Here is a 43,532-nt window from a genome sequence, read left to right on the forward strand (position 1 = left end):
GTTGTGTCAGTGCCAGCCAGCAAGGGCAGGTACTGACACCACAAAACAGTTGATACACCAGCAATCTCTGTGGGGGCGGGCTTGCCGGCGGGTTTGGTTGTGTCAGTGCCAGCCAGCAAGGGCAGGTACTGACACCACAAAACAGTTGATACACCAGCAATCTCTGTGGGGGCGGGCTTGCCGGCGGGTTTGGTTGTGTCAGTGCCAGCCAGCAAGGGCAGGTACTGACACCACAAAACAGTTGATACACCAGCAATCTCTGTGGGGGCGGGCTTGCCGGCGGGTTTGGTTGTGTCAGTGCCAGCCAGCAACGGCAGGTGCTGACACAACCGAGAAGTTGTTCCACCCGAAGCCGGTGCTGACACAACAAAACAGTTGATACACCAGCAATCCCTGTGGGAGCGGGCTTGCCCGCGAAGAGGCCGTTCCTGGCACCCTCGGGGCAGTGCCTTGCTTCTAGGCTTGCTTAAGCCAATCCGCTGCCGCCCGCCCTGCGCGCAGGCCGCTGGCGAAACATGCAGTCAGCAGATAACCGCCGGTCGGCGCCTCCCAGTCGAGCATCTCGCCTGCACAGAACACTCCTGGCAGCTGGCGCAGCATTAAGCCCTCGTCCATCCCTTCAAAGCGCACCCCACCGGCACTGCTGATCGCCTCATCCAGCGGCCGCGCGCGCACCAGTTCGATCGGCAACGCCTTGATCGCCGCGGCCAATGCCTGTGGATCGGCGAAGCTCGCCTGATCGGTCAGCTCACGGAGCAACGCCGCCTTGACCCCGTCGATCCCCAGTTGGCTGTGCAAATGCTTGGCCATCGAGCGTGAGCCTCGTGGCTTGGCCAGGGCCTGGGCGATTTTTTCCACAGGCCGGTCAGGTAGCAGATCCAGCAGCAGCGTAGCTTTGCCCGCGCGATTGATCGCTTCACGAACCTGCGCCGACCAGGCATACACCAAGCTGCCTTCCACGCCTTGCGCAGTGAGGATGAACTCACCCTTGCGCGCAGCGCTGCCGGGAACGCTCAGGGCAATGTTCTTCAACGGTGCGCCGGCGAACTTGTTGACCAGCAGTTCGCTCCAGCCCGCAACTTCAAAACCGCAGTTGCTCGCCTGCAGCGGTGAGATATCCACAGCTCGTTCGGTCAGCAATGGCACCCAGGCGCCATCGGAACCCAGACGCGCCCAACTGCCACCACCCAGCGCCAGTACCAGCGCATCGGCGCGCACGCTCAATTCACCCTGTGGATAAGCGATCCGCAGAGATCCATCATCGTTCCAGCCCAGCCAGCGGTGGCGCGTGTGGATAACTACCCCACTGTCGCGCAGACGCTTGAGCCAAGCGCGCAGTAGCGGCGCGGCTTTCATGTCGCAAGGGAATACCCGCCCGGACGTGCCAACGAAGGTTTCGATGCCCAGCCCGTGGATCCATTCGCGTAGCGCCTGGCCATCGAAGTCGCGCAGCAGCCCATCGATCTTGCCGCTGCGCTCGGCGTAGCGCGAGACGAAGGCCGGGTACGGCTCGGAGTGAGTGATGTTCATGCCGCCGACCCCGGCCAGCAGGAACTTGCGCCCCACCGAAGGCATGGCATCGAACACCTGCACCGCCACACCGGCCGCAGCCAGTGCCTCGGCGGCCATCAGCCCGGCAGGGCCGCCACCGATCACGGCGACAAGGGGAGGGGAAGCGGAGCGTAGTTCAGGCATGGAGGGCGGCAGGCTGTGGAAAAGAGCCGGCATTCTACCCCAGCGCGCCCCGTCGAAGCACTGTGCAAAAAATGACCAGTCCTTTGTAGCTCAGGCAGTTAGCGGGCTGTAGCCGCTTTCACTCAGGTTATCCACAAGCGGTTCCACAGTCATTGTGAACAACTGATGACCTTGGCCGCGCTGTGATGAAGGATGCCGTGGCGTTTGGCCAAGGCCATGCGGTCCTTGCTGTAGCCGCCGCCGATGACGCCGACTACCGGAATGTCGCGGCCCAGGCAGTGGCGCAGCACGCTTTCATCGCGAGCGGCCAGGCCTTCATCGGTCAATTGCAGGTAACCGAGGGCGTCGTCCTTGTGCACATCGACACCGGCGTCGTACAGCACCAGGTCAGGCTGGTACAGCGCCAGCAGGTAGTTCAGTGCATCATCCACCACCTTGAGGTACGCCGCATCGCCCATGCCTCGCGGCAGGGGGATGTCCCAATCGCTGTGCGCCTTGCGCGCCGGAAAGTTCTGCTCGCAGTGCAACGACACAGTGATGGCCTCGGGGGTGTCATGCAGGATCCGCGCGGTGCCATCGCCCTGGTGCACGTCACAGTCGAAAATCAGCACCCGATGCACCCGCCCGGCTTCGAGCAGGTAGCGGCTGATCACTGCCAGGTCGTTGAAGATGCAGAAGCCGGCGGGGTGGTCGTAGTGGGCGTGATGAGTACCGCCAGCGAGGTGGCAGGCGATGCCGTCGCGCAGGGCCATTTCAGCGGTCAGTAGCGAGCCGCCCACGGCGCGCACGGTACGCCTGGCCAAGGCTTCGCTCCAGGGCAAGCCGAGGCGGCGCTGGTCTTCGCGAGACAAGTCGCCGCTCAGGTAACGCTCGATGTAGTCGCGGTCGTGGGCCAGGGCGAGGATGTCGTTGGGGCAGAGCTCCGGGCGCAACAAGGCCTGGTCCGTGGTCAGGCCAGTGTCGACCAGGTGGTCGCGCAGCAAGCGGAACTTGTCCATCGGAAAGCGATGCTCGGCGGGAAACTCCGGGCTGTAGTCATCGTGGTAGATCAGCGGCAACGGCATGGTCGGTTCGCGGTAAGGTTCAGTGCTGATAGTGCCAGTTGGGTTGGGCGTGCGCCATCGCCGGGTCCGCTTCGCGGCGGTTCGGCGCTCCGACAAGCCCGCTCCCACAGTTTTTTGCAGCGCTGCAGACCCTGTGGGAGCGGGCTTGCCCGCGAAGGGCCGCAAAGCGGACCCAATTTCGCCTAATCTAAATCGTGCAGGACAAACACCCGGAGCTCACTCGATGACGCCAATTCTTCACCTGGAAAGCGCCCGCCTGACATTGCGCCAATGGCACGATGAAGACCTGCGCGAGTTCGCAGCGATGTGCGCCGATCCGCAGGTGATGCGTTACTTTCCGGCGCCGCTGACGCGCCTGGAGGCGGCCGCGCTGATCGGCCGGATTCGCGGTCATTTCAATGAATACGGCTTTGGTCTGTGGGCGCTGGAGCGCAAGGACAGCGGCGCATTCATCGGCATGACCGGCTTGCTACACGTCAATTTCGACGCCCCGTTCGGCCCTGCCGTAGAGATCGGCTGGCGCCTGGCGCGGCGCCACTGGGGGCTGGGCTTTGCCAGCGAGGCGGCGTGGACCTGCCTGCGTTGTGCTTTCGCCCAACTGCGCCTGGATGAGGTGGTGTCGTTCACTACCCAGAACAACCTGCCGTCGCAGAAAGTCATGCAGGCCATCGGCATGCTGCACGACCCGGATGGCAGTTTCGAACACCCCCGCCTGCCGCCTGGCCACCCCTTGCGCCCCCACGTGCTGTACCGGATCAACCGCGCGCACTGGCAACAAACCCTGCGCGGCTGAATGGCTGGGCATGCGCGGTACTGATGACAAACCCTGTATCATTCTTCGTCTCAAAAATGCTGTAGCGCCGTGATGCCTTGCTAGGAGAACCCCCCATGAGCCATGTGTTGGACGACCTGGTCGACCTGCTGAGCCTCGAAGCGATCGAGGAGAACCTGTTCCGCGGACGCAGCCAGGACTTGGGCTTTCGCCAGTTGTACGGCGGCCAGGTGCTCGGCCAATCGCTGTCGGCGGCTAGCCAGACGGTCGAAGACGCCCGTCATGTGCATTCGCTGCATGGCTACTTCCTGCGCCCAGGCGATGCCAGCCTGCCGGTGGTCTACTCGGTCGACCGGGTACGTGACGGCGGCAGCTTCAGCACCCGCCGGGTCACCGCGATCCAGAAAGGCCATACCATTTTCACCTGCAGCGCCTCGTTCCAGTACGACGAGGAAAGCTTCGAGCACCAGGCGCAGATGCCTGATGTAGTTGGCCCGGAGAACCTGCCCAGCGAAGTCGAGCTGGCCAGCGCCATGGCCGAACACCTGCCTGAGCGCATCCGCGATAAAGTGCTGTGCGCCAAGCCGATCGAGATTCGCCCGGTGACTGAACGCGATCCGTTCAACCCCAAGCCGGGCGATCCGGTCAAATACGCCTGGTTCCGCGCCGACGGCAACCTGCCGGACATCCCGGCGCTGCACAAGTACCTGTTGGCCTATGCTTCGGACTTCGGCCTGCTGACCACCTCGTTGCTGCCGCATGGCAAGTCGGTGTGGCAGAAGGACATGCAGATCGCCAGCCTCGATCATTCGCTGTGGTTCCACCGCAACCTGCGTGCCGACGACTGGCTGCTGTACGCCACCGACAGCCCCTGGGCCGGTAATGCCCGTGGCTTCTGCCGCGGCAGCATCTACAACCGCGCCGGCCAACTGGTGGCCTCGTCGACCCAGGAAGGCTTGATCCGTCATCGCAAGGACTGGGCATGAGCCTGAGTGACGTGCGCAATTGGGTGTTCGACATGGATGGCACCCTCACCGTCGCGGTGCATGATTTTGCCGCGATTCGCCAGGCGCTGGGCATCCCGCCTGAGGACGATATCCTCACCCACCTGGCGGCGTTGCCGGCCGCAGAAGCGGCAGCCAAGCATGCCTGGTTGCTGGAGCACGAGCGCGATCTGGCGATGGCCTCGACCGCCGCCACTGGTGCGGTCGAGCTGGTGCGTGAGCTGGCCGGGCGCGGTTGCCGGCTGGGGATTCTCACCCGTAACGCGCGGGAGCTGGCACATGTCACGCTGGAGGCGATTGGCCTGGCCGATTGTTTTGCCGTCGAGCACATCCTGGGGCGTGACGAAGCGCAGCCCAAGCCCAGCCCTGATGGTTTGTTGAAGATTGCCCAGGCCTGGGAGGTGGCGCCGAGCGAGCTGGTGATGGTCGGCGATTACCGGTTTGATCTCGACTGCGGCCGGGCTGCCGGGGCGCGTACAGTGTTGGTGAACATTCCGGATAACCCCTGGCCAGAGCTGGCGGACTGGCATGCGGCGGATTGCCGGGCATTGCGGGCGCTGCTTGGCTGATATTGTGGTTGCCAGTACCGTCCTCTTCGCGGGCAAGCCCGCTCCCACAGGGCTAGGAGTTGGAACAGCGGTCTCTGTTGTGTCAGCGATGGCCCCTCGCAAGCATGCCCGCCGCCCTAAAGGCCCGTACTGACGCAGCCAAGTAACTGAAGCACCCGCAATCCCTGTGGGAGCGGGCTAGGAGTTGGAACAGCGGTCTCTGTTGTGTCAGCGATGGCCCAACGCAAGCATGCCCGCTGCCCTAAAGGTCCGTACTGACACAACCAAGTAACCGAAGCGCCCGCAATCACTGTGGGAGCGGGCTAGGAGTTGGAACAGCGGTCTCTGTTGTGTCAGCGATGGCCCCTCGCAAGCATGCCCGCTGCCCTAAAGGCCCGTACTGACGCAGCCAAGTAACTGAAGCACCCGCAATCCCTGTGGGAGCGGGCTAGGAGTTGGAACAGCGGTCTCTGTTGTGTCAGCGATGGCCCAACGCAAGCATACCCGCTGCCCTAAAGGCCCGTACTGACGCAGCCAAGTAACTGAAGCACCTGCAATTCCTGTGGGAGCAGGCTAGGAGTTGGAACAGCGGTCTCTGTTGTGTCAGCGATGGCCCCTCGCAAGCATGCCTGCTGCCCTAAAGGCCCGTACTGACACAACCAAGTAACCGAAGCGCCCGCAATCCCTGTGGGAGCGGGCTTGCCCGCGAAGAGGCCGGGACAAGCAATACAATACCCATGACTCCATGCACATCCATCTAAGCTGCATTGCACTTCTAGCCCACCACTAAGGAATCCAGCCATGTCCAGCAAGGCCATCTACGTTCAATCCGGCGGCGGTTACGACAAGGTCCAGGTCGGCACCTGCGAGGCTGCCGCGCCACAGGCGGGTGAGATCACCGTGCGCCTGCACGCCAGCTCGCTCAACTACCACGATTTCGCCGTGGTCAGCGGCATGTGGGGGCCGAGTGAGCGGCGTATTCCCATGGCCGATGGTGCTGGCGAGGTAATCGCGGTTGGCGCTGGGGTCAGCGAATTCAAAGTCGGCGATGCCGTGGTCAGCACCTTCTTCCCCGATTGGCTGGACGGTCAGGCCCAGGTCGAAGGCTTTGCCAGCGTGCCGGGTGATGGCATCGACGGCTATGCTCGCGAGCAGGTAACCGCCCGCGCCACTTCATTCACCCTGGCGCCCAAAGGATACAGCCACGCCGAGGCCGCGACCCTGACCACCGCAGGCCTCACCGCCTGGCGCGCGCTGATGGCCGATGATCGCCTGAAACCTGGCGACAGCGTGCTGGTGCAAGGTACGGGCGGGGTGTCCATCTTCGCCCTGCAGTTCGCCAAACTGGCGGGTGCTACCGTGATCGCGACCTCGTCCAGTGATGCCAAGCTCGAACGGCTGAAGTCGTTGGGCGCCGATCACTTGATCAACTACCGCAGCACCCCGGCCTGGGGCGAGAAAGTCCGCGAGCTGACCGATAACCGTGGGGTTGACCACGTCATCGAGGTGGGGGGGCCGGCGACCCTCGAGCAGTCGATGATCGCTGCGCGCATTGGTGGGCATGTTTCGTTGATCGGGATTCTGACCGGTGTGGCCGGGCAGTTGCCGCTGGTGCAGGCGCTGGTCCGGCAGATTCGTCTGCAAGGCGTGCTGGTGGGCAGCCGCGCCCAGCAGCAGGCCATGGTGCGGGCGATCGATGCCAATGGCTTACGGCCGGTGGTAGACAAGCATTTCGAGCTGGAGCAGATCGTCGAGGCGTTCCAGTACCAGGAGAGCAACAAGCATTTCGGCAAGATCTGCCTGACCTTCTGAGTCCATGGTTTTTGGGGCCGCGTTGCGGCCCTTCGCGGGCAAGCCCGCTCCCACAGGTATTACCTGGACATGAAGATTGTGGGGTGTCAGTGGGGGATTGTTTGAGAGGTCGGTGCATACAGCACAAAAACAGCCGTCACTCCGGCAACAAGCGATCCCGGCTATTGGACAGGTGCAAACAGATCGCCGCCCGCGCCGCATCCGGGTCCTGGCGGCGGATGGCGTTGAGGATCGCTTCATGTTCGAGGTTGGCCAGGTAGGCATGCCGGGCCAGCTTGGATCCTGAGCGTTCATCCGCGCCCAGCTGATTACGCGGAATCAGGCCATTGCCCAGCTGCGCCATCATCTGGGTGAAATACACATTGCCAGTGGCCTCGGCGATCAGCAGGTGAAAGCGCCGATCAGGTTCGATGCAGCTATCACCGGCTGCCGCCAGGTCCTGATGATCGTCCAGCGCCTGGCGCATGCGCTGCAACTGCTGCTCGCTTCGGCGCAACGCCGCAAGCGCCGCAGCCTGGCCCTCCAGACCGATGCGCAGTTCAAGCAGGTCGCGCACGCTGGCCGCATTCTCGGCGCCCACGCGCAGGCCCGACTGGGCCTGACGTTCAATCACGAATGTACCAATACCGTGGCGCGGCTCGACCAACCCCGATGCCTGCAATTTCGACAATGCCTCGCGCACCACAGTGCGGCTGACGGCATGCTCGCGCACCAGGCTGTTTTCCGAGGGCAGTTTGTCGCCAGGTTTGAAGGTGCCCAGGAGAATCTGCTGGGTCAGGCTGGAGACCAGGTCATGGGCGCGGCTGTGACCGCGTTTACGCAAGGTTTCGAGGTTGTCGGCTGAGGTCATGGCGCTGCTCGCGAAGGTGATCGTACAAGTGCGGCGTGAGTAGGGCCAGATTAGCACCCTCACTTGTATGACAAGTAAGTTTCTCAGATTTTTTTTGAAGGCTGATCCCTGAAGTCTCGCCCTCTGGTTTTTTGTATATCTTGCTATTTCACCGATTTTTGCAGTTTTAGCAGCTTGTATTTTGTCTTTTGACGACAGATTGCGTTCTTGTCGTACAACTGCGCAGGGCATATTCTCTTGCCACTGGCATGTCAGACAACCAGGCGGACTGCCTCCCGCCGCGACATCCATCGACCCGCACAAAAACAATTAGTGGGAGATTCCACAGTGAACGACACCCTCGATCCGTCCGCCCGGCGCGACGATGTGTTGGCAAGCGCAGTGGCCAAGGTCAAACGCCATGTCCTGCCGCTGTTCGTCATCATGTTCATCGTTAACTACCTGGATCGCGTCAACATCGGCTTCGTCCGCCCGCATCTGGAGAGCGACCTGGGCATCAGCGCCGCCGCCTATGGTTTCGGTGCCGGCCTGTTCTTCATCGGCTACGCGCTGTTCGAAGTCCCCTCGAACATGCTCCTGCAACGTGTCGGCGCACGTTTGTGGCTGACCCGTATCATGTTCACCTGGGGGCTGGTGGCCACGGCCATGGCTTTTGTCCAGAGCGAGACCCAGTTCTATGTGCTGCGTTTTTTGCTCGGCGTGGCTGAGGCAGGGTTTTTCCCGGGGGTGATCTACTACTTCACGCGCTGGCTGCCGGCCGCCGAACGCGGCAAGGCAATCGCCATCTTCCTCAGTGGCTCGGCGGTCGCCTCGCTGATTTCCGGCCCCCTGGCCGGGGCACTGATGCAGATCCAAGGCCTGGGCATGCACGGCTGGCAGTGGATGCTGTTCATCGAAGGCATGGCCTCGGTGTGCCTGTGCTTCTTCGTCTGGTTCTGGCTCGACTCCAAGCCGCACGATGCCAAATGGCTGAGCCGTGCCGAGCAGGATGCGCTGGTTGAGGTCATCGACCGCGAGCAGCGTGAGCGCGAAGCGGTCGGGGTCGTCAAGACCTCCTCCTGGAGCCTGCTCAAGGACCGCCAGATCCTGCTGTTCTGCGGCATCTACTTCTGCATCCAGTTGACGATCTATGCCGCGACCTTCTGGCTGCCGAGCATCATCAAGCGCATGGGCGATCTGTCTGATCTGCAGGTCGGCTTCTTCAACTCGATCCCGTGGCTGATCTCGATCATCGCCATGTATGCCTTCGCCGCCGGTTCTGCGCGCTGGAAGTTCCAGCAGGCCTGGGTCGCTGGCGCATTGGTCATCGCCGCCATCGGCATGTTCATGTCCACCACCGGTGGGCCGGTGTTCGCCTTTGTCGCGGTGTGTTTCGCCGCCATCGGTTTCAAGTCGGCCTCGGCGTTGTTCTGGCCAATCCCCCAGGGCTACCTCGACGCCCGCATCGCCGCGGCGGTGATCGCCTTGATCAACTCGGTGGGCAACCTCGGCGGCTTTGTCGCGCCCACCACCTTCGGCTTGCTCGAACAGCACACCGGTTCCATCCAGGGCGGGCTGTATGGCCTGGCCGTGACCTCGGTGCTGGCGGCGATCGTGGTGTTCTTCGTCCGCACCCGCCCCAAAGACAGCGCCTCCCATGACCTCAAGCCGCAGTCGGCGTTGAGCCAGACTCACTGAACCTGCAGGACAACCCAGATGAATATGCACAGCACCCAAGACTCCTTCAGCGCCAGCCAGGTGCAGACCGGCACGCCGGTGGTGACCGAGCTGCGCGTGATCCCGGTGGCCGGGCACGACAGCATGCTGCTCAACCTCAGCGGCGCGCATGGGCCATTCTTCACCCGCAACATCGTTGTACTGCGCGACAGCGCCGGCAACACCGGCCTGGGCGAAGTGCCCGGTGGCGAGACCATTCGCCAGACCCTCGAAGACGCCCGCAGCCTGGTGGTTGGCCAGCCGCTCGGGCATTACCAGCGTGTGCTCAACGCCATGCGCCAGACCTTTGCCGGGCGTGATGCCGCCGGCCGCGGCCTGCAAACCTTCGACCTGCGCATTACCGTTCATGCCGTCACGGCCATCGAATCGGCGCTGCTCGATCTGCTCGGCCAGCACCTGGGCGTGCCGATGGCGGCGCTGCTCGGCGAAGGCCAGCAGCGTGAAGCGGTGAAGATGCTTGGCTACCTGTTTTACATCGGCGACCGCCAGCAGACCGACCTGGCCTACCGCAACGAAGCCGAGGCCGACGATGACTGGTTGCGCCTGCGCCACGAAAAGGCGCTGACCCCGGAAGCGGTGGTGCGCTTGGCCGAGGCCGCCAAGGCGCGCTATGGCTTCAGCGACTTCAAGCTCAAGGGTGGCGTGCTGCGCGGTGAAGAAGAAATCGAAGCGGTCACCGCCTTGGCCGAGCGCTTCCCTGAAGCGCGCATCACCCTCGATCCGAACGGCGCCTGGTCACTCAAGGAGGCGATCGCCCTGTGCCGTGACCAACACCATGTGCTGGCCTACGCCGAGGACCCCTGTGGCGCGGAAAACGGCTACTCGGGCCGTGAGGTGATGGCCGAGTTCCGCCGCGCCACCGGCTTGCCCACCGCCACTAACATGATCGCCACCGATTGGCGGCAGATGGGCCATGCGATCCAGTTGCAGTCGGTGGACATCCCCCTGGCCGACCCGCACTTCTGGACCTTGCAAGGCTCGGTGCGGGTCGCGCAGATGTGCCACGACTGGGGCCTGACCTGGGGCTCGCATTCGAACAATCACTTCGATATTTCCCTGGCCATGTTCACCCAGGTCGCGGCGGCAGCGCCGGGGGAGATTACCGCGATCGACACCCATTGGATCTGGCAGGACGGCCAACGCCTGACCCGCGATCCTCTGCGCATCGTCGACGGCCATGTGCGCGTGCCGCAGCGGCCGGGGCTGGGGGTGGAGCTGGATGAAGACCAGCTGGCCAAGGCCCATGAGTGCTATCGCAACATGGGCCTGGGCGCGCGTGACGACAGCGTGGCAATGCAGTTCTTGATTCCGGGCTGGAGCTTCGATAACAAGCGGCCTTGCCTGGTGCGCTGAAGCTATTGAACATGGCCTCTTCACCCGCGAAGAGGCCATGTTTGACTCACCACAGAACGCGGGTCTCACGCCACCACCTGTGGGAGCGGGCTTGCCCGCGAACAGGCCAGTAAAGCCACTACACAATAGCGCTCAAGCAAAAAAACGCCGGGCCACCTCGACAAACTCCGCCAACACCGGATTGGGGTTATCGCTGCAATACGCCAAGAACATCTCCGCCTCCTGCCCAGTCTGCACCAGCGGCCTGAACACGACCTGCTCCATATGCAGTGCCTGCGCCGACGCGGGCACCACCGCGATGCCCAGCCCGACATTGACCAGGCCAATGATCGAGTGCGTCTGCCCCAACTGGTGAATGTACTGCGGCTGCACCTGATGGCGAGCGAACAGGTTGGCGATGCGGTCATGGAAATAGCGCCCCTCGCTCTCGCTGTACATGATGAACGGCTGCTGATCGAAGTCGTGCGGGCCGAGTTCGGCCTTGGCTGCCAGTGGATGACCAGCGGGCAGCGCTGCGACGAACGGCTCACGGTGAATCAGCACGTATTCGACACGGGCGCTGGGCATCACCTGGCGCACGAAACCGACATCGATCATGCCCGTCTCTAGCGCATGCACCTGGCCGAGCGAGACCCGTTCGCTCAACTCCAGGTCGATGCCGGGCAACACTTCAGCAGCATGCACCAACAGCTGCGGAATCAAGCTGTACGCGCCGACTGCGGTAAAGCCCAAGGTCAGCCGCCCGGCTTCGCCGTGGGCAATACGCCGGGCCGACTGACTGGCCGATTCGGCGATTTGCAGAATGCGCCGGGCATCCTCCAGAAAGTTCTGCCCCGCCGGAGTCAGCCGCGCCTGACGATTGGTGCGCTCCAGCAGCAACACGCCCAACGAATGCTCGAGTAGCTGAATCTGCCGACTCAGCGGTGGCTGGGTCATGTGCAGACGAACGGCCGCGCGGCCGAAATGCAGCTCTTCGGCAACCGCTACGAAGCAGCGCAGTTGGTGCAGTTCCATCATTCAATTTCCGTATTATTCGATCCACTATCTATATTAGACCTGTATCGATCGCGGTCCTAGCATCGGAGTCATTCACCTCCACTGCCGGACACCAACGATGCCTCACGACAATCGCGCAACCATCGACCTGCTGCTGACCCAACCCGTCCCCGACGCTATCGACGACGTGCTGATGCGCGAGTACCGCGTGCATCGGCTGTATCAGCATGCGCATCCCCAGCGCCTGCTCGATGAAGTCGGTGGGCGGATTCGTGGTGTGGTCACCGGCGGCGCCAAGGGCCTACCCAACGCACTGATGGATCAGTTGCCCGCGCTTGAGATCATCGCCATCAGTGGCATCGGCACCGATGCGGTGGACCTGGCCCGCGCCGCCGAGCGCAACATTCATGTCACCACCACCCCAGGCGTGCTGACCGATGACGTGGCCGACATGGCGATCGGCTTGATCATCGCCACCCTGCGTCGCCTCGGCGAGGGCGAGCGATTGGTCCGCGATGGCTTGTGGGGCACGGTCAACCTGGCGCTGGCGCGCAAGGTCAGCGGGATCGACCTGGGCATCGTCGGCTTGGGCCGGGTAGGGCAGGCGATTGCTCGGCGTGCGGCGGCCTTCGACATGCGCATCGCTTACTGCGACCGGCAAGAGAAGCCCGAATCCGGCTACCGCTACGTCAGCGATCTGCGCGAGCTGGCGCGCTCGGTGGACGTTCTGGTGCTGGCCGCCTCGGCCGACGACGGCAAGGCCATCGTCACCCGTGAAGTGCTCGAAGCGCTGGGGCCGCAGGGTTACTTGATCAACGTCGCCCGCGGCAAGTTGGTGGACGAGCAGGCGCTGGTCGAGGCCCTGTGCGAGCAGCGCATTGCTGGCGCCGGTCTGGATGTGTTCGTCGACGAACCGAACGTGCCGCCAGCCTTGCGTGATCTGGCCCAGGTCAGCCTGCAGCCGCATCGCGCCAGCGCCACGCTGCAGACCCGGCAGCAGATGGGCCAGATAGTGCTCGACAACCTGGCCGCGTGTTTCCGTGGCGAGCTACCGCCGCAGCGAGTCACCCGCACCTGAGCCCCCCGCAGACACCCCACAGCCTCCGGGCCGTTCACCTCCCGACAAGAACAATCGCTTCCGCCGAGAAGCAAGAGGTCATCATGAACAGCAAATCCGCCGCCGCCCCGCTGGTGCAGGCCAGCGTAGGCCGTCATCGCTTCCTGGTCCTGGCGCTGATCTTTGTCATCACCGTGATCAACTACGCCGACCGCGCCACCCTGTCGATCACCGGTACCGAGGTGCTCAAGGACCTCGGCCTGGACCCGGTCATGCTCGGCATGATCTTTTCAGCCTTCGCCTGGGCCTACGCCCTCGGCCAAGTGCCCGGCGGTTGGCTGCTCGACCGCTTCGGCGCACGGCGGGTGTACGGCATCAGCCTGATCCTCTGGTCGCTGTTCACCCTCATGCAAGGCACGGTGGGCTGGATGGGCCTGGCCGGTGCCTCGGCGGCGGTGGCGTTGTTCTCCATGCGCTTCATGCTCGGCCTGGTCGAGTCGCCGGCGTTTCCGGCCAACTCGCGGATCGTCAGCTGCTGGTTCCCGACCCGTGAGCGCGGCACCGCTTCGGCCTTGTTCAACTCGGCGCAGTACATGGCCGTGGTGGTGTTCGCGCCGCTGATGGCCTGGATGACTCACGCCCTTAGCTGGGAGCAGGTGTTCATCTGGATGGGGGTATTGGGGCTGCTGCTGAGTGTGGTCTGGTTCCGCCTCTACCATGAACCGCACAGCGCGCCAGGGTTGAGCCGCGAAGAGCTGCAGTACATGCGCGAGGGCGGCGCGCTGGTCGACCTGGAGCGCGAGCGCAAGACCGCCAAGAGCAAACTGACCCGCGCCGAGGTACTGCAGCTGTTCACCAGTCGCAACCTGTGGGCGGTGTACCTGGGCCAGTACTGCATCACTGCGCTCACTTACTTTTTCATTACCTGGTTCCCAATCTACCTGATCAAAGGCCGCGGCATGACCATCATGGAAGCCGGCTGGGTTGCCGCGTTGCCTGCGATCTGCGGGTTTACCGGTGGCATTTTGGGTGGGTTCATTTCCGACTGGCTGATCCGCCGTGGTGTACACCCTTCCCGAGCGCGCAAGACCCCGTTCGTGATCGGCATGGCGCTGTCGACCAGCCTGGTGCTGGCCAACTATGTCGATGGCAATGCTGCGGTGATCATGCTGATGACCCTGGCGTTCTTTGGCAAAGGCCTGGCAGCGGTGGGTTGGGCGGTGCTGTCGGACGTGGCGCCGAGCAAGATGGTCGGCTTGTGTGGTGGCGTGTTCAACGGCATCGGCAACATCGCCGGGATCATCACCCCGCTGGTGATTGGCTACGTGGTGGCCAGCACGGGTTCTTTCGATAACGCTCTCTGGTTCGTCGCTGCGCACGGCGTGCTGGGGATCCTCGCTTACCTGTTGCTGGCCCGGCGCTTCGAGCGTACCGGACAGGCGTAGGCAGACGCCTGAGCAACGGGGCCCCGGGAGACCGGGGCTTTTTTATGGGTACGGCAGTCAGATCGGTGTTGGCTTCTTCGCGGGCAAGCCCGCTCCCACAGGGTTTGTAGGGTTTGCAGTGGGTGTGTTGAGTCAAAACTGGCTCAACGCTGGGCTGAAATCTGCGCGGGACCTGTGGGAGCGGGCTTGCCCGCGAAGAGGCCAGCACAAACTCCCAGCACACCCAGTTGAAAAACAGAACCTCCAAACAGCCCCATGCCGCAAACAGACACGCCATTGGCGACATCTGGCGCGATTGAGCAGCCCCTGTCGTGATCGCGCACCTCTGAGGCGTTCTCGAATAATTTCCACCCGCCCCAGGCGGCTTAAATGGACCCGGAATTCAGCTGGCGCGTTGCTCGATAAAGCGTGTAGAAGGTCAACAACAGAGCGCGAGTTACGTGCCTACCCATTGTTTGCAAAGGAGATTATTTTCGCCTACGCCTGCCCCCTTTTCCTTGTGTCAGCAAAAAGAGAACAAGATCAATGAACACCGTGGGATCTGATGGTAGTAACCTCGCGCAAGGGTTCAAACCACGCCATGTAACGATGTTGTCCATCGCGGGCATTATCGGTGCAGGGCTTTTCGTCGGCTCCGGACATGCCATCGCAGCAGCCGGCCCAGCCACCATAATCTCTTACTTCGTGGCCGGGTCCTTGGTCGTCCTGGTCATGCGCATGCTCGGCGAAATGGCCGTGGCCCATCCCGACACCGGTTCGTTCTCCACCTACGCTGACCAGGCCATTGGCCGCTGGGCCGGCTATACCATCGGCTGGCTGTACTGGTGGTTCTGGGTGTTGGTGATTCCCATCGAAGCGCTGGCCGCCGGGCATGTGCTCAACGCCTGGTTCCCCCAGGTCGACAGCTGGATCTTTGCCTTGCTGTCGATCGTCTTGCTGGCCGGGACCAACCTGTTCAGCGTGGCCAAGTACGGCGAGTTCGAATTCTGGTTCGCGATTCTCAAAGTGGCGGCGATCCTCGGCTTCATCAGCCTCGGTTTCGCTGCCCTGATGGGCTGGTTGCCCAACCGCGAAGTCAGTGGCCTGAGCACCCTGGTGGACGAATACGGCGGCTTCGCGCCCAAGGGCTGGTCGGCGGTAATCGGCGCGTTCATCACCGTGATGTTCAGCTTCATCGGTACTGAAGCGGTGACCATCGCCGCCTCCGAATCCAGCGACCCTTCGCGCAACATCGCCAAGGCCACCCGCTCGGTGATCTGGCGGATCAGCACCTTCTACATCCTGTCGATCTTCGTGATCATCTCGGTGGTGCCGTGGAACGATCCACAACTGGCGGTGGTGGGCTCCTACCAACGCGCGCTGGAGATCATGAACATCCCCAACGCCGCTTTCATGGTCGACTTCGTGGTGCTGGTGGCAGTGGCCAGTTGCATGAACTCATCGATCTACATCGCCTCGCGGATGATGTACTCGCTGGCCAAGCGTGGTGATGCCCCGGCGATGCTGAAAAACACCTCCAAGGTTGGCGTGCCTCGCGCTGCTGTGTTCGGAAGCACGTTGATCGGCGCGGCCATCGCCATCCTCAACTACTTCGCTCCCAAGGGCGTGTTCGAGTTCCTGCTGGCCAGCTCCGGCGCCATCGCCTTGCTGGTGTACATGGTCATCGCCATCTCCCAGCTGCGCATGCGCCGGCGCCTGGAGCGGGAGAACGCCGAGCTCAAGTTCCGCATGTGGCTGTTCCCCTGGCTGACCTGGGCGGTGATCATTTTCATCGCTGGGGCCTTGAGCGTGATGATGTATACCGAAGAGCACCGGGCGGAAGTGACCGCCACCTTGAGCCTAGCGATCTTCATCTCGTTCCTCGGGATCGTGACGACCCGCGGCCACCAGCGAGCAGTGGGCATGCGCTCGGTCGGCTAGAGCGGCGTTGAGACCTAGGAGGGCATCTGGCGACAGGTGCCCTTTTTTTGCACCTGCCGTTTCACACTTGGCGTGCGCTGTCGATATAGCGCATCACCGCTGGCGCCTTCTCGAAGCGCCGGTGGATCAGACTCAGCCACGAGCTGGCCTGGCAGTGTTCCACCGGCCGGTAAGTGACCTGCGGCAGACGAATCCGCGCCACCACCGACTCTGGCACGATCGCCACCCCCTGGCCCAGCGACACCAAGGTAATCACCGCCACCAGGCTTCCCGGCTGCGGCCCCAGGCGCGGCTCGAAACCACCCAGGCTGGCCACTTCGAGGGTGCCGGAAATCTGCTCGGGGAGAATGAACGTCTCCTCGGCCAGGCGCGAGGCGGGGATGCTCTTCAACTCATTGATCCGCGAACTGGCCGGCAGCGCCAGGACGAAACCTTCCTGATGCAGGGCGATGGCGTCCAGCTCATCCGGCAACTCCATGGGCGAGCGCACGTAGGCGATGTCCAGTTGGCCATCGCGCACCTGGGCCGGCAGATCGACCATTGGCGTTTCGCGGATGTTCATGCGCACGTTGGGGTGGGCTGCGCTGAAGCGCGTCACCTGCGCCTGGAGTATCCCCGAGTAGGCGGCAGAGGCCACGTAGCCCAACTCGATCAAGCCACTCTCACCACGCCCGGCCCGTTGCGCGCCCAACTGCGCCGCATCGAACTGGCGCACCGCCTGCTCGGCCTCAAGCAATAGCGCCTGGCCTGCCGCCGTGAGGTTCACCTCGCGCTGATTGCGCTCGAACAACCGCACGCCCAGCTCGCGCTCCATGTCCTGGATTTGCCGGCTGAGGGTGGGCGGGGCAATGCCCAGCTGCTCAGCGGCCCGGGTGAAATGGCCATGCTGGGCGACGCAGAGGAAGTAGCGGAAGTGGCGGATTTCCATGAAGGCTCGTTACCTGTTGGGTAATGACGCAGGCCTCTGTGGCTAATAAGCACGAGGCCGGACAACGTTATGGTGAAGGTAACACTAGAGGGTTGGCGCCGTGGCAACGAGTTACGGCGACCGGCCACATGAATGCTGATGAGAGGCCAAAGCGGGGCAAGATTGAGTGGCGTCAGATTTGGGGCTGCTTTGCAGCCCTTCGCGGCGGTTCGGCGCCCCGACAAGCCCGCTCCCACAGGTACAGCGCTGATCTGCAGAGCAATGCGCATCCTGTGGGAGCGGGCTTGTCGGGGCGCCGAACCGCCGCGAAGGGCCGCAAAGCGGCCCCAAGACAGATCAGCACACGTCTGACCCCATGGCACCCCTCAGCCCCTTCCCAGGAGCCATGCATGCCCACCCCAGCCTCCGCCCGCTTCACCCTGTTCACCGCCTCGGCCGTCTGCGCCCTGATCATCCTCGACACCAACATCGTCGCCGTCAGCCTGCCGAGCATCGCCCGCGACCTGTCCGGCTCGTTCGCCGACATCGAATGGGTGGTCAGCGCCTACCTGCTGGCCTTCGCTGCCTGCCTGCTACCCGCCGGCAGCCTGGCCGACCGCTTCGGCCGACGGCGCATGCTGATGCTCGGCCTGGCAGTATTCGGCATCGCCTCACTGGCCTGCGGCGCCGCCCCCGACTTGCTGTTCCTCGACCTCGCCAGGGCCGCCAAAGGTGTCGGCGCCGCCATGCTGCTCACCGCCGCCTTGGCCGCCATCGGCAACCGCTTCCATGAGCCCGAAGCACGCATGCGCGCCTGGGCCTTCTGGGGCGCCTGCATGGGCGCGACCATCACCTTCGCGCCCCTGCTCGGCGGCCTGATCGCCAGCACCCTGGGCTGGCGCTGGATCTTCTACATCAACCTGCCGCTGGTGGTGATACTCGGCGCGATGGTCATGCACAGCGTGGAGGAATCGCGTGACAGCGCCGCAGCCCGCCTCGACCCCCTCGGTAGCCTGACCTTCGCCGCCAGCCTGGGCTGCCTGATCTGGGCGCTGATCGACGCCAACCAGGTCGGCTGGGACAGCACCACCACGCTCGGCCGCCTGCTGATTGCCGCCGTGCTGTTCGCCCTGTTCGTAGGGGTAGAGCGCGCCCAGGCCAGGCCCATGATCGACCTGCGACTGATGCGCAGTGGCCGCTTCATCGGCGCCTTGCTCGGCATGTTCGCCTACGCCGCCTGCGCCCAGGTGATGATGACCCTGCTGCCGCTGTACCTGCAGAACGGCCTGCAGATGTCGGCGCTGGCTGCTGGCGCAGGAATGCTGCCGTTCGCGGTGGCGATGCTGCTGACCCCGCGCTGGGGGATGCGCCTGGCAGCGCGAATGGCGCCGGCTGATGTGTTCGCGCTGGGGTTGGTGTTGGTGGGCGCAGGGAACTTGCTGTGTGCCTGGGCGGCGGGGCAGGGTGGCTATCTTGGCTTCGCCCTGGCAAGCGTGGTGCTGGGGGCTGGCGCGGGGCTGCTCAATGGCGATACGCAGAAAAACATCATGGCGTGTGTGCCGCGTGAACGCACCGGGATGGCGTCGGGGTTGAGTACCACTACGCGGTTTGGCGCGATCGTGTTGGCGATTGGCGTGCTGGGAGGGATTTTGGCGGCGCGCAGTGGGCAGTTGCTGCGCGAGGCGATGGCTGGGGTGGCGCCGCAGGCTGTGGATAAAGTCGGGGAGATGGCTACGCGAGTGGCAGCGGGGGATCTGCCGGCGGCGTTGGCTTTGCTTGAGCCTGGGTTGCGCGCGGTGGTGGCGCCGGTGGCTCGGGGGGCGTTTGTGGGTGGGTTTGAGGCGGTGTTGCTGACGGCAGGTGTTGTTGCCCTGGTCTTTGCCGTGGTGGTTGGTGTGCTGTTGCGGCGGCCGTTGCCGCAGGTGAACGAGCCCTGCTCGAACGCACGCCAGTCTGCAGCTAGCTGAAGTGCAAGCAGGCTGGCGCTTAAATAGACAAGGCCATTTACCCTAGCGTGAGACGTACGCTGACTGGGCAGCATGGGGCACTGGTGATAGTGTCTAACGCTGAATTTGCGGCGCATGTGAAGACTGACGAAATTATGATTCGGCCAGCCGCCCAGCGCGCCCAACACCTCTTCTAGCGGGGTGAAAAGTGGCGCGAGGCGCCGACGGTGGCCGATAAACCCAAGGATGAGGGAGTACGTTTATGATGCCAATCGAGAGCCTGGTTGGGGTGGCGATCATCGCCCTGGGCATGGTCCTGTCACCAGGGCCGAATATGGTCTACCTGACCTCCCGGGCGATTTCCCAAGGGCGCCTGGCAGGGTTGATTTCGCTTGCAGGCGTGGCCCTGGGCTTCGTGTGTTATCTGGTCGCAGCGGCGCTGGGGCTGGCGGCCTTGTTCAAGGCCGTACCGCTGGCTTATGACGTAGTGCGAGTCGCCGGGGGCATCTACCTCGGGTATCTGGCCTGGAACATGCTCAAGCCCAATGGCGGCTCACCGTTCCAAGCACGAGAGCTGCCCCCGCATTCGCCACGGCGGCTGTTCACCATGGGCTTGGTCACCAACCTGCTAAACCCCAAGATCGCCTTGATGTACTCGGCACTGATTCCGCAGTTTATCGACCCCTCTCAAGGCTCGACCTTGCAGCAGTTTCTGCAGCTGGGGTTGGTGCAGATCGTCATTGCCGTGACGGTGAACGGGCTGATCGTACTGGCGGCTTCGAGGGTCAGTCGCTTCTTGGCAGAGCGGCCTTCGGCTATGCGTACCCAGCGATGGGTCTCGGGGACGGTGCTGGGGGTTTTTGCGGTAGATATTTTGTTGCGTAAGCCGATGGCTTGAGGGCGCCGCACCTGAGGCCTGAAAACGCCCGATGCCGCGCATCGGGCGTTTTGTTTTTCAGGGGGTGTATGGCTAATGACTGACTTGAATTGTCAGTGGGCTAATGGCCATCATGGCGCCTATCACGTCATCAAGAAATCCCCTCCCAAGCCGATGACCTCAGCCAGACACTGCGCAAGCTTCAACAGGAGTAGTTGATGAAAGCCCCCCTGATCAAAGACATGGAAAATGCGCTAGCTGGCGTGCTCAAGATCTCAGCCGAACTGAAGACCCGGAGCAACCCCAGGCCTGCGCTGGTCTCGATCCTGCGCAAGCTGCGCATCGCCCGTGAGCTGTCTTCGGTCTACTACATCTGCGTAGCGGGCAGCCAAAGCGCTGGTAAAACGCGTCTGGTGCGCGAGCTGTACCAGCTCGATGAAGGCTGGCTGGCCGACAACCAAGGCCGCGGCGAGCGTGTACCGGTGTTCATCCTCGAGAAGGAATGCGACGCGCCCTATGCCGTTGTCGTCAAATACGATGGCCAAGGCAACGAGCAGGAAGAACAGATCAGCCAGGACGCGTTCCGAGCGTTGATCAGCGGCTACGATAACTCCGGCAACCTGGACTGCCTGTTCCCCAAGCTCTACGTGCCACGCCGGTACTTCGCAGGAGAGCGCTGTGGCTTCGTGTTGCTTCCAGGCTACGAAATGCTCAATCCGGACAACGTCGAATGGCAGGGTTTGATGCGCCACACCCTGGTGCACTCGCTGGGGAGCATTTTGGTCACCGACCGTACCCGCGTCGCTGACAACAGCCAGAAGCTGATCCTCAACGATCTGGTCGCGCGCTACTTCCCCGATCGCAAGCCCACCATCGCCGTGACCAAGACCGAAACCCTCACGCCAGAGCAGATGGATGAACTGGCGGCAACCGTGGCTGAGGTGTTCCAGATTCGCTCCGACGAGCAAGACCGGGTGATCTTCACCGGCGTGGGTGACGAAACCTACCGCTCGACCTGGACCGGCCAGCTCATCCAGATCATCAACAAGTACGCGCTGTCCGCAGGTGGCTCCGATGCGGGGCGGCTGCGTGAGCTAGAAAAGCTGCTGGATACCGAGTTGGCCACGATCAAGGCGGCTCTGGAAAGTGAGCTGGACGCTCAAAGCATCAGCGAACACCTGACCGAGCGTCAGGCCGAGCGCATGCAAGAGGTGTTCAGCAAAGCCTCCGAGCGCTATCGCAACCGCTATGCGAAAAGGCTGCGTGAGCACACCAATAGCTACCTTGGGCAAGTCAAAGACATTGCCGAAAAGCGCTACAACGAGGAAGAGGAGGGGTTCACCAACAAACTCCGGCATGCAGCCAATTTCCTCACCCTGCAGTCTGGTGAAAACGAAACCCGCTTCAGGTCGAGAATCATCGACTGCTGGTGCAACGGCTCCAGCACCCTGCAATCGCCGCTGGAAAGCGATTACCTGGCGATCTCGGACATGTCCGCGAAAGAGCTCGGCATCCAGGAGATCAGCTCGACCCAGCTCGCCGCGATCAAGCACGAAGGCCTCGATAAGCTATTGGGGTACGACGGCGCGGCTCTCGATGTGCCTTCGGTCGACGCGCAGCAGCTGCATCATGATTTGCGCCTGCTGTTGTCCAAGGGCGTAGCGACAACCGACAGTACTGCGCGCTTCAAGGAGCCGCATGTCGAGAACGTGCTCAAAGCACTGCCGGCAATGACCATGGAGTACTTCCGCCTCAACCAGGCGGTCGCCATCCGCACCCCTGAGCTGGCCCGTACCGAACTGGAAGCGTTCGACTTCGCCAAGTTGGCATCGTCCATCCAGCAAGACCTGCCCAAGGTCACGGCATCAGCCAAGCCGCTGCTCAACACCCTGGCCGCTATCCTCGCGGTCGATGTGGTTATCGACGGCTCGATCGACACCATCCCGGCCATCGCCGGCACGCTGACGGGCGGCCAGACGGCAGCGGCGTCACTGGGCGCATCGCTGTCCATGGCGGCAGCTGGGGCGATTACCCTCGGTTTCGTCGCCTACCGCGGTGCCACCGAAGTGCAGCGCTACGACGCTGCGCGCAAAGGCTTTATCGCCGAGAGCCTCAACCAGTTCGCCGAGGCCCATATCAAGAAGGGCCTCGAACTCTACGACGATCTGATGGAGAGCCTCGAAGAGCGCCTGGTGCGCAACCTGCGGGTGGCCTATGGCCTGGGCGCCGACCTTACGGTCAAGGACGCCCTGGCGCGTGGCTTGAGCCGCCTGGAGCATGCGCGGGTCAACTTGGTCAAAGCTATCGATGACGCGCAAAGCCGCCATGTGGCTTGAAAAGTACGCCAACCGCTATCGCTGGGCCTACGATGCGTATCAGCGCTTCATCAACGAGATCGACCCGAGCCTGGCTGGCGACTTCAACCGCTCCAGCCATGTGACGGTCGCGGTCTATGGCGCGACCCAGGTCGGCAAGACCACGCTGATCCTCGACCTGCTCGGCATCACCGGGCAGGCTTTGGCGCGGGCGTCCAGTGTCTTGCGCGGCGAGCAACGCATGGGCAAGTCTTCGACGGCTTGCGCGATTCGGTATGGCCGCTCGAGCAATGACAGTTGGTACATCGGCGACCGCAGTGAGCCTTTGGACGACGACGCTGCACGCTTGCGGTTCTCTGCGATACGCACCGAGCTGGAAGAAGGCCGGGCACAGTCGGTAGACGTGCTCTCGGTGCGGCTTCCAGCGATGTTCTTCGAGCAAGGCGCGGGCGAGGCACTGAGCCTGGACCTGCGCATTCTCGATATTCCAGGCATCAACGCGGTCAACGAGGCTGAACAAGCCCAGGTCACGCGCGTGGCCGAGAAGTATGTGGCCACCGCTGACCTGATCCTGTTGGTCGGGCGAGCGGACGATCTGGGCTTTTTGCACCCCAACAAGCTCAAGTTGGCGGCGTTGGGTGATTGGATGCTGCAGCCCAACCGCTACCGGGTGGTGCTCTCCTACACCTTTTCGCCAGCCAGCTTCAAAACCTGGTTCGGGCAAGCGCCGCGCACGCTGGAGCAGGTCAGGGCGAAGCTCTACCAAGAGCTGGGTACCCATGACTACAAGCCACCGAAGCCGGTCGAAGCGATGTTGTACCCGCTGGAGTTCGGCGACTCGTTGCACAGCCTTGGCGCGACGCCGGATTACCATCAGGCTGCCGTCGAGCTGATCCAGCAGTTGCGCCGTGAGCTGTTGATGAGCATTACCGAGTCGGCTAGCCCCTACGGCCGGCTGGCCTCTGCGTTCAAGATGAAAACCTTGATCGATGCCAGGCTCGAGCGCGAGCACGCTCATTACCAGGCGCACAAGGTCGCACTGGACAATGATCTTCGCCACGCGCGGGAGACGCTTGGCCAGGTAGAGGAGCTACGCACCAAGTTCCAGAAAGAAGCCGTCGTTCTCAATCATCAGAAACGTCGCCTGCGCCGTTACCGAAAACTGGAAAGAGGCAGTGATGTGCGGCGCTTCTTCACCCAGTCTTTGCCCACTACCAAAGAGTCTGTCAGTGCGCTGAAGTCGGTGGCGGTGGCGTTCGAAAATGGCATCCAGGCAAAGTGGCGGGCGATGTGCGAGCGCCACGCCCAGCGTCAGGCCAATTTTCGCCTGGCTGAGCTATCGCCACCCGATACCAGCGCGCTGAGCAGCTTCTATCAAAAGATGAACGAGTACCTGACTGACGGCTATTGGTGGTCAAGTGACAACTTTCGCGCTGACCGTAGCATGCTCCAGCGGGCCAGCGAAAAAATCGTCGGCGCCTACAGTGAAGCCGCAACCCAGGCGATCCGGAAGTACCTGGACCATCAGGAGAGTGTCTTCCAACGCAAAAACGCTGACTACCAGCGCCGGCTTGTCGTGATGAACACGGCTGTTGAACAGCGCCGAGCAGAAGTCCAGCAAGTGCAGGACAAGTGTCAGCACCTTGAACACGCCCACCAGCAGTTCAAGGCCCGCATGCAGTTCAGCATGGAGCACTCGTACAAGTTCGAACAATACATCTTCGAAGCTTTCCAGGCAGAGCTCAACCGCGTCAGGGAAGCCATCCGCCGTCCGGCCAATGCCACAGAACAGGTCTATGACGTGTTCTACCTGCATGTGCTGCTGGGCGAACTCGACAAAATGCTGGAAGGAAAGAAGTTCTGATGGACCGATCTGACTTGGATGCCGAAATCGCTGCCGCTGATCAGGAGCTATCAGCGCTGTTGGAAAAACACATCAATGCGCCGATGAAGCGCAGCATCGACCAAGCGAGCGGTGGCCTGTCGCTGACGCTCAAGGGCGACTTCGAGTCCAGCGTGCTTAGCCTGCGTTCGGAGCTGAAGAAGCTCAACAGCGCGTTCGAAGACTTGGCCGATGACCTGGGCAATGTTCGCCAGGTGTCCAAGCGCATCGAAGCCATGGTTCTGCAGGCTGAGGGCGCGCAAGACGGCCGGTTCGAGAAGGCTGGCGCGCAGGTTGTCGAAAGCAGCCGTCAGCTTGGCGAGGCGCTTACCGGCGTTGAGGAGCGCTTGAGCAAGCTTGGCGCGGCGCAACTGCATCACCTGGGCTCGGCGCTCAAAGCGTTGTCTGCAGACCTGCAAGCCCACCGCGCGCAAAGCGCCGATGCTCAGCAGAACACCTTGGCCAAGCTCGATGAGATCGCCAGCGCAGTTGCAGCGCAGCAGGCACAGGCGCTGAGAGTGCAGCGCCAGTCCAAGCAGCGCTTTATCTGGGTGTGTGCAGCGCTCGCTGTGAACCTGGGCGTGGTCGTTACGCTGTTGGTCAAAGCATTCCTGTAGAGATGTAAGCGGGCGCTTGCCAGTGTTGCGGCGCCCAGGTTGATCGTTGGATCACCCCCTTTTTCCTTATTGAGCCGGTCAAGGACAGCCCGTCATGAGCTCCCCAAACGCACTTTCCCCGCAGGATGCAACGGCACAACGGCTTCTCGAAGAGTCCGAGCAAACGCGCCAAGCAGATCGGTTCAGCCAGCTTGCATTCGCAGATCCCAGCAGTGCGCCAAAGGCGGTCGAAGTCATCCGGAGCTTCATCCGCTCATACGACCAGCATCGCAGCGAAATGCCGCTGGATCAGTGGCTCATCCAGGAATTTCACAAGTATCCGCATCTGTGGCAAAACAACGCTGAAGTCGAGCGAGTCGCGCTTACCCTGATCAACTCGATCTCGCGCACTAACCAGCATAAAGCCTCGCTGCAACGCCACCTCGACAAAGGAAAAAGCGCGGCCAATTGGCTGGCCAAGGAGCTGGAGCAGGATGCCCAGGACAACCCCGAGCTAAAGCTGAGCGACTACGCAGGCCAAGTGCAGGGCATGCTGGCGTCAGCCAATGTGGCGCTGGCGCAAATACTCGATTCCGGCGATATCGCCAGCAACCCTTCGGCAGTTGTTGGCGAACTGCAACCGCCTGTTTGGGATGACAGCTCGCGGCTGGATATCGCCAAGGACATCAACCGCCAAGCACTGCTCAATGCGGCTTTGAACGCTTCGTATCATGGCGCCCGCATCCTGGGGCAACGCACCTGGAATTGGCTGCGTGGCGAGCAAAACGCACCCGCTAGCACGGCGCTTCAAGCGTTTTTCGACAGTTCGCTGAAGTCGGCCGAGCATGTTGGCGCCCAGGTCGCAGTGTCCGGTGGGGTGATGGTCGCTGCCAAAAGCGGCTGGCTGAGGGTGTCCGGCGACGCGCAAGCCGAGCAAGTCGCCACTACCACTTACATCGGCCTTGAGCGGGCCAAAGCCCTGTACCAGCTTGGGCAAGGCGACATCCTCGCCGATACCGCGATAAACGCCATCGAGCAGGCAACCATGGTGGCTGCTCGGTCTTTGGCTCAAGCAGTTGAAGAGAAAGCCACGCAGCTCGGTGCTACGTGGGGCGCCGCGTTAGGCAGCGTGTTCGGCCCGGGAGGGACGGCTATCGGTGGTGTGGTTGGCGGTGTCGCTGGCCGGGCCGCCGGCAAAGCGGTGGGCATGCTGATCGAGAAGGGCGGGCGAAAGGTTGTCGAGGCTGCAGGGAAGGTTATTCGCAACGTGGTCAACGTAGTCAAAGATGTGGGGGCGAAGGCCGCCCGCGGTGTGGGAAATTTCTTCTCTTCGCTGTTTAGTTGAGGCGGACCGATGACCGATAAAAAGGGTTTTGAAGTCCAGTTAGAAGAGCACTTTCTGGCTGGTGCTCCCGCCATCTATATCCAGTCCGCTGAAGAGGCGCGTGTCGATGAGTTGCTGATCCGACTCAAGCAAAAGCTCCAGCTCAAGCGCATCCACGAATGGAACCTTGGCTATGGCTGGGTAGGCTTTGACAACAAGCAACCGCTGAGCAACCTGGAATCAAGCAAAACCGAGCTGGAGCACGCCTTGCTGGCGCTGCTGGATGCGGACCTGGAGCAATCGCTGATCGTCATCAAGGGCGCTCGCTTGGCGCTGGAGCACAACACGCTCGCGGTTGCCCGACTCAAGCAGTTGTTGAACTCGATCGAGCGCCACCACGCAGGCGAGTGCTCGGTCATTCTGGTTTCGGAGGCGGTCTGTATCCCGCCGCCCATCGAGGCCCAGGTAACGCTCCTGCCTTTGCCATTGCCGAGCCGCGCCGAAATCAAAGCTTTGCTGGCCGAGGTTGAGGCGCGTGGGCAACTGCTCGTCCCGGATCACCTCAGCGACTTGGCGGTGTCTGGGCTAAGTGGCCTGACCTACAGCGAGATGGCCCAGTTACTGAGAATGGTTGGCCGGCAGACGACAACGCTCGATGAACAATCGTTGAATACCATCCTCCATGAGAAAGAGCAGATCATCGTCAAGAGCGGTGTGCTGGAGATGGTCAGGGTCGATGCCGGCGTCAGCGATATCGGCGGCCTGGAAAACCTCAAGCAGTGGCTTGAACAACGTTCGACCATCATCCGCCGCTTGGACGAAGCAACCCGACAGGGCGTCAAGACGCCCAAGGGCGTGCTCATCGCCGGCATGCCTGGCTGTGGTAAATCCCTGACCGCCAAGGTAGCGGCAGGCTTGTTCCAATTGCCGCTGCTGCGCCTGGATATCGGCTCGCTGCTGGGCAAGTACGTGGGCGAGAGCGAGCACAACATGCGCCGCGCGCTCAGCATGGCCGAGACTGTCAGCCCCTGCATTCTCTGGGTCGACGAGCTGGAGAAGGCATTTGTCGGCATGGGCGGTGGCAATGCCTCGGAAGTGACTGCCCGGCTGCTGGGCTATTTCCTGACCTGGATGCAGGAAAAAACCGGCGCCGTGTTTGTCATCGCCACGGCCAACGACATCACTGCATTGCCACCTGAATTGCTGCGCAAGGGGCGCTTCGACGAGATCTTCTATGTCGGCTTCCCCAACCCCGTTGAGCGAGAAAAAATCCTTGGCATCCACCTGGGCAAATCGGGCCAGCACGTCGCTGACTTGCAGATGGATGAGCTGGTAAATCTCTGCCGGGATTACTGCGGTGCCGATATCGAGAACTCGATCAACGAGGCGGTAGCCACTGCGTTCATCCACGGCGGGGCGCTGACGCAAAAGCATCTGAAGGACGCTATTGGCTCCACCATTCCCTTGCGTGAAACCTTGCGTGAGCAGGTCGCCAAGTACGAGGATCTCTTTGAAAAGCTCAAGCTGCGTCCGGCATCCGAGTATCAAGGTCTGAGCGTGGCGCAGATGATCAAGATGGCTGCTGACCCTAACCATGTGAAGCGCGAGGAAGTGGCGCGAAACCCCGACTGCCCGGGCGATCAATTGGAAAGGCTGTCTAAGGACGCGCAGCGTAGTGTGGCGGAGGCGGTGTATGCCAACCCGCGCTGCCCCGAGCACGTACTGTCGATTCGACTCAACGTGCGCAAAGGCCAACCGCTGTACGACCCGGCCATGTTCAAGCTGGCCTGCTTGAACGGCAATGCGCCGCAAGACCTGCTGATTCGCCTGATCGATGAGGATGTGCTGGACGATGACTTGCGCACCTCGTTAGCGGCGTGTGCCAAGGGCGAGGCGCTGCAAACCAAGTTGGCGGGTGACCGCCTGGCTTCGGTAGCGGCGGGCCTGATATTCAACCCTTCGCTGCTGCCGCGGGTAAGGGCCAAGCTGCTAGAAGACGGTAAAAGCAGCATCAAGCAGGCGTTCGCCAAGCATCCAGAACTACCAGAGAGTGAACAGCTTTTGTTGTTGACCAATGCGAGCGCCGCATTGAAGGCAACGCTGAGCAAACATCCGAGGTTGTCTGCTGCTATACAAATGCGTCTGGCCCAGGACCCTGAACAAGAGGTCAGGGTGAAGCTGGCCAGCAATCCGATCCTGAGCAGAGAGGTTCAACAGGTGTTAGCGGGCGATCTTCGTTACCCCGTTAGACGATCGCTTTCCGAGAACCCAGGGCTGAGCCTTGATGAAAGCCACAAGCTCAAGCTAAAGAAGGACGTTATGGAGAACAGGCACCGTTGGTGATTCTGTCTCGGTGGTTTTGGGGCAGGGGGCTTAACGCCCCCTCCCTTCAGCCCTCAGGATTTACCCCCAGCAGAACCTGAACCTGCCGCCGCAGTTGCCCCGCCAGCTCACGCTCGGCACGCAGCTCAGAGCGCAACTCGTTGTTTTCGTGCTCATGGATACGAGCGGTGCGTTGTGCGTCCCTGTCGTTTTTCACCACGTCCCAGACCTCCCCCACTCGCGAGTGCAGTAGCACAAGAATCAACACAGTGATGCCGCTAAGGCTAAGCAATGCCAGCTGCAGGGTTTCCATTTGACGCTTCCTTAAGTAGTGGCTGTTTGCCGGTAAGCCAAACGATATGTCTATAAAAACTACATGTCTATATTGGCTACTTGTACAGGTAAAGGATTCGCGCAGGTAGGGTTTGGCTTCGAGCAGCTTGCCAAGGGCGGCCTAAAGGCTATTTGATATCACGCGAGCCGCAGATCGCCTGGGCTGAGCGGGGACGGGAGGCAGCTGGCCGTGCCTTGTGTATATCTGGTGGATATGACTGCTTACTTTACATATCTTTGCGGTCTTGATCGAAAATAAGTCGACACGTAGGATCTGACGACACGTCATTCATCTGGTCGCGCATCGCTGCCCTTCATCTCGGGTCCACCATGAAACGCACTCAAAGCCTGGATCAAATACGCTGGGACCTCGCCCTGCGCTATCGCCTGATCGAAACAGTCGTCTGGTGGGAGGGCCGGTTGACCACCAACCACTTGATGCAGTGCTTCGGCATCAGCCGCCAGCAGGCATCGAAAGACATCAACACCTACATCACCGACTACGCCTCGAAAAACCTCGTCTACGACAAGCAGATCAAAGGCTACGTCCCGACACGGCAATTCAAGCCACTGTTCATCGATGACAGCGCCAGTGCCTACCTGGACCTACTCAACCACAACGATGAGCGCGCACCGCATATCGAAGGGCTGAACCTGGCCTACGCCCATACCGAAGTGCTCAAGGTGCCGGATCGTTCAGTGCGCCCCGAAGTACTGCGGCCCCTGCTCAAGGCCTGCCGAGAGAAGCGGCGGCTGGACATCGAGTACGTGTCTTTCAAAACCCCCGAAGTGGAAGGACGCACGATCGCCCCGCACACCCTGGTTTACACCGGGATGCGCTGGCACGTGCGCGCCTACTGCGAGAAGAACCGTGAGTACCGCGACTTTGTCCTGAGTCGTTTCCGAGGCGAGCCAGAGTTGCTCGACGACGAAACCCAGAACGGCAGTGACCAAGACCTGGAGTGGAACAGCAAAATCAACGTGATCTTCAAGCCGGACGAACGCTTGACCCCAGCCCAACGCGCGATCATTGAAGTGGACTACGCCATGACAGACGGACAGCTGGTAGTCGAGAGCTCGCAGGCGTTGGCCAAGTATGTGGTCAAACGCTTCCACGTAAACCCCAACCTGCATGACGCCCGGCCGGAAGCTCAGCAACTGGTGCTGGCGAACCGCGCAGAATTGAAACCCTGGCTTAGCCTGGATTAACGGCGCCGTTGGCCGACTTAGTGTTGTAGCCCTAAGAATCCCATCTTCGAGGACAAAGGCATGGCAGCCGCCCCCGCTTGGTTTGAAACAGCAAAACAGCGCGCGCACGAAGTCGCAGCGGCGTATGAGAAACGCCACGATGACTTCGAGCGCCTGAAGGACGAGCAGTTGCGCATCTTCGCCGGGACCGATGTTGCAACCTACTTGGCGTTGCTGGCTGAGCACGTGCGCAGCGCGTATGGAGACAACCAGGAAGCAGGTTGGCTACCGCCTTCTGGCAAGAGCTTCAGCGACGAGGAATTCTTCGAGACGTTCATTCGCCATGATCGCGGCGCCCGCCATTTCAAGTCGTTGAGCCAAGTACCCGAATTTTTGCGCGCAGAGTTTGAAGACTGGGACGATGACGATTTCCGCGCTCATGCTGATGAGTTGCGCGAGGCTTGTCGGGATGCGTACGACAGCCTGGCGGAATCACGCGAGATCATGGGCGACGAGCCTGAGTGTGAAGACTTCTTCGAAGGGCTCTACAACCGGCCTGAGCATGCTGGGGCTACTGAGAGTGAGATCGCACAGACGGAGGCGTTGGTGAATAACCTGCATTCGGGGTGGAAGCGGTGTCAGAAGGCTGGGCTGGCGTTGTTGCATCCGGCTAGCTATGACGGGCCGGATTATGATCCTACGTTGATGGCTGCGTTGATGGGGGAGTGAGTTCATGTATTGCTGCGCGGATGGTGCGGCTGCTCCTTTAGCTCTCGATGAGAGCAAAGCGTAGAGCGCTCGGTGGACGTCTTTGATTAATTGGGCGAGCTAGACGCTATTTGATGAGAGCGTTATGCGCCGTGCCTGAGCGCGGCTAGCAAGGATGGGGTGCAACGATGGCAATTCCTGATTTTCAAAGTGTGATGCGGCCTGTGCTGGCCACTGTGCAGAATGGTGCGCCGATGCCACTGAGCGAGGTGCGCGTGCATGTGGCCGAGCAGTTTCAACTGACCGAGGACGAGCGCAAGGAGCGTCTGCCCTCCGGCCATCAGACAGTCATCAACAACCGCGTGGGCTGGGCGCGTACCTATCTGAATAAGGCGGGATTGCTGTGCATCCCGACCAAGGGGATGGTGCAGATTACAGCGCGGGGCCTTAGTGCTTTGGCTCATGGCCCGGAGCGCATCACGGTTAGTTGGTTGAAGCAGTTCCCCGAGTTCGCAGACTTCCATACCGCTAAACCGCAAGAGCTTGAAACCCCCGCCTTGGTAGATGTTGGTGTTGCCGAAACGACGCCTGACGAGCAGTTGGCAGAGGCGCATCAGGCACTGCTGCAGTCACTCGCAGAAGAGCTGTTAGTGCAAGTGCGGGCAGCGACACCCAGTTTCTTTGAGCAGTTGGTGGTCGATCTTATGATCGCTATGGGCTACGGCGGCTCGCGCAAAGAGGCCGGCAAGGCGACCCAGGCGACCAATGATGATGGGATCGACGGGATTATCAAAGAAGACAAGCTCGGCCTAGACGTGATCTATTTGCAGGCCAAGCGCTGGACCAACACTGTGCACCGCCCGGAAATCGACAAATTTATCGGTGCTTTGACACGCCAGCGTGCGCGCAAAGGCGTGTTCATTACTACGTCGGATTTCTCAGAGGGCGCCCGTTCTGCAGCGTTGGGGCTGGATATTAAAGTGGTGCTGATCGACGGTGTTGAGCTGGCGCGATTGATGGTGGAGAACAACTTGGGGGTGAGTATCAAGCAGGTGTATGAAGTTAAGCAGCTGGATAGTGATTACTTTACTGAGGAGTGAGCATAGATGTGGTGGGCCGGGGTAATTTGAAAAAGCCGCATATTCATATGAATTTTCTATGTTTTTAGCGGTTGGGTTTTACCTGTGGAATACCGACAGGAATACCAATGTTCTCATTCGGTGCAGTGAAAGTGATGTTGCGCAGAGTTTCATCTCCGAGTCTTGTTTTGTTTTGCTCTGAACCCACTAACTATCCTCAATACCACCCCGTAGGAGAAAGTCGCTCAGAAGCTTGGCAGCCTTGATTTTGACCTTGAAGATTGGAAGTGAAACACCCTCAAGACCGTCAAAGTATGCCTTTGCTTTTTCTTGATCTACTGTGCCCCTAAGATCATCAAACCGACCGTACTCATTGAGATTTGCTTCCGTGAGATGAGTGCTCATCAAAGCAATCAGCTTCGCTGCATGCACCCCCAAAGCTGAAACGATAGCCGCTACTTCTTTACCTTTTGCGGCCGTCTTGTAATCCATAAGATAGTCGCGGAAGGTCCGAGCGGGATCGATCTGCACATCGCCGCGCTGGATGTCGTGCAAGAAAATCTCGGCTAACTTCTGGTCCTCCTGCGAGAGCGATGTGAACGACCGATGCAACTCGGCTAGGGTTGTCTCCTTGGATGCCCCGTCGCCGCTCTGCAGCTCTTTGAGGTACTTGGCAAAACGCGAATTCATGTAGTCCGCGTCGATCTTGCCGGTGTCGATCTCGGTGATGTGGCTGTCGATGTCGAACGGGATGCTCTCGCCGGCACCGCCACCGCCTGCCCCTAGTTCCTTGTAGCGTTGCAGCAGCGTCAGGTACTGCAGCTTCGTGATCGCCAACGCAATAGACTGCTTGGGATCCGTGTCGAACTCGTAGACCGTCTTGTCCCAGGTGAAGCCCTGAATCTTGGCGGCCTCAAAGATGGCGCTGAACCGGTTGAAATGTTTTGCGAAGACCGCCCGCGCTGCCAAGTCGTCGGGCAACTTGGCAAAGTCGGTGATGCCCGCCGCGCTGAAGAGAGCACTGATCTCGGTGAAGCAGTCGTTCAAGCGCTCCAGGTTCCGGGGCAACTGGTCGGCAAAGAGGCCAATGGGCTTGTCGCCAGAGTACACCTTCACCGCCGCACCCACGTTGCGCTTCATCGTGTGCGGTTTGCGGTAGTAGCGGATCGTGCCAAATGGCTTGTCTGGCCCGAACAGCCGGTTGGTGCGTGAGAACGCCTGGATGAGGGTCTCGTAATCCAGCAGCTTGTCGCAGTACAGCGTGTTGACCCACTTCGAGTCGAAGCCGGTCAGCATCTGGTTCACCACGATTAGCAGATCCAGCCGCTTCTCCGGCTCGGCCTCGACCCGGATGTAGGGGGCCTTGTGGGCCAGACGTGCGGCCAGGTCCTTCTTGAAGTTTGCATGGCTTCCCATGTCGAACTTCTGACCATAGGTGGCGTTGTAGTCCTTGATAATCTCTTCCAGCCCGGCTGCCTTGAAGGCCGGATCGGTACCGCCGGTGTCGTCATCGCTGATGTGCGGGTCGAACAGCGCGGTGATCTTCAGCGTGGGGCACTCCGCCTTCATGAGGCGGTAGTAGACGATCGCCTCAGTGATGCTGCTGGTGGCAAGGATGGCGTGGAACTTCCCTCCTTGGCTCAGCACTTCCCAGTTGTCAGCGATGTCCCTCAGCACGGCGTGGTGGTGCTCGTCGCGCTCGTACTGGGCGTTCGACAAGTAGTCCTCAATGCCGCACTGGTACTCCCCCGCTGCATCGACGTGGCCTGCCATCGGCACGTCGTTCATGTACCGGTTGAAGGCCTTCTTCTTCGCTGGGGCCGCCAGCGCCTCAGCCACGGACGACGCCTTGGCCTTCTCCAACGCCACTGCCAGTCGAAGGTCGCGGTCGCGATAGGTCAGAACCTGGTAAGGATCGAAGCCCAGAACGTTCTTGTCGCGGATGCCGTCGGCAATGCTGTAGCGGTGCAGTTCGTCCCCAAAGACATCCGTTGTAGTGTTGTCCTTGCGAACGTTCTCCTTGTGGATGGGCGTGCCGCTAAAGCCAAAGAACACAGCGCCCGAGAAGCTCGCCTTGATGTCGGCCAGCATGTCGCCGAAGGTGGAGCGGTGACACTCGTCCACTATGAAGACGATGCGCTTGCCGCGCATGATCTCCAGGTCGTGCGCCTTCAAGCCATCGGCGTCATCCGTGATCCGGCTCATCTTCTGGGTGGACGTCACGATCAGGGTATCCGCTGGTGCGGTGCTCTTCAGCGTCTTGACCAGCACCCCGGTGTTTTCAGTGGCCTGCACCTGGTTGCTGTCACCGGCAAAGTCCCGGTAGGCCTTCAGCGTCTGCGTTCCCAGTTCCACCCGGTCTAGCAGGAACACCACTTTGTCGGCGTCCTTGGAGTTGGCGATGAGCTGGGCCGACTTAAAGCTCGTCATGGTCTTGCCCGAGCCGGTGGTGTGCCAGATGTAGCCGCCCAGTCGGTTCGGGTTTTTCCAATCGGTCTTGGCCACCTTGTCGGAAATGGCGTGCGCGGCGTAGTACTGGTAGCTGCGCATCACCTTCAGCACGCCGTCGGCCTCGTCGGCTACGGTGTAGAAGCCGATCAGCTGGTGCGCCTTTGGGATGGACAGCAGGCTGGAGGTGAAGCTCTTCCAGTCGTTGACTGGCTCATTGTTAAAGTCAGCCCAGTGGAATGCGTAGTCCTTGTTGAACTTGCCCTCCGGCCCAGGGTTGGCGAAGTACAGCGCCTCCCCAGGCTCCATGGCCACAAAGATCTGCACCAGCGAGAACAGCCCGGTGAACACGCCCTCACGCGCGTACTTCTGGATCTGGTTGTAGGCCTGGCTGACCGGCACACCACTCTTCTTCAGCTCGATGTGGATCACCGGCATGCCGTTGATCAGCAACAGCAGGTCTCCCCGCCGGTCGAGCTGCAGTTCAGAAACGCGGGCGTAGCGCGGTTGCTGCGCGATCTGGTAGCGGCTTTGCCCGGCGGCAATCTCGTGCCGGTCGTAGACCTTCAGGCTCACTTCTTTGCCGAAATGTAGTGTGTCGGCCGGGTTGTCCCGCGTGATGGAAACCGTCTTGCCGTTGATGAACCCGTTCAGCTTCAGCGGGGTGCGCAGGGCGACGATCTGCTCCATCACCTGCTGCATCTCGCTGTCGGTCAACGGCACCTCGTTCAGCCGGTCCTTGCCACGATTGTTCTCGAAGAGGATCTGCTTCCAGTTCGCCAGCAGGTCCGCCTCGCTGGGGCACTTGATGACCTCCAGCTCACCCCAGCCACGCTGACGGAGCTCGTGGACGACAGCTGCTTCGAATTCGGACTCTTTGGAAAACGTGGTCATGCGAGATAGGAGTCCTTATCAGACAAACATTTCGTCTAGGCAAGCGAGCTTGATTTGCTGGAGCTTCCGTATTTGAGCTGCGTGCTTAACGATCAGGGCGTCGAGATTGCGAAAATATGATCCGATTTTTTCTTGCTCGCCAGGGGAAGGAATCAGAACTGGGATACCGGACAAGGTGTTTGCGCTTATAGCGGGGTAGCTCGTGCCTGTACAATTCGCGAGAACCATCGCAACAAAGTCGTCGCACTGCATCAGACTCAGCAAGAAATTGCCATCGCCATGCGGTCGAATTTGGGCGTACCCTGTAGAAAACACATAGTTTTCGTCCGACAGTGTGAAGAGATGATTGTTCTTTTGGTACGGGCGTACGGTCTGAAAGAATAAATCTCCTTTTCGTGCCAGGCGCTGCGCCCTGGATGGTGCCGTTCTCCGTGTTTCTCTTCTATGTCCAACCATTTCGGTTCCCACAACGGATTCCAGGTCAACATATTCAAATACTTCCGGGAGTTTCTCTCTCGGGTTGAAGATGCCTACGGCCCCGAGCATCTTCTTCTCCCATCGTTTCGAAAATTCTCCGAATCGCACCTCGGGCGTAACGGCACCTAGTTTCGGGAACATTTTCTGAAGCATCGCCTTTTTCAGGGCCACCAGCTTTTCATGCTTACGCTGATGAAACGCAATCGTGGACTCAAGATCGCGGAAGTACGTGGCGATCTTCCGTTGTTCAGAAACCGAAGGTGTATCGAATTCAATGCGAACAAAGGAATCCCAGTACAGACGCTTTCTGAAGTCTGTGACGCCATAAGATAGGTTATTCATTTGCGCCACAATTTGAGGGCGCCTCAAACCGTAGTCCATGAATAACGGGAAGATGGTCTCACCCGGCGTTGCTGTGAGATAGGCTGGGCTAACCATCCCTTCAATTTTTGCGACACCAAGCGCGCCTTGCCATGCTCGCATCATGTTTAACACAAGATCCCCGGCGTAGACATGCTTGTACAGCGACTTGTCTTCGCTACGCCGCACCTTCTTTCCAAGTGCTTCGCCGCTAAGTTCGCCCGTCGAAACTCCGCTGTGGATTGACACGGACAAGATGGGCAGCGAATCGTTTCCGCGCTCGTTTCGTTCGGTGTAAAGCGTCCCCAGTGGCTTTTTCTCCCACGCCGCATTAAACCCCTTGAAACGAATCCTTGGAAACCTTGCTGCGGTCTGATAGTTCATCTCAGCCCCCTGCCAGCAAAGTCTTCAATTCCTCAATGCCCTTGAGGTCGAATTCGCCACCATCCAGTTCTCCGAGCATGCCCACCAGGGCTTCCTCGGCTTGCTGGATGTCCCGGGCGTTGTCGGCATAGGTGATCCGGTACTTCTCAACCAAAGCTTGCAGCTTGGCGACGAGGCTGGATGTCACCAGGCTAGGCAGGCGATGCAGCTCGTCCACCAGCGGCGAAAGCCACTTGCTTTCGAGCAATGCGTAGACCTGTGCGTCGCTTAACGTCTCGATGGTGGCCTTGGTCCTCAGGTGCAGCGCTGCTGCTTCCTTCTTGATGGCCGCTTTCAATGACTTCTCTTTGGCCAGCAATTTCGCCGCTTGGATGATCTTGGCTTCGTATGAATCTGAGCCGAAATCTCCCGAGACTTTGGCCTCGGCCACCAACTCTTTGGCTTCCGTGGCTACGGCTTTGGCGACGAACTTGTCGCCTGCTTCGTTGAATGTGTCTTTGGCCTTGTCTTCGTCGCTGAAGCCTTCAAGCAGATCCTCGAGCTGAGCGACCAGGTCAGCCAGCTCCGCCTCCTTCTTGCGGAGTGCGTCCAGCTCCTTCTTGTGGTGTGCCAACTGCACGAGGTCAAAGGGCAGGATGCGGCCTTTCCAGCCTTCCTGTACTTCCACGTCCTTGCCGTCCTTTTTCTTGACGACGTAGTTCGGGTCGACCACGCGCGTGGCGGCAAAGCCCTCGGTCTGCAGGATTTCCAGATCCACGGCGATGGACTGCCAGTGGTCATCGAGGACCTGATAGGCCTGGTACTTGTCGATGAGGGGCACCGTGCCGACCTTGGCCAAGCGAGCAAACAGGTCGTCGCAGATTAGCGCTTGCTGGCGGGGGACCTGCAACGTGAGCATCTTGCCAATCAGCTCGCTGTGTAGCCAGGGCTTGAAGCCATCGAATGCGCTGGCGAAGTCATCGTTGAACTTCGTCACTTCAGGGTGTTGCCGCACTGTCGCAGCCAGGTCATCCGCCTTCGGCTGGGCGTACGGCGTGCCATCCAAGGTGAACAAGGCCGCGCGCAGGTTGGGGAAGGCCTTCCAGTAGTCGGCCAGCGCATCCAGTTCACTCAGCGGGATGCCGCCGAACATCGAGGCGTACAAGTCCCAGCTTTCGGGCGGCTCGGACGAGTCCACGTATCGCGTGATGTAGAGGTTGTAGTCGTTGGCCTCGCCTTGCAGCTCGGTCTTGGGCACCAGACGGCTGAAGCCGGGCACGGTGGCGCGGGCGATCACCACATCGGTGATCTTTTTGATGTCGCAAGCGCGCAGCTTGTTGTTCTTGCCCTCTTTGGCGAAGCCCTTGGAGGCGTCTACGAACAGCACGTCGCTGCCTTCGCGCTTTTGCCTGAGCACGAGGATGACGGTCGGGATGCCAGTGCCGAAGAAGATGTTGGCCGGCAAGCCGATGATGGTTTCTAGGTGGTCGCTCTCGATCAGCTGTTTGCGGATGACGCCTTCCTCTCCGCCTCGGAACAGCACGCCGTGCGGCAGGACGATGGCCATGATGCCGTTGGGCTTCAGGTGGTACAGGTCGTGCAGCAGGAAGGCGTAGTCGGCCTTGGACTTGGGGGCTACGCCGAAGCGGGCGTAGCGCGGGTCAGCGTCCTTGTGCTGCGGGTCCCACTTCTGTGAGTAGGGCGGGTTCGACACCACTGCATCCAGGTACAGCGGGTTGTAGCTGTTGACCGGGTCTTGCTCGTCGAAGTACGGCCAGTCGTCTTCCAGCGTGTCGGCGTTGCGGGTGACGATGTTGCCCGGGAGGATGCCACGCATGACCAGATTCATGCGCGTGAGGTTGTAGGTGTTCTCCTTCAGCTCTTGGGCGTAGTACTTGATGCTGTCTTTGTCGCCCATGTGCTTGGCGATGGCCTGGCCGATGTTGAGCAGCAGCGATCCCGAGCCACTGGTGGAGTCGTAGATCTGGATGGTTTGGCGGTCCTTGAGATGGTGCGCGATGACCTCAGACATCAGCACGGACACCTCGTGCGGGGTGTAGAACTCGCCTGCCTTCTTGCCCGCATTGGCGGCAAACATGCCAATCAGGTACTCATAGATGAAGCCGAGCACGTCGTAGCCCTGCTTGCCATCCATGGGAATGTCTTTGATCAGCTGGACAAGCTCGCTGATCGCCTTGGTCTGTTTTGCTGCGGTGTCGCCCAGCTTGCTCAGCCCGGTCTCCAGCGTCTTGAAGACGCCATCGAACAGGCGCTTGTGGTTCGGGTGGATCAGGCGGCCAAAGGCTGACAGGGCTTCGCGAACATCAGCAACATCGAAGTCGCTGGTTTGTTCGAGCCACGTCGAAAACAGGTGCTTGTGGGCGATGAAGTAACCCAGGTTGGACTTGAAGTGGTCAACGGTTTCCGTGTCCTCTTCAGTCACCGCACTGAAGTCTTCCTCCGTGAAGCCCTCGGCGGAGGCGAAGGCCAACAGCTTGTCGGAGAGGTATTTGTAGAAGATGAAGCCAAGGATGTAGTCCTTGTATTCGTTAGCCTCGATCTTGGATCGCATCTGGTTGGCAGATTCCCAGATCTTGGCTGCGAGCTGTTGCTTATTCACGGCGAGTACTTTTAGGAAGTTGATCAAGCAAATTGAAAGAAATTTTCTGCCTTAAGCAGGGCTGAGCCAGCATAAGGATGGGATTTCAATAATGCGCCGAAGTATCGCACCCACTGGGTGTCCACGAAAAGCTATGAATACGGTTAGCGGGTGGATACCGTCCCAAACTGCAGATGGAGGGAAGCAGACCTTCGTCGCCAAGCGGACTTCAAGGATTGCTGATCAGTAGATTCCTGGCGCTCATCTGGCATTGGTTGTACGTCTGCAAAGGCCGAGGAGTTCGCCATCAGCAAACACCCTGAGTGTCGGTTTGCTCAGTAAGCTGCCTTCGCTGCGCTCGACAGATTAAGGTCCACTGAGGGTCGAAAGCAGTCCTGCCTGAGCGATTGCTTCTGGCCGCTAGTCGGCCAACACCGTTCGAACACTCTGCCGCGCATCATTGATAGCGGGCCCCTGTTCGGAGCGGCACCACTTCGCGAATGCCTGCCGCCGATCACTGTGCGCCTTGACCGTGCCGTAGTGGCCGCCGCCGAACATGTCTTTCAACGCCTGCGGCCCTTCATAGCTCAATTGCCTGCCGTAGCCAAAATTGCGGCCATCGCGTCTACCCACCAATGCGATGTCGGTCACCTCATCTGCCGTTCTCCGATCCTTGCCCCACGTCATCCCGCCAAGAATGCTGAGTGTTATCAGGGATCAAGGCCCCTGCGACCTGTGGGGAGTGTCCTCTGCGCGGGACTGGCGGCTCCTTACGTCCGGGAGCAAGGGCATCTCATGATCTGGCCTCCTGAGCACCGTTACCGGTGGGCGGGTGGAGGCAGCACTGGCTGACGAGACCAGCGCCTGAAGATCCTGAGCCAGGTGCAAGCAGCACTGCGATGACCGGGGCATGCCTGACTGTCAGTCAGGTGCAGTCCATTCCCTGGTCTGCGGCACCATCATCTACAGCGCTGTTGCTGGTGACATCGGCGTTTGTCACGCCGATTGTCACGAGGGGGATTGCCGCAAAGCCTTTTGCGATCAGGGCAGCAGCAGTGTTAGAAGTGCCCGTCTCTTTCCAGAAGAAAGAGACGGGCACAGGTTGGCGCAGTATTCGGCCAAGCGGATAGGTTGCTGCAGGGCAGCGAGGTACGGTGTATCTGGCGCACGAGCGCCATATGTGTAAGAGCATCCATCACATGGGTAGTGACCGGGCGAGCTGCCGGATGCGAATCGCCCTTGGGGAGAACCACCGCGGGAGCGGCGTGACCTTTAAGGTTCGGGTCACCTGGGGTGCTGTCATCGACAGCCTTTGCACGACCAGTTCTACGCCTGTGGATAAACCCGGTCAAGGGCCGAAATTCAGCGCTCTTGGGGACGTGAAAAGCGGTTATCCACTGGTGGAATTACTTGGTAACTCCCGGACAACGTCGTGGCTTTTAGCTTTTCAAAGTGAGGTCCATCCAAACAGGGCGGCTTTGCAGCCCTGTTTGGATGGACCCGCGCTGAGAAGCGGATAAGCGAGGCTGCTTGCCCCGAGTCTTGAACGTTCAGTTGTTACCGCAATTCTTGCGCCTGCACAGTGCTAACGAATCGGCACCACATTCTTGTCTCTGACTTGGCCGTAGGCTGAGGCAAGCAGACTGCCGGTGGCGGCCTTCTGGATGTACTCACTCCACCAAGCCATCATCGGTCGCCGGCGTTCGATGTAGTCGGCTCGGTTGTAGGCGCTGCGCACCTCATCCTTGTCGACATGCGCCAGTGCGACCTCAATGAGTTCCGGGTCCCACCCATGTTCATTCAAGATGGTGCTCGCCATCGAACGCATGCCGTGGCTGACCAACCGATCCTGGAACCCCATGCGTTTCAACGCCATGTTGGCGGTCTGGCTATTGGCGTGCGTGCGTGGATTTCTATCGGCCGGGAAGACGTACTCGCGATGACCGCTGTGAGTCTTCAGTGACTCCAACAGTGCGACAGCGTGATCGCTCAACGGGATGCTGTGTGGGCGGCGCTTCTTCATCCGCTCCGCAGGGATAGTCCAGACACGCCTTTCAAAGTCGATGTCTGCCCAGCGAGTAGTCGCTGCCTCGGCGGGGCGAGTCATCGTGTGCAACTGCCATTCAATCAGGCAGCGGGTGGTGCGTTTGATGCTGGCGTTCGCGATCTCCAGCATGAGCTCGGGGAGTTCTTCGGGCGGAAGCGCAGCCATGTTCTCTTTCTTGGGCTTCTTGAATACTGCCCTGATGCCGGTGAGCGGGTTGGCGAAGATCAGGCCGGAGTTTACGCCGTAGGTCATGATCTCGTTTAGTCGCTGGCTGAGACGCTTGACCGTCTCCAGGCTGCCTTTCGCTTCGATTGGGCGAAGCAATGCGATCACCATCGGAGCGGTGATCTTCGTCAGTGGCGTCGTCTTCAAATCGGGGAACACGTGCAGCGTGAGCGATCGCCAAATGTCCTCGGCGTAGGCCGGGGTGACCGAGTCTTTCTTGAGTTCAAACCAGGCGGTGGCCACGTTCTCGAACGTGTGTTCGGTTTCCGCGCGCTTGGCTTCATTCAACGTATTGCGCTGCACCTTCGGATCGATGCCTTGAGCGAGCAGCTCACGCGCTTCGACTGCCTTCTTTCGTGCGTTCGCCAGTGACAGTTCGGGGTAGGTCCCGAAGCCGATGTTGATGCGCTTCTTGGTCACCGGTTCGCGGTAGTTGAAATTCCACAGCAACGAGCCGTTGCTGCGTACGCGGAGCTGCAAACCATCACCGTCAGTTAGGACGTAATCCTTGGACGCCGGTTTGACTCCCTTGAGCTGTCGATCGGAGAGGCGGAGGTTTTGAGCAGGCATGAGATTGTCCTCAGGCACTGATTCGGTATTCCAAAGATTAGCACCGGGTGAGCTGGAATACCGCCTGGAATACCCGAATGGCTGGAACTCAAAAACTCTTGAAAGACCGCAAAAGCGCTGGAAGCCGCGTATTTACTGGCATTCAGGCGCAAAAAAAGACGTCCGTGGACGTCTTTGATTGATTATTTGGTGGAGCCGGGGGGATTTGAACCCCCGTCCGCCAGTACTCCGCTGTCGGTACTACATGCTTAGCCGTCTCTACTGAGTTAATCCGCAGCCGCCCGAGTGGCAGGGTGCTTTGGACGAGTTGGGTAAGTTTTAGTCGCTTTGCCCCCAACGTGCTACACGACGATCCTGTTCTGTATGACAATCACTTCGGGTTTACAGGCATCCCCTAGTGATTGCTGGAGCCGAAGCTACCAGGAGAGCGGGCTCAGCTGCTTACGCAGCGAGAGCGTAACCCTCGTAGTTTTCGTCATTGGCAACTATAGAAAGTTGCAACAGTGGATTTACGAGTTCTGTTACCAACTCGGCATGCACCTAGAGTTTCGTGACCGGCGTCGAATCCTAATCGGCCCCACACTCAGCTCTAGCTGAACGTGCTTTTCAGCACGCAAGGCGGAGTATACGCCTTTGCGCGGGCGACGTCGACAACTGGTCCTGTCGTCGCCCGTGCCGGGCCTCACGCGCCGCCGCTACCGCCGCTGGTGCCGCTGCCTTTGTCGGTTTTCTCCAGGCGTTCGAGCACTTTGCTGGTAATGGCGATGCATTCTTTGGTGTCGCCGGAGGCCTGGGCGGCCTTGGCTTTGTCGACGTGCTCGGTGAGGGCTTTGTCGAGGCCTTCGGAGGTGGCGCCGGCGGTGGCCATGCTGTCGTCGATTTTCTGCAGGTTCAGGGCGCACAGGTCGTCGGCGGCGAACACGGGGGAAGCCAGCAGGGTGGCCGCCGCGAACAGGGCTGAGAGAGCAGTACCTTTCATGGGTGTCTCCTTCTGCAAGGCCTCTGGAAGGTGGGCCTGAAGGGTGGACTGTGGCGTTTGGGCGTGGGTTCAATCCAAGTGCTGGCTGGCAGATAGGGCGCGCTGTCAGGGCTGGGCGTTGGGGTAGAGTTTGCCCAGTTCGATGTCATCGGCCACGGCCTTGGCGAAGGCGCTGAGATAGCGGGCTGCGCCGAGGGCCATGTGATCGCCGTTGATCTCGGCTTCGAGGGTGAGGTGGCGGATCAGGCCGAGCATGGTCGAGAGTTCTTCGAAGGCGCGTTCGGCGGGGACGCCGGGCAGGATGCGGTAGAGGTCGAGGAAGGTCTCGCTGCCGGCGGTTTTCCAGTTTCTGAGGTCGTGGGTCATCTGATCATTCCTTGATAGCTGCGGGGGAGGGGGTGTTCGGGTTGGGGGTGGCCCGGGTGCAGGTGTCAGAGGGGGTGAGCAGTTTGAGGTGGGGTGGGTCGGGGACGAGTTTTTTCATGGTGCAGTTCCGATTTTGTCTTCAGGAGCTGCCAGTCGTCTTCCTCTCACAGAATTGGGTGGCAGCCGAATGCGGGGTGAGAGACCGGCAAAAATCGGAAATCCGGCCAGACCGAAGTCTGCCCGCATTGGCTGCCATTGCAGTGCTACCGATTAACCGGGCTCTCACACCCTGCCGCCAACATCTGACGACCCGAGGAAATTAGCCCTGATGCTCGTGCTCAACAACAGCGAAACGGCTCTAGCGGTCGTAGGGTAATTCCCAAGCGTGGTTGAGCTGAAGTATTTGGTTGCAGGTTCGGAAATGTCTTACGGCTGGAGGCCGTAGGCGAGGGCTTTGCCTCGATCGCAGGCAAACCAGCTCCCACAGGGTTCGCG

At 60.7% G+C, this 43,532-nt stretch carries 31 protein-coding genes, 1 other RNA gene and 2 pseudogenes; 19 read left to right on the top strand and 15 right to left on the bottom strand.

Annotation, left to right across the window (positions count from 1 at the left end):
• The 3 genes and pseudogenes from OIU19_RS22550 to OIU19_RS22560 form a co-directional block, all read right to left on the bottom strand.
• A pseudogene (locus tag OIU19_RS22550) lies at positions 1–329 on the bottom strand (hypothetical protein); the annotation flags it as partial.
• Positions 330–456: 127 nt separating this feature from the next.
• Positions 457–1,695, bottom strand: a complete 1,239-nt coding sequence (locus OIU19_RS22555; protein ID WP_264236870.1) for a TIGR03862 family flavoprotein — start codon at positions 1,693–1,695, stop codon at positions 457–459.
• 149 nt (positions 1,696–1,844) lie between these two features.
• Positions 1,845–2,759 (bottom strand): histone deacetylase, encoded by a 915-nt coding sequence (locus OIU19_RS22560; RefSeq protein WP_264236871.1) that lies wholly within the window; start codon positions 2,757–2,759, stop codon positions 1,845–1,847.
• 223 nt (positions 2,760–2,982) lie between these two features.
• Between OIU19_RS22560 and OIU19_RS22565 the strand changes: the two genes are divergently transcribed.
• The 4 genes from OIU19_RS22565 (at position 2,983) to OIU19_RS22580 (ending at position 6,895) form a co-directional block, all read left to right on the top strand.
• Positions 2,983–3,552 (top strand): GNAT family N-acetyltransferase, encoded by a 570-nt coding sequence (locus OIU19_RS22565; protein ID WP_264236872.1) that lies wholly within the window; start codon positions 2,983–2,985, stop codon positions 3,550–3,552.
• 95 nt (positions 3,553–3,647) lie between these two features.
• A complete protein-coding gene (tesB, locus tag OIU19_RS22570) occupies positions 3,648–4,517 on the top strand; it encodes an acyl-CoA thioesterase II (RefSeq protein ID WP_264236873.1) in 870 nt (289 codons plus the stop codon).
• Complete coding sequence (locus OIU19_RS22575) at positions 4,514–5,104, top strand: HAD family hydrolase (RefSeq protein WP_264236874.1); 591 nt, start codon at positions 4,514–4,516, stop codon at positions 5,102–5,104. The genes tesB and OIU19_RS22575 overlap by 4 nt, the downstream gene beginning before the upstream one ends.
• A gap of 780 nt (positions 5,105–5,884) precedes the next feature.
• The gene (locus OIU19_RS22580) at positions 5,885–6,895 is read left to right on the top strand and encodes an NAD(P)-dependent alcohol dehydrogenase (RefSeq protein ID WP_264236875.1); all 1,011 of its coding nucleotides are present in this window, start codon (positions 5,885–5,887) and stop codon (positions 6,893–6,895) included.
• A gap of 136 nt (positions 6,896–7,031) precedes the next feature.
• On the opposite strand, the gene OIU19_RS22585 is transcribed toward OIU19_RS22580, so the two are convergent.
• On the bottom strand, positions 7,032–7,745 hold the full coding sequence (locus OIU19_RS22585) for a FadR/GntR family transcriptional regulator (protein ID WP_264236876.1): 714 nt from the start codon (positions 7,743–7,745) through the stop codon (positions 7,032–7,034).
• 327 nt (positions 7,746–8,072) lie between these two features.
• On the opposite strand from OIU19_RS22585, the gene OIU19_RS22590 reads away from it, so the two are divergent.
• On the top strand, positions 8,073–9,422 hold the full coding sequence (locus OIU19_RS22590) for an MFS transporter (RefSeq protein WP_264236877.1): 1,350 nt from the start codon (positions 8,073–8,075) through the stop codon (positions 9,420–9,422).
• A 24-nt stretch (positions 9,423–9,446) separates the two neighbouring features.
• On the top strand, positions 9,447–10,814 hold the full coding sequence (gene gudD / locus OIU19_RS22595; protein ID WP_264236899.1) for a glucarate dehydratase: 1,368 nt from the start codon (positions 9,447–9,449) through the stop codon (positions 10,812–10,814).
• Positions 10,815–10,946: 132 nt separating this feature from the next.
• On the opposite strand, the gene OIU19_RS22600 is transcribed toward gudD, so the two are convergent.
• The gene (locus OIU19_RS22600; protein WP_264236878.1) at positions 10,947–11,831 is read right to left on the bottom strand and encodes a LysR family transcriptional regulator; all 885 of its coding nucleotides are present in this window, start codon (positions 11,829–11,831) and stop codon (positions 10,947–10,949) included.
• A 97-nt stretch (positions 11,832–11,928) separates the two neighbouring features.
• Between OIU19_RS22600 and OIU19_RS22605 the strand changes: the two genes are divergently transcribed.
• From OIU19_RS22605 to gabP, 3 genes are all read left to right on the top strand, one after another.
• Positions 11,929–12,888, top strand: a complete 960-nt coding sequence (locus OIU19_RS22605; RefSeq protein ID WP_264236879.1) for a 2-hydroxyacid dehydrogenase — start codon at positions 11,929–11,931, stop codon at positions 12,886–12,888.
• An 83-nt stretch (positions 12,889–12,971) separates the two neighbouring features.
• A complete protein-coding gene (locus tag OIU19_RS22610) occupies positions 12,972–14,312 on the top strand; it encodes an MFS transporter (RefSeq protein ID WP_264236880.1) in 1,341 nt (446 codons plus the stop codon).
• Positions 14,313–14,837: 525 nt separating this feature from the next.
• On the top strand, positions 14,838–16,232 hold the full coding sequence (gabP, locus tag OIU19_RS22615) for a GABA permease (protein ID WP_264236881.1): 1,395 nt from the start codon (positions 14,838–14,840) through the stop codon (positions 16,230–16,232).
• A gap of 61 nt (positions 16,233–16,293) precedes the next feature.
• On the opposite strand, the gene OIU19_RS22620 is transcribed toward gabP, so the two are convergent.
• Complete coding sequence (locus OIU19_RS22620; protein WP_264236882.1) at positions 16,294–17,160, bottom strand: LysR family transcriptional regulator; 867 nt, start codon at positions 17,158–17,160, stop codon at positions 16,294–16,296.
• A 389-nt stretch (positions 17,161–17,549) separates the two neighbouring features.
• On the opposite strand from OIU19_RS22620, the gene OIU19_RS22625 reads away from it, so the two are divergent.
• The 7 genes from OIU19_RS22625 (at position 17,550) to OIU19_RS22655 (ending at position 28,422) form a co-directional block, all read left to right on the top strand.
• Positions 17,550–19,106, top strand: a complete 1,557-nt coding sequence (locus OIU19_RS22625; RefSeq protein WP_264236883.1) for an MFS transporter — start codon at positions 17,550–17,552, stop codon at positions 19,104–19,106.
• A gap of 241 nt (positions 19,107–19,347) precedes the next feature.
• Entirely contained in the window at positions 19,348–19,983 is a 636-nt protein-coding gene (locus OIU19_RS22630; RefSeq protein WP_264236884.1) for a LysE family translocator, read from the top strand.
• A gap of 197 nt (positions 19,984–20,180) precedes the next feature.
• Positions 20,181–22,298, top strand: coding sequence for a hypothetical protein (locus OIU19_RS22635; protein WP_264236885.1), 2,118 nt, complete (start codon positions 20,181–20,183; stop codon positions 22,296–22,298).
• Positions 22,270–24,141 carry a dynamin family protein gene (locus tag OIU19_RS22640; RefSeq protein WP_264236886.1) on the top strand — a complete coding sequence of 624 codons (1,872 nt, stop codon included), beginning with the start codon at positions 22,270–22,272 and terminating at the stop codon, positions 24,139–24,141. Before OIU19_RS22635 ends, OIU19_RS22640 begins: the two co-directional genes overlap by 29 nt.
• A complete protein-coding gene (locus OIU19_RS22645) occupies positions 24,141–24,776 on the top strand; it encodes a hypothetical protein (protein WP_264236887.1) in 636 nt (211 codons plus the stop codon). The genes OIU19_RS22640 and OIU19_RS22645 overlap by 1 nt, the downstream gene beginning before the upstream one ends.
• 94 nt (positions 24,777–24,870) lie before the next feature.
• A complete protein-coding gene (locus OIU19_RS22650; protein WP_264236888.1) occupies positions 24,871–26,100 on the top strand; it encodes a DUF1269 domain-containing protein in 1,230 nt (409 codons plus the stop codon).
• A gap of 9 nt (positions 26,101–26,109) precedes the next feature.
• A complete protein-coding gene (locus tag OIU19_RS22655) occupies positions 26,110–28,422 on the top strand; it encodes an AAA family ATPase (protein WP_264236889.1) in 2,313 nt (770 codons plus the stop codon).
• Between the two features lie 46 nt (positions 28,423–28,468).
• Here the strand turns inward: OIU19_RS22655 and OIU19_RS22660 are convergent, their stop codons facing one another.
• The gene (locus OIU19_RS22660) at positions 28,469–28,714 is read right to left on the bottom strand and encodes a hypothetical protein (protein WP_264236890.1); all 246 of its coding nucleotides are present in this window, start codon (positions 28,712–28,714) and stop codon (positions 28,469–28,471) included.
• A gap of 350 nt (positions 28,715–29,064) precedes the next feature.
• Here OIU19_RS22660 and OIU19_RS22665 point away from each other — a divergent pair, with 350 nt between their 5' ends.
• The 3 genes from OIU19_RS22665 (at position 29,065) to OIU19_RS22675 (ending at position 31,730) form a co-directional block, all read left to right on the top strand.
• A complete protein-coding gene (locus OIU19_RS22665) occupies positions 29,065–29,943 on the top strand; it encodes a YafY family protein (protein ID WP_264236891.1) in 879 nt (292 codons plus the stop codon).
• Between the two features lie 60 nt (positions 29,944–30,003).
• Complete coding sequence (locus OIU19_RS22670; protein ID WP_264236892.1) at positions 30,004–30,651, top strand: hypothetical protein; 648 nt, start codon at positions 30,004–30,006, stop codon at positions 30,649–30,651.
• A 167-nt stretch (positions 30,652–30,818) separates the two neighbouring features.
• Positions 30,819–31,730, top strand: coding sequence for a restriction endonuclease (locus tag OIU19_RS22675; RefSeq protein ID WP_264236893.1), 912 nt, complete (start codon positions 30,819–30,821; stop codon positions 31,728–31,730).
• A 186-nt stretch (positions 31,731–31,916) separates the two neighbouring features.
• On the opposite strand, the gene OIU19_RS22680 is transcribed toward OIU19_RS22675, so the two are convergent.
• From OIU19_RS22680 to OIU19_RS22715, 8 genes and pseudogenes are all read right to left on the bottom strand, one after another.
• Positions 31,917–35,051: a type I restriction endonuclease subunit R gene (locus OIU19_RS22680; protein ID WP_264236894.1), complete on the bottom strand. Its 3,135-nt coding sequence runs from the start codon at positions 35,049–35,051 to the stop codon at positions 31,917–31,919.
• 18 nt (positions 35,052–35,069) lie between these two features.
• Positions 35,070–36,272, bottom strand: coding sequence for a restriction endonuclease subunit S (locus OIU19_RS22685; protein WP_264236895.1), 1,203 nt, complete (start codon positions 36,270–36,272; stop codon positions 35,070–35,072).
• A 1-nt stretch (position 36,273) separates the two neighbouring features.
• A complete protein-coding gene (locus OIU19_RS22690) occupies positions 36,274–38,871 on the bottom strand; it encodes a type I restriction-modification system subunit M (RefSeq protein ID WP_264236896.1) in 2,598 nt (865 codons plus the stop codon).
• Between the two features lie 402 nt (positions 38,872–39,273).
• Positions 39,274–39,492: pseudogene (locus OIU19_RS22695) on the bottom strand (integrase); the annotation flags it as partial.
• Positions 39,493–40,435: 943 nt separating this feature from the next.
• Complete coding sequence (locus OIU19_RS22700) at positions 40,436–41,692, bottom strand: integrase domain-containing protein (RefSeq protein ID WP_264236897.1); 1,257 nt, start codon at positions 41,690–41,692, stop codon at positions 40,436–40,438.
• 187 nt (positions 41,693–41,879) lie between these two features.
• Positions 41,880–42,271, bottom strand: a transfer-messenger RNA (tmRNA) gene (ssrA, locus tag OIU19_RS22705).
• A gap of 103 nt (positions 42,272–42,374) precedes the next feature.
• Positions 42,375–42,671 (bottom strand): hypothetical protein, encoded by a 297-nt coding sequence (locus OIU19_RS22710; RefSeq protein ID WP_186556518.1) that lies wholly within the window; start codon positions 42,669–42,671, stop codon positions 42,375–42,377.
• Positions 42,672–42,776: 105 nt separating this feature from the next.
• Positions 42,777–43,037 carry a DUF3077 domain-containing protein gene (locus OIU19_RS22715; protein ID WP_264236898.1) on the bottom strand — a complete coding sequence of 87 codons (261 nt, stop codon included), beginning with the start codon at positions 43,035–43,037 and terminating at the stop codon, positions 42,777–42,779.
• Positions 43,038–43,532 lie beyond the last annotated feature (495 nt).

Source organism: Pseudomonas sp. BT-42-2, assembly GCF_025847435.2.
GTDB classification, from domain to species: domain Bacteria; phylum Pseudomonadota; class Gammaproteobacteria; order Pseudomonadales; family Pseudomonadaceae; genus Aquipseudomonas; species Aquipseudomonas urmiensis.

Excerpts from the sequence above, each read along its gene's own strand:
- OIU19_RS22560 (WP_264236871.1), bottom strand. The coding sequence starts at position 2,759 with ATGCCGTTGCCGCTGATCTACCACGATGACTACAGCCCGGAGTTTCCC.
- OIU19_RS22655 (WP_264236889.1), top strand. The coding sequence starts at position 26,110 with ATGACCGATAAAAAGGGTTTTGAAGTCCAGTTAGAAGAGCACTTTCTG.
- OIU19_RS22680 (WP_264236894.1), bottom strand. The coding sequence starts at position 35,051 with ATGACCACGTTTTCCAAAGAGTCCGAATTCGAAGCAGCTGTCGTCCAC.
- OIU19_RS22555 (WP_264236870.1), bottom strand. The coding sequence starts at position 1,695 with ATGCCTGAACTACGCTCCGCTTCCCCTCCCCTTGTCGCCGTGATCGGT.
- OIU19_RS22635 (WP_264236885.1), top strand. The coding sequence starts at position 20,181 with ATGAAAGCCCCCCTGATCAAAGACATGGAAAATGCGCTAGCTGGCGTG.
- OIU19_RS22670 (WP_264236892.1), top strand. The coding sequence starts at position 30,004 with ATGGCAGCCGCCCCCGCTTGGTTTGAAACAGCAAAACAGCGCGCGCAC.
- gabP (WP_264236881.1), top strand. The coding sequence starts at position 14,838 with ATGAACACCGTGGGATCTGATGGTAGTAACCTCGCGCAAGGGTTCAAA.
- OIU19_RS22580 (WP_264236875.1), top strand. The coding sequence starts at position 5,885 with ATGTCCAGCAAGGCCATCTACGTTCAATCCGGCGGCGGTTACGACAAG.
- OIU19_RS22625 (WP_264236883.1), top strand. The coding sequence starts at position 17,550 with ATGCCCACCCCAGCCTCCGCCCGCTTCACCCTGTTCACCGCCTCGGCC.
- OIU19_RS22605 (WP_264236879.1), top strand. The coding sequence starts at position 11,929 with ATGCCTCACGACAATCGCGCAACCATCGACCTGCTGCTGACCCAACCC.
- OIU19_RS22620 (WP_264236882.1), bottom strand. The coding sequence starts at position 17,160 with ATGGAAATCCGCCACTTCCGCTACTTCCTCTGCGTCGCCCAGCATGGC.
- OIU19_RS22585 (WP_264236876.1), bottom strand. The coding sequence starts at position 7,745 with ATGACCTCAGCCGACAACCTCGAAACCTTGCGTAAACGCGGTCACAGC.
- OIU19_RS22645 (WP_264236887.1), top strand. The coding sequence starts at position 24,141 with ATGGACCGATCTGACTTGGATGCCGAAATCGCTGCCGCTGATCAGGAG.
- OIU19_RS22665 (WP_264236891.1), top strand. The coding sequence starts at position 29,065 with ATGAAACGCACTCAAAGCCTGGATCAAATACGCTGGGACCTCGCCCTG.
- OIU19_RS22650 (WP_264236888.1), top strand. The coding sequence starts at position 24,871 with ATGAGCTCCCCAAACGCACTTTCCCCGCAGGATGCAACGGCACAACGG.
- OIU19_RS22715 (WP_264236898.1), bottom strand. The coding sequence starts at position 43,037 with ATGACCCACGACCTCAGAAACTGGAAAACCGCCGGCAGCGAGACCTTC.
- OIU19_RS22710 (WP_186556518.1), bottom strand. The coding sequence starts at position 42,671 with ATGAAAGGTACTGCTCTCTCAGCCCTGTTCGCGGCGGCCACCCTGCTG.
- OIU19_RS22575 (WP_264236874.1), top strand. The coding sequence starts at position 4,514 with ATGAGCCTGAGTGACGTGCGCAATTGGGTGTTCGACATGGATGGCACC.
- OIU19_RS22685 (WP_264236895.1), bottom strand. The coding sequence starts at position 36,272 with ATGAACTATCAGACCGCAGCAAGGTTTCCAAGGATTCGTTTCAAGGGG.
- OIU19_RS22640 (WP_264236886.1), top strand. The coding sequence starts at position 22,270 with ATGACGCGCAAAGCCGCCATGTGGCTTGAAAAGTACGCCAACCGCTAT.
- OIU19_RS22660 (WP_264236890.1), bottom strand. The coding sequence starts at position 28,714 with ATGGAAACCCTGCAGCTGGCATTGCTTAGCCTTAGCGGCATCACTGTG.
- gudD (WP_264236899.1), top strand. The coding sequence starts at position 9,447 with ATGCACAGCACCCAAGACTCCTTCAGCGCCAGCCAGGTGCAGACCGGC.
- OIU19_RS22610 (WP_264236880.1), top strand. The coding sequence starts at position 12,972 with ATGAACAGCAAATCCGCCGCCGCCCCGCTGGTGCAGGCCAGCGTAGGC.
- OIU19_RS22630 (WP_264236884.1), top strand. The coding sequence starts at position 19,348 with ATGATGCCAATCGAGAGCCTGGTTGGGGTGGCGATCATCGCCCTGGGC.
- OIU19_RS22600 (WP_264236878.1), bottom strand. The coding sequence starts at position 11,831 with ATGATGGAACTGCACCAACTGCGCTGCTTCGTAGCGGTTGCCGAAGAG.
- OIU19_RS22565 (WP_264236872.1), top strand. The coding sequence starts at position 2,983 with ATGACGCCAATTCTTCACCTGGAAAGCGCCCGCCTGACATTGCGCCAA.
- OIU19_RS22675 (WP_264236893.1), top strand. The coding sequence starts at position 30,819 with ATGGCAATTCCTGATTTTCAAAGTGTGATGCGGCCTGTGCTGGCCACT.
- OIU19_RS22700 (WP_264236897.1), bottom strand. The coding sequence starts at position 41,692 with ATGCCTGCTCAAAACCTCCGCCTCTCCGATCGACAGCTCAAGGGAGTC.
- tesB (WP_264236873.1), top strand. The coding sequence starts at position 3,648 with ATGAGCCATGTGTTGGACGACCTGGTCGACCTGCTGAGCCTCGAAGCG.